We start from the raw sequence: 43,678 nt of genomic DNA on the forward strand, positions 1-43,678 counted from the left end.
AATAGGTAAATACTTACTATAAGTAGCTTTTAGCTTTCAAGAATGTCCTAATAGATGTGGCAACTGCTATATCACCCCCAGCATGAGTAATTCCCCCTTTTTAGGAATGGTTGAGAATTGTTAATTTTAATCCGGGACTATCCAATGATGCTAATTTACGCGATAATCAATAACGTCTGAAATTCTTCCATCAATTAAGAGGTTGAACTTCAAACATCAAAATTCAGTTATTGCCATTATCGTTTATTTTTGTCAGACCCTAAAGTTATAGCATCTATTACTGAATATGAAATTACAAGACATTTTAGGAACCGAACAACGTTACGATGTGAATGCGATCGCATCGGATCAAGAATTAACTCGCCAAATTCAGGTGATTTTAATTAATTTGACCTTGCTTGATCCCCCATCAGATGGCAGTTTTGGGCAGAAATCCACCGCCGCTCTGCATCGGTTTCAAACCTTAATGGAATGTGAGGAACCCGGATTTTTAGGGGTGAAAACCGCCAAAAAATTAATTGAAACCAAACGGGAACAACTTCCTACCGATGTTCCGGTTCTTAAAATTACCCAAGAAACAATTTTAAAACTCAGACCCGTGACATCTTCCCAATTAAGTGAAGCTGAGAAAAAAGGCGTAAAAGCCGGTCAAGAATTCAAACTTATCGCCTATGAACCCCTGCGCGGTCATATTAGAGTCGCTTTTCGGGGAAATGAATTTGGAGAACAATCAATTTGGTATGTGTTTGACCAACACGCTGAAATTTATCAAGGGAAAAATTTAGTTTATCCTAAACCCCGTCCTAAAAGTATCAAACTCGCTAATTTTCCCTATAAATCTCAACTGGATAACTTTTATAATCCCACCGGGTCTTGTAATGTCACTTCCATCGCCATGTGTTTGCAATATTTAGGCATTCCTCGGCGTACCAGTGGCGGTCAATTTGAAGATGAACTCTATGAATATGCCTTAAAAAAAGGTTATAGTCGCTGGAGTCCCTATGATTTAGCCAAAATTGTTAAAGATTATGGAGCCAAAGATTTCTTTTCCGACCGAGCAACCCTAGAGGAATTACAAGACTGGTTAGCTGAGGGTAAACCAGCGGTACTTCATGGTTATTTTACCGCCTTTGGTCATGTTATGCCCGTGGTGGGTTATGACGAAAAAAACTTACTGGTACATGACCCCTATGGAGAATGGTTTCCCTCGGGATATCGCACGGATTTGAATGGTGCTTATTTGCCCTATTCCTACAATTTAATCCGTCGAGTTTGTATGCCCGATGGGGATTTTTGGGTACATTTTATTACCACGTGAACTACCCACACTTCTCTGTTCACAAGTCCAACTTCTAACATCAAGCGGTAGGGGCGAATGGCCATTCGCCCCTACTTGATTTAGGCAGATATTACTTTTCCATTTGTTGATGGGTAGTTAAAATGAAACTTGATTACGGATGTGTTCTAAATAAAATTTAGCCACTCGGTCAATGGGATTTAGGGCTAAACAAGATTCAAAGGCTTTAATTGATTCCTGATAATTTTCAATATTATAAAGAGAAACTGCTTCTTCAAATAGAGTTTTAGTCGCCAATTTTCCTGCCTTAATTTTAGGTAAATCGGCATCAAAAACTTCAAAAACAGACACCATTTCCGATTTCCCTTTCACATTAACCCGACCCATTAACCGAATGCCATAAAGACTAGGATCTTGTAACGCCTTTAACGTATATTCAGAAATTAATAAAGGCACACCAAAATATTTGGTTAGTCCTTCAATTCGAGAGGCTAAATTCACCGCATCGCTAATGACCGTACTATCCATGCGATTTTCTCCGCCCACGGTTCCCAACATTAAAGATCCCGTATTAATTCCAATTCCAATAGATACGGTTGGTCGGTCGGGTCGCCCCCGGTAACTATTATATTCCACCAGTTCTTGTAACATGGTAATTCCAGCTTTAATGGCATCATCCGCACCCCCATTAAATAACGCCATAATCGCATCACCAATATATTTATCAATAAACCCTTGATGTTGGGTAATTGCAGGTTCCATACGCGAAAGATAGGAGTTAATAAATTGGAAATTATCTTCCGGGGTCATCTTTTCTGAAAGGGCTGTAAAGTCTCGAATATCGGAAAATAAAATAGACATTTTATGTTGTACTCCTTCCCCTAATTTCACCTCGGCAATGCTGTTATAACCGAGGAGAGAGAGGAATTGTTGAGGCACAAAACGAGTGGCAGCTTCTGTTAATTCTAATTGAGTTTGCATGGCAACTTCTAAATTACTATTGACTTCAAAGAGTTCCTCAATAAACTGTTGTCGCTCAACTTCAGCTTTTTTCCGTTCCGTAATATCGGCAATAAATCCTTGGTAATAGAGTAAATTGCCATCGGGATTAAAGACAGGTTTAGCACTGGCAGAAATCCAAATTTTATGTCTATCCGCTCGATAAATTTGAAATTCAAAGTTAGAAACCGTTTCCTGTTCCTCCATTAAATTAATAAATTCTTGATGCCGTTCCGGTTGTACATATAAAGAATACCTAGAAGTATGTAGAATATCCATCAAGGCTTGGGGGGAATCATAACCATAAATCCGAGCCATGGCCGGATTAACATTAATATAAGAATGTTCAGGACTATATTGAAAAATTCCTTCTAAGGCATTTTCATAAATACTGCGATAGTTCTCCTCCGCAATTCTTAGGGCTTCTTCCGCTTGCCGACGTTCGGTAATATCAATTCCCACGGCAACGGAAGCCGAACCTTGCTGATATTTCTGCACCACAATTAAATAGTAACGCCGTTGATTATTTTGCATAATTGGCAGAATTTGGGAGGCTGAATGTTCAGGACTTGCCAGAAACTGATGCAGAAATTTAACATAGTCGGAACCCTGTTCAAAAAATCCGATTTTTTGACCTAAAATTTCTTCAGTTTCCAAACTTAAATTATCCGCTAGATGACGATTGACTCCTAAATAAATCCCCTCAGCATTCATCCAAGAAATGGAACCGGGTACGGCATTTAATACCGCTTCTAGCTGTTCCTTGGCGGCGGATAAAGCCTGTTTTGCCTGTTCTAAATCGGCATTTTTTGCTTCTAATTTAGCAAAGGATTCTTGCAGTTGCTCGGTCATGGTATTAAAAGAACTGGCTAAAATTTCAAGCTCTGTAATCCCTTTGGTTTCAATATGTTGATCTAGTTGACCTTGAGCAATTGCTTCCGATGCGCTGCTTAATTTCAAAATCGGTTGAGAAATCCAGCGGGAGGTAGCAATACCCGCTAAAATTGCGATCGCTAATGCCACTAAACATAAAATAATAGTCAAGCGATTATTGGCATTAATTTCATCCATAAAATCGCTTTCTGGAATCACAACTACAATTAACCAGTCCAGTCCCCGACCATCTTTAAAGGGTAAAACTTGAATAAATTTCCGTTGATTATTGAGTAGAAACTCCGTTTGTACAGGTTTATCTAAGCTGGCAAAACTGCCATATTGAGAGATAATTTGTTGAGTCGCGCCTCTAATTAAGGGATTTTGGCTATCGTTTGCCGGGAGGAGTTTGGCTTGCTTGCCTTCTCCGACGGTGAGGATTTCATCGGTGGAACTCGAAAGTAACTGGCCAGTGTGATCGCTGACAAAGGCAATACCGGATTTTCCGATCGCTAACCTTGAAAGAAATTTGCGGAAATCATCGGGTAGTAAAACATCCGTGGCGCAAACCCCCAGCAGTTCGTCCGTCTCGGGATTATAAATCGGTTGACTGGCCGTAACCGTGGGTAAACCAGTGGAAAAGGCCAAATAGATATCACTCCAGACCGGACGCCCGGTTTTTTGGGCTTTTTGATACCAAGGGCGTTGTCGCGGGTCATAAACAGTCCCGCTATCCTTGTGTAATGTGGTGGGCCGTCCTTGACCATCAATATTGTAGAGATATAAATGTTGTCCCGTTTCAATGTTCGCCGTCCACAACCCCAAGGTATTATTTTCTAAAATCCTCACCGCCCCTAAAAATTCTCCTTGGGAGTTACCACAATAGATAGCGTACAGAAGGGGAGATATTTTCAATTGATCTAACAGGGGAAGCGCGCTGTCAACCGTTGTAACATCGAGTTCCCCGCGTGAAAATGCACGACTATTGAGTTGGTTAAGTCTGTAGGGGTTTTCAAAATAGCTTTTGAGTTCCTGTTCAATGCGGGCACTCAGTTCGCTACGCAGTTGAGAAGCCAGGGTATTGACGGCTTTTTGAGCATTTCTAAAGGAAAGATACCCGACCAATCCAACGGCGGCAACAATTTGAACAACAAATGTAACAACTAGGGTAGTTCGCAGGCGCACTTTAGGTCTAATGGGGGGAACGGGATCGGGCGCAGGGGGAGTGGATCTCATGGGTGATTGTTAGAATAATTGATCAGGGATCATAGCTTTATTCTTAATCCTGGGCTTTCCAAGAGATATTTTAGGCATAGTACCCTTAAGTTTGATTGACTATCTTTAATCATAACTGTCTGCAAGAGTTACAAATCATCATAATCCTGATCAAAAGTCAAACCCGCCTTGAAACAAATTCAAGGCGGGCAGACGGTTTAATAGAATTTTTCCATTAATCCTATAATTTTTTTTCTTAATTGGGATTGGTTGGGGGCTGTTCCGAATTATTATTAGTCACTGGTTTAACCTTTTCATCTTCGGTTTTAGATTGGGCTTCTTTCCCTGGTTGGGCTGGGGCGATCGCGACATTCACCACCACCTGCCCGACTCCTTTAATTTCTTTTGCTAAGGGATCAATGCGGTCATATTGGGGTTGGTTTGGCACTGTTCCGGCCACCGTTACCACTCCATCTTTAGCTGTAACTGTAAGTTGACTCGCAGGTAAATTCGCCTCTAGTTTAGAGCGCACCTCATTCTCTAAATCACTATCGGCTCGAATTGCATCACCACCGGTCAAATTATTCCGTTGTTCCCGCGCCCGAATATCTTCATTAAGCTGACGTTGCCGCAGGTCACTTTTGGCATCTTTCTGAACGGCTTGGGCGGTTTCTACCGTGGGGGTTTCTGCGGTTTGGTTCGACCCACTTGGTGCACCCGTACTGGTTTTAGCGACATTTCCGCAGGCTATAGTGCTCAGTAGTAAAGCACTACCGATGAGTAAAGCGGTTAATTTTTTCATGATGGAAACTCCTAAACAAAAATATAAAGTAGGGAACACCGGAACCATAAGAGTTCACCCAGTTCTGCTGTTCCCAATTCGGCCATTAATCGCTTTTAAACAGGGAAATTAGTGCGATCGCGACCAAGGGACGTTAATGGTTTTGTTGGGCGAGTTTCTATTAGCGGAACTTCGGTTTGATCATAGACGTGCCATTGTTCAATTTTATGATTGCGGAAAATCGGCGCCGCCCGTTGAACTTCATCTTTTGTACCACTGACCAGCACAACGAAATCACCCCGATCTAGGCGATCGTTATAGATTTTGGTATGTTCAGTGGAGATACCGTCTCCCATGCCATCAAAGCGATCGCTCATTTCAATATCTGCAAACCCTTGGGATTTCGGTTGATGAGAGACTAAACGAATCTGACGTAAGGGGAAACCTGTACTTCTTAAATCGGTAATCGCCCGTTCGGTATCCTGTGGATTGGAGAATACACCCATCGCCAGTTTATTGCCGTTGGTATGCAGGGAATGATCTGGAGCAGAGAAAGTAATATCTCGGTTGAGGTGTTCCGGGGACATCGAAGCCAGACCGGGGGCATCATAAACCCTGTATTCCCGAATATTATGGGTTTGTAAAATTTGGTGGGCGCGGGCAAGATCCGCCTCGTTGCCATCAACAATAATTAAATATTCACCGCGACCGATGCAGTCGTTATAGATTTTGGCATCTGCTTCGGGAATTCCCAGGCCAATCAATCCCCCTAATAACCCTCCGGTGGCAACCCCAATGGCTGTCCCGGCTAAGGTTGTTGCGATCGCTGTAGTAGCGGCTCCTGCTAACATAATCGGGCCAACTCCCGGGATGGCAATACTGCCTAAACCGACTAATAACCCCGTCAATCCACCCAAAACCCCCCCGGTGGTCACTCCCAAGACTGCCCCTTCTTCGGCTTTATTATCAACTCGGTTGGCAACGTGATCCTTGGAAACGGAATCACTGACATCGGCCCCAGCAATTTCCTCGTCATGAATCGCGTCTTTTGTCATCACGGAAACCTGATTCATCGGAAAACCAGAGTCTCTTAAGGCATAAAGAGCTTCTTCCGCCGTACTCCGGTTAGGAAACACACCTACGGCACGCTGATTTTTAGTCGCTACAGAATTAGATTGACTAATGACCATAATATTCTTCCTTGAAAATATCTTAATTTGTTTTTTTGGCTTCAACAAGATCGACTCAAATTATTAAGTCTTATTGCGAAAGTAAGATGATAAATTTCGTCATCCTGATCAACACTATGATTTTTTAAGTTATCTCATCTCCTCAAGACGATCTGAGGTTTACAGATATTTACTCACGAGTTTTAACTTCCATAATCACTACGTTAACGAGGTCAAAAATATTTTTCCTCTGTCTTTAGAGACAAGTTTTTTTCAGTCATCAGTGATCACTGATGACTGATTATTAAGTTATATCTAAAGAACGATGATTTTCCTGATCATTTGTTTTAGAATGGGAAAGTGTGTATTAACTCTATTCAAACAAAACACCGAAAATCTTAGGTAATTCAAGAAAATGCAACACAATAAACTCCCTAACGATTCCCTGTGGTTTAAAGATGCCATTATTTATGAAGTTCCAGTTCGCGCCTTTGCTGATAGTAATGGGGATGGAATTGGAGACTTTATTGGATTAACCGAAAAATTAGATTATTTACAGGATTTAGGAGTAACAGCCCTCTGGATTCTGCCGTTTTTTCCTTCCCCCTTGCGAGATGATGGTTATGATATTGCCGACTATATTAATGTTAATGGAATTTATGGGAATTTAGAAGATTTTAAAACCTTTTTAAATGCTGCCCACGAGCGCGGAATTCGCGTGATTGTCGAATTAGTGATTAATCATACCTCCGATCAACATCCCTGGTTTCAACGGGCAAGATTAGCCCCCAAAGGCAGTAAAGAACGGGATTTTTATGTCTGGAGTGATACCCCGGAAAAATATCCAGAAGTCAGAATTATTTTCCAAGATTTTGAAACCTCAAATTGGGCTTGGGATAGTGTGGCAAAATCCTATTATTGGCATCGGTTTTATGCCCATCAACCGGATTTGAATTATGAAAACCCAGAAGTGATCACCGCCATTTTAGAAGTCTTAGATTTCTGGATGGAAATGGGGGTGGATGGAATGCGACTCGATGCCATTCCCTATATTTTTGAACGGGAGGGTACCAACTGTGAAAACCTACCCGAAACCCATCAACTATTAAAACAATTACGCAGTTATTTAGATACTAACTATGCTAACCGAATTTTCCTAGCCGAAGCCAACCAATGGCCGGAGGATGCGGCGGCTTATTATGGTGAAGGGAATGAATGTCATCTGAATTTTCACTTCCCCTTAATGCCTCGATTATTTATGGCATTACGGATGGAAGATAGCTTTCCAATTATTGATATTTTGAATCAAACCCCGGCAATTCCTGATAACTGTCAATGGGCATTATTTTTAAGGAATCATGATGAATTAACCTTAGAAATGGTAACAGATGAAGATCGGGATTATATGTATAAAGTTTATGCCCAAGATCCCCAAGCTAGAATTAATTTAGGGATTCGGCGTCGCCTTGCACCCCTACTCGGAAATGATCGCCGTCAGATTGAATTAATGAATAGTTTATTACTCTCCTTACCTGGAACTCCCGTACTTTATTATGGGGATGAAATTGGCATGGGGGATAATATTTATATCGGCGATCGCAATGGTGTCAGAACCCCCATGCAATGGAGTCCCGATCGCAATGCTGGGTTTAGTCGGGCGAATCCACAAAAACTCTATTTACCCTTAATTTTTGATTCCGAATACGATTATAAAGCCGTTAACGTCGAATCCCAAAGTAGTAATCCTAATTCCTTTTTATCCTGGATGAAACGGATTATTGCTATGAGAAAACGGTTTCAAGCCTTTGGACGGGGAACCTTTGAAATCTTACATTCAGAAAACCGGAAAGTTCTGGTTTTTACCCGCACTTATCAGGGAGAACATCTGTTAATTGTGGCTAATTTATCCCGCTTTGTACAATCGGTGAATTTAGATTTATCCGCCTTTAAAGGCATGGTTCCCGTGGAGATTTTTGGCCGAACAGAATTTCCTAAAATTAGCGATTCTTCCTATTTTATCAGTTTATCTCCCCATGGGTTTTACTGGTTTATGCTCCAGTTTGATCCAAAAGTCGCTTTATTACCGCGACCTCAAGCCCAATTACCCACTTTTATTGTTCAAAATAATTGGCAAGAAATCCTCACCCAACCCAACCTAAAAACCCGCCTAGAATCTATTTTACCCGCCTATATCTATCGCTGTCGCTGGTTTCTTTCTAAATCTCGTATTCTTCAATCTGTCAAGATTATAGAAGCCATTCCTATTCCCTATAAAGACAGTCAAGCAATTATTGTTTTATTGCAAGTAGAATATACAGAAGGATTCCCAGAAATCTATCTTGTTCCTTTAGCCTATGCGGGGGATAAATTAGCAGAAACTCTGAAAATAGAAACCCCTCAATTCATCTTAGCAACGGTACAACAGAATACAGAAACCGGAATTTTATTAGAAGTCGGACAGAATCTTGACTTTTTAAGTTTACCCTTAAAAATGATTATCAATTCTGACCGTTATGCGGGTCGGTCGGGTAATTTAATTGCCACCACAACGGAAGCTTTAAAACAACAGGATTTAGAGCAAAAATTAGATCCTCATTTATTAAAAGAGGAGTATGATAATTCCTTTGTAATTTATGGCGATCGCTTCCTGTTTAAACTATTCCGTCGAGTAGAAGAAGGTATCCATCCCGAGTTAGAAGTCCGTAAATTTTTAGAACAAAAACAACAGTTAGGATATACAACGCCATTATTAGGGGGATTAGAATATCGTCGTCATCGAGGAGAATCCCTCACTTTAGGGGTTCTGCAAGGGTATATTCCCAATGCCATTAATGGTTGGAATTATACCTTAGATAGTCTGCGAGATTACTTTGATCGAGTCATCCTACAACCCAGTCAAGATTTAGAGATTTTATCTACATCCGGTTCATTCTTTGACCTCTATCAACAACCCATTCCTGAAGACGTTTTACTCCTGATTGGTTCCTATTTAACCAGTGCCGAACTGTTGGGAAAACGCACCGCCGAATTTCATATTGTTCTATCAAGTGATCCCCATAATTCTAATTTTGCCCCGGAACCCTTTTCTACCTTTTATCAACGCTCAATTTATCAATATTCTCGCAATTTAACCGGGCAAGTCCTGTTAAAATTCAGGAAACAACTACACACCTTACCCTCGGAACTTCAACCCCTTGCCCAACATATTTTGAACAATCAAAACTATATTTTAGGTCGGTTTCAAAGCCTATTAAATTTAAAAATTACCGCCCTAAGAACCCGATGTCATGGCAACTATTCCTTATATGATGTTTTGTATACGGGTAAAGAGTTTCTGATCATTGATTTTGAGGGAGAATCCTATCGGTCACTCAGTGAAAGACGGATGAAACGTTCCCCCCTGCGAGATGTCGCGGGAATGTTACAATCCTTTGATTTTGCTACCCGTTTTGCCCTGCGAGAAGAAGTGAATAATGGGATGATTCGCCCGGAGAATTTAGCCCAGATGGAACAGTGGAGCAAATTATGGTCAAACTGGGTCAGTGCAGCTTTCTTAAATAGTTATTTAGAAACCGCATCCCCAGATCGATTTTTGCCCCAAGGAAAACAAGAACTTAACGTTTTATTAGATTGTTATTTGTTAGAAAGAACCATTCAAGAATTAGGCTACCATTTAGATTATCGTCCCGAATTATTAGATATTTCTCTCAAGCGATTAGTCTCCAGTCTTCACTAGGTTATAGGAGGGAATGGGCAAAGCCAAAGAAACCGGGTTTCTAATCAGGGACTGTTGGTAAATAGATATTGATAGAAACCCGGTTTCTGACTTTTGGGGCGGTTCAGTTGTGGATAATGAGGTATAATAGAAGCCAAAGTCAGGCTGAAAATCAACTTTAACAAAAATAATAACTCACCCATGGTAACTACCTATCGTTTAAAAGCTAGTGAACTCGATCAGAGCTTTTTAGAAAGATTAAAAGCCACTTATGGAGATCAAGAAATAGAAATCAGCGTTTCTAACTTAACAACACAACTAGAAGCGATGGCAAACGATCTATCTATTCAAGCTGAGATTCAGCAAATAGAACAGGAATTTAAAATAACTGAAATGGATGGTTTAACTGATTTATGACTATTCAAAGAGGCGAGATTTATTTTGTTAATCTTAACCCTGTTCAGGGCAGAGAACAAGCAGGACAAAGACCTGTGTTAATTTTATCAATTGATTCTATTAACCAACTACCCTTAGTTATTACTGTAATTGTAGGAACAAAAGGTGAAAATATCACCCGTGACTTTCCCACTAATGTGCGTGTTTCTTCTTCTGAAAGTGGATTGCCCATGGAGACTGTTTTTTTATGTTTTCAAATCCGTTCTTTGGATAAAAATCGTTTTCCTGATTCTCCAGCAGGACGAATTTCTGAAACTAAAATGGCAGAACTTGAGACATCAATTCGTTATTGTTTAGGGTTATAGAAATTCACTTAACCATCTTGATACTGTCGTTCTATATTTTCTTACTAAAGATGCGTGCGATCTTTCCTGTATTTTCTACTTGCTTCGTCTTCAGCCAATATCATATCTGTATTCTTTCCATTACCCATTACCCACTATTGATTGTTTTGAGTGGGTTGATGTTGGGGAAAACGAGGAATTTTAACCTGACTCCAATCCACCATAAACGCTAAAATAATTGCTGTCGCCGTTACCATTCCTGCAATCATAGAAGCAGCAATTTTTAACCGACTATAGGGACGTGCTCCTTGCACTTCTCCCGTGCGAGCATTCACTAAAACTTGATATTTTTGATTTCGATAATCATAGGAACAGAGCCAAACTGGAAGCAAAATTGGTTTAAAAGCAATATCTTCATATTCAGTTGAAATATGATCAACTTTTTGTTCATCGCCACCAATATGACAGCACACATCTTGATGAATTTGACCCGCCATAATCTGTTTGGCCTGTTCAAATCCATCTTTTAAACCTATTTGGGGACGTTGGGCTTCAAATCCCGCTAAATAAGAAGAATTATAGGGTTTCAAAGATTGTTTTAACTCCCAAGGTTCTAAGCCGTTTAAATAGGCAGTATCCACCGATTTTGTAGCCGCCACTAAAACATCATCAAACCAGCGATTGACCCGCCCCGATGCCCGACACCATCGGGTATGTCTGACCTCCCGGGTGCGTTCTTCCTCCTGTTGTTTTCCCTCGGAATCTGTGACCGTAACCCTGTAGGTTTCCGTGACATAATAATAGTCTCCCCGTTCCCCCCGATAGTCACTGGTGGTGTTAGTATCGTAAGTCCAAAAGGGTAAATAAATCCCATGAATTTTTTCCTGTTGTGCCAAATCTTTCAACGCAGACGGAGCAAACCAGCGACTTTTAATCCACTTTTGAATTTCATTTCGCGCCTGTTTTCCTGTGATTTGAAAGGGAATAATTCCCTCGGGAATCACCGTAGGATTAGCTGCTTGCGGTTGGGTAATTAAAGCGGTATTACAAAACGGACAATTTTTAGCTACCGAGGAGGGTTCAAACAAAATATTCGCCCCACATCCGGTACATTTGACCTCTAAGGCCGTTTCCGATAAGCCCGCAACCGGGGTAGAGTCCCATTGCAAAGAATCGGTATAGGAGCGTTCTTGCACCCCTGTGCCCGTCTCTGGAATTTCCTCCATCGACCCACAATAACTACATTTGAGTTTTCCCCCCGTCGGGTTAAACTCCATCGGCGCACCACAACTCGGACAGGGAAAATTTTGGATTGATGCCGGGGTTTTCATAAACTGTTCTATAACGCTGGCGGGGGCGGAGGCGGCAAGATGGGGGCTAATTCTGGAATTTGAGCCGCGGCTGTCCAACCCGGGAGTCCCGAGTGCCAAACCAGGGTATCGGGTGTTAGTCCCTGCTGGCGCAGTTGGTCTGGGGTCAATGGCCCGACGGGTTGACCATTCTGGGCAATAAACCATTGAATGATGGGGGGAGGAGGGGCCGAAGCCGGGGAATTAAAGGTGTTATTTAACTTTTGTGCCATGGCCATTCCTACCCCAAATTCTAAACCCATGTTACCCGAACCTGGATTTTTCGCCGATTCCTCAATGGCATTGGCGGCTTGATATTGGGCATAGTCTTGAAGATTGCCTAAAATTCCCATCGAAGACCGTTTATCGATGGCTTCTTCAACGCTCGGAGGAACCGAAACATTTTCAATATATAACCCGGTGAGTTCGACCCCGATTTCTTGCATTTGGGGTTGAATTCCTTGACGCACTTGTTCGCCAAAATCTGCATAATGGGAAGCAAAATTTAACAGGGGAATTTGAGCTTTTCCTAACCAAGAGGCAAACTCTGTGATGATAATATTACGGAGATGATCTTGAACTTCATCGACTTGGAATAACCCATCTGTACTAACTAGGGTTTTTAATAAATTTCCCGGTTCATTAATCCGAATACTGTAGTTTCCATAGGCACGAATCCGCACGGCTCCAAAGTCTGCATCTCTCATGGGAATGGGGTTAGAGGTTCCCCATTTTAAGTTAGTAAAGGTTTTTGTATTGACAAAATAAACTTCCGCTTTATAGGGAGAATTAAATCCATAGGGCCAGGCTTTGAGGGTACTTAAAATGGGTAAATTTTTGGTATAAAGTTCGTAGGTTCCGGGTTGAAAAATATCAGCTATTTGCCCCTCATTCACAAAAATTGCTTGTTGTCCCGGTCGGACAATCAGTTTCGCTCCCTGTTTGATTTCGTTATTATGACGCTGAAAACGGTAAATTATTGTATCATTCGTAGAGTCAAGCCATTCGATAACGTCAATGAATTGACCTAAAATATTATCAAATAATCCCATGGATTTACCTCAATTTTGTCAGTACAAACTGCTGATTATTCTATTATAGCAATCCTATTTGAGTTCCAAGAACTATTACCCATCAGTCATCAGTTGTAGGGGCGGGTTCATCAAGATTTAAGTGATTAACAAAGATCTAAAAAAACCCGCCCGTACCAGTTTATTAACCATTCCCTTAATTCTCTAAAGATAAACTTCCCAATAAAGCCACGGGAAATACTGTTAAAATATCTCCGATATTCAAGGAATGATTGCCTTTAATCCGTTGATTTGTAATTGTCTCTTTCCAATCATTTGTCCAATCTTCCGGTAATTTAATCGCCGTATCTTTCCAAATATTATTTCCTAAAGGAAACTGTTTGGGTTCAACTAAATTCGTTAAAAATCGGGGGACAATGGTAATTATAATCGTCTGACCATAGGTGCGACCAAAGGCTAAAATATGTTCTCCATAGTCTCCGGTTATTTCTAAGGGAATGTAAGTCCCCTGTTGATAAACTTCCAGATATTGTTGACGGATGGCTAACGCTTGAGTTGTTAAAAATAACTTAATCTTTCCATCTTCTGGTGTTTGTTTTAACTCCTCAATTAAAGATAAAATATTTTTCTGAGAACGGGTTTTAATTTCCTTGAGATATTCCATCCGTTTTTGATAATCAACGGGACGACGATTATCCGGGTCAACTAAACTAAAATCCCAAAGTTCTGTTCCTTGATAAAAGTCGGGTAAACCCGGGCTCGTGATTTTAATTAAGGTTTGGGAGAGAGAATTAAAGATTCCATAAAAGGCTATTTTTTGTTGAAAAGTTCTGAACTGTTGTAAAAAATTATTGTCCTGAGAAGGATTTAAAATTTTATCAATAAAAGCTAGATAACCTTCCTCATAAACTGAGTCAGGACGTAACCAAGCTGTATGAAATTTCGCTTCTCGGACGGCTTTAATCGCAAACTGTTTGACCCGTTCTACAAATTCGGGATATTCAATTTCATCAAAGGGGTAAGAACCGATTAAATTTTGATACAAGAAATACTCGTCATTTCCATCAGGAATAATCCGTCCATGGGTTTCGGTTTTCTGTTCTCGGTTTAACGCCATCCAAGTTCTAACTTGTGCTTCCCAATCATCCGGGATTTCAGAAATAACATTTAACCGGGCGCGTAAATCTTCACTGCGTTTTGTATCATGGGTGGAGGTGGTATTCAGGGTGTGGGGCCAACTTTTTGCCCGTTTTTTATTGAATTGATGCAGGGTATCGGCACTAATTCCAAACTCATTAGGTGCGCCACCCACTTCATTTAAAGAAACAAAACGGTTATAAACATAAAATAGGGTATCTTCTACTCCTTTGGCAGTTAATGGCCCAGAAAATTGTTGAAATTTCATCACAAAATGCAACCATAACCGTTTGTTTTCTTCGCTTAAATAGGGGTCATATTCTAGTAATAGAAACTTCTCAATTAAATTGAGTTCGTTAATCAGTTCAGGATGTTTTCCTTTAGCTTCTTGAATCGCAAATTGAACATAATGTCGATCAGCTTCGCTGATTTGTCCTTCATTAATATAGGTTCGATAGACGGGAAAGCGGACTAATACTTCTAAAATAGCGGTTTGTAATCCATGTAAGGTTAAGTCGCGTCCGTAACGATATTGACCTGCAATTTGCTTAAGTAATTGGGCTAAATTATCGGCATCTCCGGCTAAGTTACGATTAGCAATTAAGCGTTTTTTGTTAATTAAGAGTTGTTTAAAGGATACAGCTAAACCCGTTGCATCTCGATAAATTTGGCTAAACCGATCTTCATTTTTGCTCTGACAAAATAAACTATTAACATAAATTAAAAATTCATAACCGGATGTTCCCTCAATCGGCCAAGGACTTGGTAAGTCTTCTTCAATTTCTAAAATTTTCTCGACGGTTAGATAAATATTTCCGGCTTTTTCTCGAATAGATTGTAAGTATTGCAGGGGGTTATAGAGTCCATCAATATGATCAATTCTAAGTCCGGTAAATTTTCCCGACCTGACTAATTTAAAAATTAGATCATGGGTTTTATTAAATACTTTTTCATCTTCTACCTTGACACTAATTAACTCATTGACGGTAAAGAAGCGTCGATAGTTTAATTCTTCCGCACCCACTTTCCAATAGGATAATCTAAAAATTTGTTCAGATAATAGTTTATCTAAAAAGTTAAAACTTTCAGTATCTCCGGTTTCCCCATTCAAATATTGAATATTTTCATCAATAATTTTTTTGATATCGGCGTTTTCTTGATACAATCCCCAGAGTAATCCTTTAGCAAATAAGGCTTGCGATCGCCGATCTTGACTGGAGGTTTCATTGGGAATATTTTTGAGAACATAAAGCACCCCTAAAAGTTTAATGACATTCGGGTGTCTTCGTCCTAATCTTTCTTCTAATTCTTTGAGGCGATGACTGACTAAATAAGTATAGGATTCAATTTTTAAGGGGAATTTTAGGTTATAATAATTTACACATAATTCTTCTTCATCATAGGAAATTGTTAATTCTCTATTCTCTAAACAATTACCATAAAAATCCCCTAATAAGGGAGCTAAAACACGACTTTTTAAATCGGAATCAGGATGTTTCCAATCAATATCAAAAAAATCTAAATAATCGGAATCAGAACCATATTGAAAGATATCGGTTAAATATTTATTCTGACTATCATAGGCCATGTGGTTAGGAACAATATCCTGTAACCATCCCATCCCCTGATTTTTAATTTTTTCCATTAATTGATCAAAGTCTTCGGGGGTTCCTAGTTCGGGGTTCAGTTGATTTTGATCAACAATATCATAGCCATGGGTACTTCCAATTCTGGCTTTAAAAATGGGAGACGCATACAGGTCAGAAATTCCCAATTCATGCAAATAATTAATAATTGCTTGAGCCTGATTAAATGGGAAATCGCTATTAAACTGAATGCGATAGGTAGCTACAGGAATTCTCATAGTGATTTTGAGATAAAATTATAGAGAACACTTTGATTTTAGCCTCGATTTTTCATTTTGGTTATCTATCTAAAGATTGAAAATGTTGTTTTAGCTTATAAATTTCAAATATGATTAGATTTTTTCACCCTTGCCATATTAGGGATAATCTTGGCTTTCTTAATTTTTTGCGCTAGTCAAGCAATATCTACATAGGTATAACTTGCAACTTGCATTAATTAATAAATTAAGTTACTAATGAAGTTATAGCCAGACAAGTGGAGTCAAATGTCATTAAAATCACAAAGTTGGTCTTCTTTGACGGGAATTCAGCATGAACTAGAAGTATTGCTAATTTGTGCGAACACCCAGATAAACGCAGAAAGCAGGCAAAGGTTGAAAACTTTACTGCAAGAAACTATAGATTGGGTAGAGTTGGTACAGATGGCGAATCAGCATAAGGTGATGCCACTTTTGTACTCAAACCTGAACGCAATTTGTCCAGAACTTGTTCCCAAGCCAATTTTGACAAAGTTACGAATAGAGTTTCAGTTTAATACTCGCAAAAGCCTTTTATTGAGTGGTGAACTGGTCAGATTGTTGAATTTGTTTGAAACCCAAGGAATCCCACTTCTTCCGTTTAAAGGGCCTGTATTAGCGGCGACGGCTTATGGTAATTTGCTACTGCGACAGTTCAGCGATTTAGATATTCTAATTCATACTCCAGATATTGAACGGTCAAAAGCCCTGTTTTTATCTGAGGGATATCAAATGAAAATTGAGCGCGTCGAACTAACACCGGAACAGGAAAAAGTGTTTTTGCAATCGGATCAAATCTATCAATTTGTCCGCGAAGCTGCTTACCCATTTCTTCACCCCCAGAAAGAAATATTGGTAGAACTTCACTGGGGAATTATGCCCAAGTATTTTTCTTTTCCCATTGATGATCAGGGGTTATGGGAGAACTTAGATTCTGTTGTGATTGCGGGGAAAACGATACCCAATCTATCGCCAGAAAATGCAGTATTAGCAATTACAGGACACGGAACAAAAGAGTGTTGGACACAGCTTGCTCGGATCTGCGATTTAGCTGAATATATTCGCTCTCATCCCCAATTAGATTGGGCAAAATTAATCGAGAAAGCGACGGAAAAAGGCGGTCAACGAATGTTGTTTTTAGGTTTAACCCTTGCTGATCATCTGTTAGGAACAATTATACCCCAGGATATCCTACAAAAAATACAAGCCGATCCAGAAGTAGAATCCCTAACTGATCAAGTATACAAACAGCTTTGTTATTCTGTTGATAGTTCGTTTAAAGATGGTTCAACCACCCGCTTTCATCTCAAGGTGAGAGAACGATTTCAAGATCGGGTACGATACTTTTTGAAGGTTGCAATTACACCAACAACGACCGATTGGTTGGTACTCCCCTTAGCAAAATTTCCCGCTTTTATTTACTATCTACTGCGACCCCTGCGATTAATAATAGAGCAGGTTGTCAAAAGGGTTAAGAAATAACTGAACATTGTTTCAATTTCCTAAAAGTTTTTTGGGGTGTCATCTACTCCCTTCTTACAATAGAGATTTTGATCCTTTAACTCTTTAAAGGATAGTAACACTATGGCTTTTTAATTGAGTCAGAATAAACAAGATTTTTTTGCGAATCGAATCTCAAATTCCCGGAAAATAAACTTGACATATATCTAAGGATAGATTAAAATCAATGGAAATCAAATATAAATAAGTTAATCCACCCAAAAACTAGATCAGAAATGATGAACCCAGACGAAAAATTTAATGCTAATACTCCCAAAGTTGTTCATGAAAGTATTGATGGTGAAGTCGTCGTTGTCAACTTGGAACAAGGAGATTATTTTAGTTTAGTTAAAGTCGGTGCAGATATTTGGGACGGTTTGATTAGAGGTCTTTCCAGAGGCGATATTATATCAGAAATCATTCAGCTCTATGAGGGTGAGCACACCGTTATTGAAAATGCGGTTAACAATTTTATCGAACAATTACGGCAAGAAGAACTGATTGTTGTCAATACAGGAGATGCGGTAGAAAGCCAAAACAAACCCAACGATAAAACCCAAACAATTACCAACGAAGAAAAATTAAAATTTGAACCTCCCAGCTTACAGAAATACACGGATATGGAAGAACTACTGGCTTTAGATCCTATCCATGAAGTTGACGAGCAAATTGGTTGGCCAACTGCTAAAGTTGAAGTTTAATTCCTTCAAACAAGGGAGGGGTTTTTCCTCCCAATTTTTTTATCATTATCGCTGAATCCCAAAAATCAGATGATTACAAATACAGTTGAAAATCCTGATCATTCTGCTCAAAATGCTCAGAAAGACTCTTTAGATTTTTTCGATACTGTTTATGAATTATATGAAAAAGCTGAGGTTTCTGCTGGGGGTTGTATTGACCGTTTTTACTGCATAGCAGGGTTAAAAATTCGGTTGCGGTTTGCAGGGGAAGCGTTAATTCCATACATGACTCCTGCCTTAGCACACTTAGAAACAGAACCTTTTTGCGATCAAGCACTTACAGTTTGTTTGTGGGATAGCACCTCGACAAATACCGTAATGCCGCCTCCACCTTGGCAGAAAAAGGATTATCTTTCCAAGCGCGGAGAAATTCACGGTTACAATAGCGATCGCATTCATACCAGTTTCCAATGGGGTGCTTATGCCCTTAGTCTGTTAGATCGCGATCGCAATCTAGGAATTTATTGGGTTGGAACAACCGAACACATTCCCTATTGGGAAAAAGGTTCGCCGCTACGGACAATTTTAAACGTTTGGATGAGTAAGTGGGGCATTCAGCTAGTTCATGCTGGTGCAGTGGGACTTCCATCGGGTGGCGTTTTGCTAGTCGGAAAGGGGGGATCTGGTAAATCTACGACCGCTTTAACTTGCCTGAATTCAGGGCTTTTTTATGCCAGCGACGATTACAGTCTCATCGCCAGCGAACCAACCCCGACGGTTTTTAGCATCTACAACACGGGCAAGAAAAATGCCGATGATGTGGATAGATTACCATTTCTGGCGCAGGCTATTAGTAATAGCGATCGCCTTTCAGATGAAAAAGCACTTTATTTCATTAACGAACATTTTCCCGAAAAAATCTTGACCAATTTCCCCATCCGTGCAGTTTTAGTGCCACGCATTACGGGAAAAACAGATACCTCCTTAACAGCTACCTCTGCTGCTGCTGCTTTAGCTTCACTCGTCCCCAGTACCATGATTCAATTACCAGGTTCTGGTAAAGAAGCTTGCCAAATTATGATGCAAGTTTTGCAACAAGTTCCTGCTTATTATCTCGAACTCGGTACTGATTTAGAACAAATTCCTCAAGTCATTTTTAACCTTATTACAACCCAATAAGCAATGGAAAATCAGCCATTATTTGTTAGCGTTATCATTCCGGTTTATAACGGAGAAAAATATTTAGCAGAAGCCATTCAAAATGCCCAAAATCAGGATTATCACCCATTAGAAATCATTGTAATTGATGATGGTTCGACAGATAAAACTGCGGAAATAGCAGCCCAATTCAAAGACTGTATCCGCTATATTTATCAGCAAAATAGTGGGCCAGCATCGGCTCGCAATCACGGTATAAAAGTAGCCAATGGTGAAGTAATTGCCTTCTTAGATGTTGACGATCTCTGGTCGGATGACAAACTGAAACTGCAAGCAAATTACTTAGCAAATAATCCTTCAGTCGAAATTGTCCAGGGATTAATCCAACAAATTCAGCGTTTTGAGGATTCTGAAAATAGTCACTCAATCTTTAAAATAGTTTCTAATCCCTATCAATTTGTTAACTTAGGTAGCTCAATATATCGAAAGTCCCTGTTTGCCAAAATTGGCTTATTTGATGAAACACTCCGATATGCTGAAGATATGGATTTATTATTTAGAGCCTGGGAAAATAATATATCTAAAGTGGTGCTAGATCGAGTAACTCTATTTTATAGAAAACACGATGACAACATGACTAAGGGGAAAAAGTTAGTTGAATTGGGGTTTGTAAGAATTTATAAAAAACATCTGGATCGATGCCGACAGAAAGGAGATTTTACGCGCTCGAATGAATTACCAAATATGAAAGACTACATTGGTGTAGCGCCTCCGCACAAAGAGCAAAAGAATGGATTATTAGTTACACAACCGCCAAAATTCTCTGATGCAAACGGTATACGATAATGAGAGAAAATAACCCTCTAGTCAGCGTAATCATTCCAGTTTACAATGGCGATCGCCATCTGGCTGAAGCCATCGAAAGTGTTTTGGCACAAACCTATCGACCAATCGAGATTATCGTAGTTGATGATGGTTCAACTGATAATACCGCTAATATAGCGCGATCTGATCAACAAATCCGCTACATTTATCAAAAAAATCAAGGTAACGGAACGGCAAAAAATACGGGAATTTCAGTTGCTCAGGGGGAGTTAATTGCTTTTCTCGATGTTGACGATCTGTGGACATCTAATAAACTGAATTTGCAAGTTAATTATCTTCTTCAATATCCCCATATAGATGCTACAATTTGCCAAATGCGTAACATCTTGGAGTCTGGCAATGATTGGCCTTCTTGGTTAAAAAAAGAGCATATAGATGCAGATGTAGCAGGCTATATTCCCAGTGCTTTAGTTGTCCGTAAAACTGTGTTTGAAAAAATTGGTAATTTCGATCCAACTTACAGACGTACCAATGATGCTGACTGGTTTTTTCGCGCCAAAGATGGGGGTATTGTAATTGCGGTTATACCCGAAGTCCTTTTATATAAGCGTATTCATAACTCTAATTTATCCCATCAAACCCAAGAAATGAACTCAGAACTGATGGGAATTTTAAGGTCATCAATTGAGCGAAAACGCAATCAGAAGCTATCTAAACCTGAGTAAAAAAAAAGCAAGAAAAATGAACTATACCCCTTTGGTGAGCGTAATTATACCAGTCTACAATTGCGAAAAGTATTTAGCAGAAACGATTGAAAGCGTCCTAGCTCAAACTTATCAGCCCCTAGAAATTATTGTTGTAGACGATGGTTCAACTGATGGTAGTGCAAAAATAGCAAAGCGCTTTGGTACTACAGTGCAATACTGTTTTCAAGTTAATAGCGGTACGGCGGCGGCTCGTAATCGAGGAATAGAATTAGCAAAAGGCGATTTTTTTGCCTTTCTCGATGCAGATGACCTTTGGGTAGAAGATAAATTAACTAACCAAATGGCAGCATTTACAAATAATCCCAATCTTGATATCGTATACGGACAGGTTCAACAGTTTATTAGTCCAGAATTGGGGGAAAATCTGAAAGCTAAACTACAGGTTTCTCCTAAATTAGTACCAGGACATATTCCCTCAGCATTGCTAATCAAACGGGATTCTTTTTTTCAAGTTGGCTTATTTGAAACTCAGTGGAAAATAGCCGAATTTGCTAGTTGGCAGGTGCGTGTTACAGAGCTAGGACTCCAGACAATGATGTTACCCGAATTAGTAGCCAAGCGGCGACTGCATGAAACCAATAAGGGAATTAAACAACGCGAATACCAAGCTGAATATGTTCAGATTTTGAAAGCATCACTAGACCGCCGCCGTGCTAAAGGTTAGGATATTAAAATTGGTGGCTTATAATCGACGGATATGAACTTAAAGACTCGGCTAAACAACATTAAAACTCGTTTCAAAGCTGCATCCAAAGCCTTCCTTAATCCGATGCTTACGCTCAAACCAAAAGTTTTTATCAAAACAGTAGAGCCTTTGGTCGTTTTAGATAATCAGCTTTTAGCTGGAAAAAATGTCTTGATTACCGGAGCAGCAAGAAATATTGGCAGAAGTATTGCTATTGAAATGGCAAAACAAGGCGCAAATATTTTTTTCACCGATATTGTTGAGGAAGAATGTTTAAACTTAGAAAAAGAATTAAATACTTATCCAGTGAAGGTGAAAAGTTTTGTTTCAGACATATCAAAGCCTGAAGATATTGATTATTTATATAGCATTTTAGAGGAAAATAAAATCATAATTGATATTCTGGTCAATAATGTAGGCATTCAATTTGAAACAATTGGGATAAATCACTTGGATTTGGGAGAATGGCAGAAAACCTTTCAAACTAATATATTTGGGCCGATGTACCTTACCAAAATTATCGCCAAAATGATGGTCAGTAATTCTATTCAGGGTGCTATTATTTTTCTGACTTCTATACACCAAGAAATACTTGTTCGCTGGCCTAGTTATAGTTCTTCAAAAGCAGCATTAGGCATGATTATCAAAGAATTAGCGGTAGAATTTGCTCCCTACGGAATCAGAGTAAATGGAATTGCTCCAGGTTGGGTTGTAGAAGATGAGCAAGGAAATCCATTCAGCCACGAGTATACGCTCCTGAATAAAAGTTCTATTAATCCTTGTTATATCGGTAGAGCGGCTGTTTATCTAGCTTCTGATTATTTTTCCAGGTTTACTACTGGCAGTATCATTAAAATTGATGGGGGATTATCATTATTTAATTATCGTGTATTTCAGCAGCCAACTGAATAAAAAAGCACTGTTTATTTGGATGAAATATAATGTTGCGTATCGCCAAATGGGTCAATAGACAGATAAAACAACTAGGTTCGACTTTTCCCCAAAAATTAGCATCGGGTCGATTAGAAGCTAAATCTCAAGGGTTTAGAAATCTCTTTCCTAAGAAAGTAAAGATTGATCGCGTAGCTACCGGATTTCAGTTTACTGAAGGGCCGATTTGGATAGCTGAAGAAAAGCATCTACTATTTAGCGATATTCCCGCTAACAAAATTTTACAGTTGACTCCTAATGGAGAGGTAAAAATATTTAGAAAACCTAGTAATCATTCTAATGGTTTAACCAGGGACAAACAAGTACGATTAATTGCGTGTGAACACGGGACTCGCCGAGTTACCCGCACCGAAAAAGACGGTACAATTACTATTTTAGCCGATCAATTTCAAGGCAAAAAACTCAATAGTCCCAATGATATTGTTGTTAAAAGTAACGGTGCAATTTATTTTACCGATCCTCCCTATGGAATTCAACCCGAAGAACAGGAACAACCCATCCAAGGGGTTTACTTAATTCCGCCCGATCATCAAGAACTAATTCTCCTCGCCGATGATTTTTATAAACCGAATGGTTTGGCATTTTCACCGGATGAAAAACAGCTTTATATTGACGATTCCCAATGTCGTCATATCCGAGTTTTTGATGTCAAAATTGATGGTACACTGGCTAATAGTCGTGTTTTTCATGATATGAACATCAAGGAACCCGGTTCACCGGATGGGATGAAAATTGATGTGCAGGGAAACATCTATTGTACAGGAGCCGGAGGCGTGTGGGTATTTGATTGTCAAGGCAATCATTTAGGAACTATTGTCACTCCAGAACGCCCCGCAAATTGTGCTTGGGGAGACGAAGATGGGCAAAGTCTTTATATCACTGCTCAGACTTCAGTTTACAGAATTAGAGTTAATATTCCGGGTATTCAAGTGACTTAATTAATTAGAACTAAATTATGAATTTTAATTTTAATCAAGAGCAACAATTAATTTTACAAGCCGCGCTTTTACAAGGTGAAGCAGCCATTAATTCTTGGCAAAGATGGAGAACATTGATCAATATTGACGATGTGGATCAAGACTCTTATCGGTTATTACCGTTACTCTATCGCAATTTATCAGCTAATAATGTCACAGATCCATATATTGGTAGACTCAAGGGTGTTTATCGACGTATTTGGGTTGAAAACCAAGTTTGGTTTCAAAAAATTCGATCTATTTTAGGTTCTTTTCAAGAAGCTGATATTAAAATCATGCTGCTTAAAGATGCCGCTTTAAATTTGCATTATTATCAAGATCATGGTCTACGTTATATCAATCATCTTGATTTTTTGATTAACTCAAAAGATGTTTTCAATGCCGTAAATTTATTACAAGAATTGGGTTGGACAGCCAAAGAAAAAATTCCTAATCCCACTGTTCCTTTTAGTCATTATATTGGGTTTGAAAATGAATCTAAGCAATATTTAAGCCTTCGTTGGCATCTTTTCGCGGATGGTTTTAATGAAAACGCAGAAACCGAGTTTTGGCAGAATGCAATATTAACTCAAGTCAACGATTTTCCCGTTTATCTTTTATCGGCGACTGACCAGTTATTTTACACCTGTGTATTTGGAGGATTAACGAATTCAATTTCACCCATTAGTCGGTTAGTAGATGCTGCAATCATTATTCAGTCATACCCCCTTGAAATCGATGCAAACCGATTGCTAACATTAGCAGAAAAATACCGTTTTATTATACTCTTAAAATCGAGAATAACGCAGTTACAAGAAATCCTCAATTTACCTATTTCATCCTTGATTTTACCCGAACTCCAAAAATTATCAATTTCTAAATTTGAACATCAAGAATATCAGATGATAACGAGTAAAGAAAACACCACCTTAAATCGTTTAAAAAAAAGATATTTCCAATATTACAGAACAGTCAACACGGATGATTTTAACGTCTTCAATTTTTTCAGTTATCTGCAATCTATTTGGGGTTTAGAAAATTTATGGCAAGTACCCATACAAGTTATAATCCGAGGAATTAAAAGACAGATATCTCGTTAGAATTGCTCAAACTAACTATTAAGTTTCATACAGGACAAAACTTTCAGGTATCAAGATCAACTCTGAAGTATCAGTTAAAATTTCAGGTGAATTTGATCCCGAACCTAGCCATTTTTGATCATTGGAATCTAAGCGTTTATGCCAAGTTTTACCCCTCAAATCAGGACTATAGGAAACCGGATTTTTACTATAATTAATCAGACAAAAAACTTGATTGTCTTCAAACCAACGTCGGAAGTATAATAATTTATTCTCCTCAATAGTGTTAACTTCTTGATGGGTGCGATCGCGTAATTTTAAAGCCGAAATATTCCGCCTTAATCGGATTAAAGTTTGATATAATTTCCATAATATTTGATGTTTCCCTTCCCGTTTTAATTGCCAATTTAACTTGCATTGTTCAAACGTTTCTCGACTTTGAGGATCGGGGGCTTCCCCCTCCAGATGAAATGCTTCAAAATCTGCTTTTCGTCCTTTCCGTACCGCTTCAATTAAATCCCGATCTGAGTGACTAATAAAATATTGAAAAGGTGCGGGTTCCCCATATTCTTCCCCCATAAATAATAGGGGAATATAGGGCGATAATAACACCGTCGCGGCGGCCAACTTCAGAGCATCATAGGAGACTAAAGCTGTTAACCTTTCCCCTAATAAACGATTACCAATTTGGTCATGATTTTGACTAAAAACCAAAAAATGATCGGGAGGACAATCTGCGGCTGACTGTCCATGTAAACGTTTACGGTTAGGGGAATAATCCCAGGTATAAATAAACCCTTCTCGGTAGGATTTTGCTAACTGTTCGCAGCGACCATAATCTTGATAATACCCAATATTTTCACCCGTTAATATAGTATGAATAGCATGGTGAAAATCATCACACCACTGCACATCTAAACCATAGCCTCCTACGGCTTTTGAACGGATTAATTTAGCATCGTTTAAATCCGTTTCTGCCATTAAATAAAACTTCCGCCCTTGCTGTTGAGAAAGTTGATTGACGTGCTCGGCTAATTCCTGTAAAATGTGTTTAGCACCCAGATCAAAAATATTATCCGCAGCATCTAATCTTAAGGCATCAATATGAAACTCCCTTAACCAATAGAGAGCATTTTCAATAATAAAATTCCTGACTCCCTGACAATAAGCTTGGTCATAATTAATCGCTGAACCCCAAGGAGTTCGATAGAAGTCGGTAAAATAGGGGCTGAATTGTCCGATATAATTTCCTTCTGGGCCAAAGTGATTATAAACCACATCTAAAATCACCGCCATGCCCTGTTGATGGCAAGCATTGACTAACTGTTTTAACCCTTCTACTCCCCCATAGGAATTTTGAGGGGCATAGAGATAGGTGCCATCATAACCCCAATTGCGCTCGCCCGGAAACTGACCAATAGGCATTAATTCAATGGCATTAATTCCTAATTCTAATAACTCCGAAATGCGGGGAATAATTGCGGTAAATGTGCCCTCTGTTGTAAACGTGCCAACGTGCATTTCATAAACAATTAATTCATCTAAGGAAATACTTTTCCAGTCCTGATCCTGCCAAATAAAACAACTTTGATCAATCACTTCTGAGGCTTGGTGAACTCCTTCCGGTTGAGAATAGGAAGCGGGATCAGGATGGGTAACATTGCCATCTAATTCATAAAAATAACGACTACCTGGAGGAATATTATCTACCCTCTTACTCCAGTATCCTTGTTTATCAGGTTCTAAATCAATTAACCGTTCTTCCCGGGATAGAATCTTAACAGCAACCCGTTTACGCAAGGGCGACCACACTTTGAATTCACAGCAATTGTTGCCTAAATAATTTGCACCGATTTTCATGGGAAATTTTGGGGTAAATTACAGTTTAGGATGTAGAGATGGGTTTGGGCTTGTCTCCACTTCGTGAATTTCTACGGGTATTTCTAGGGAATTTACCTCGGCGGGTTGTAATAAATTGGTTTCTGTTTGAGAGGGGGTAAAATCCTGAAAACCTTTGATTTTAAACTTTCCGGCTAAAACTTCCCGTTGATTCACTAAATAGATACTCACTAATGTCAAACAAACACCCAATGATTGTAACGGACTGAGAACTTCTTGTAAAAAGAAATTTCCAAATAAGAGGGCAAAAACCGGGGTGAGAAAGGTCAGAGAACTCAAGCTAGTCAGGCTTCCACTAGATGCAAAATAGAAAAATAATCCGTAGGATATGGCACTACCAAATACGGTAGAATAGCCCATGGCCGCCCAACCGGAAAGATCAATATTTTGCCATTGTTGAGTTTCCGAAATAGCTGATAACCCGAATAGGGGTAAACCCCCAATAATCATGTGCCATCCCGTTCCCACCACCGGATCAGCATAGCGACAAACCCACCGCACTAATACCGTTCCCACGGCCATGGATAGGGCAGCTAATAACATTAATAATTGCCCACTATTAAACAGTTGAGAAATATCAATAGAAGTGGTTAATAATTCCGAATTAAGTAACCCTAAAATCCAATCATCGGGTAAACCAATAAAACTAATTCCAATAATCCCAATAGCCAACCCTAACCAGCCCCAAAATCCAATGGTTTCTTGAAATAACCATAGGGATAAAATTGCCACGGCTAGGGGTTGGGAGTCGATCATCACCGATCCTAACCCGGCCCCAGTTCTCATTAACCCTTGGGCTAAAAATCCTTGAAATAGGGTGGCGTCCACTAACCCAAATATTGAGATCCAGAGCCAGGCTTGCCAGCCTTTGGGTTGGGGACGTCCCGACAATATCCCCGCCAATATTACCAAAACCCCTGCGGGAACTAACCGGACTCCCGCCATAAAAAACGGTGTGGTTTGGGGGAGAAGTCCCTTCATCGCCACCATCGCCGTCCCCCAAAAGAAGAAGGGGGCAATTAACAATAATGGTTGAAAGGGTAATTTTGCTGGGGTTTGGGGTTGCTGCATTCGCTTCTCCATTGGGGTTGAGTGAGGAGGGATGAAAATTATGTACTTTTATTAAGCCGTTTATATCATATTATTAACCTAATACAGTTCTGTCATTACCCATGATTTGGCCATTTAAACCGAGCTACCGCAAACAAATCGCCCGCATAGAAATTAATGGAGCCATTGGGTCAGAGACCCGCAAACGGGTGTTAGAAGACCTAAAAACCGTGGAAGAACGGAAATTTCCCGCCCTATTATTGAGAATTGATAGCCCCGGGGGAACCGTTGGCGACTCCCAAGAAATTTATAGCGCCCTGAAACGGTTACAGAAAAAAGTCAAAATTGTGGCGAGTTTTGGGAATATTTCTGCCTCCGGGGGTGTGTATATTGGCATGGGAGCCGAACATATTGTGGCTAACCCCGGTACAATTACCGGAAGTATTGGAGTAATTTTAAGAGGTAATAATATAGAGCGCTTATTAGAAAAAGTAGGTGTATCTTTTAAGGTGATTAAATCGGGGCCCTATAAAGATATTTTGTCTTTTGATCGAGAATTAACTGAACCCGAACAACATATTTTACAGGAATTAATTGATACCAGTTATCAACAATTTGTACAAACCGTGGCTGAGTCTCGGAACTTGAGTCATGACACCGTGAGAACTTTCGCTGACGGTCGAATTTTTACCGGACAACAAGCGGTAGAATTGGGCATAGTAGACCGTTTAGGAACGGAAGAAGATGCCCGGTGTTGGGCGGCGGAATTAGTTAAACTTGATCCCAAGAAAACCGAGTGTTTCACCTTTGAAAAACCCAAACCTTTTCTAAGTAGATTAACCGGGAGTAATTTAGCCCCTAATAGCATTATTGCGGCTAACCGTTGGTTAGAATTTGAGTTATCTACCAGTGGTTTACCCCTGTGGATGTATCGACCATAATCAGTTATCAGTTGTAGGGGCGGGTTCATCAAGATTTAGGTGATTAAAAAGATCTAAAAGAACCCGCCCGTACCAGTTATCAGTTAATAGTTGTCAGTTATTAGTGAACAGTTTTTTAAATCATAAGATACCTGTAGTAAGCCAGAAGGATAGGTTTTTACCTGTTTTAATTCTAGGGAAATTTCTAAATTGGGATCGGAAGTTATTAACGGAATCCCACTGCCTAAAATGATGGGGTGAATGGACAAAATTAATTCATCAATCCAACCTTGTCGGAGAAATTCATGGATTAATTGACCTCCTCCTACAATCCAAATATCTTGACCTGGAGATTGACGGAGGGATTCAATAAAGTTTTTACAATCTCCGCCAATGAATTCTACATGATTAGTTTTTGTCCCTTGATCAGATTTGGAAAAGACAAATCCCTTTTTTTTGGGATAGGGATATTCTCCAAAGGTTAGAACTTGCTGATATGTTTTACGCCCCATTAAAACCGTATCAATTTGATCATAAAATTCCGTGTAGCCATAATCCGCATCGGTGAATAACCAATCAATTTCGCCCGTTTTTCTGGCAATATATCCATCTAAACTTGAGGCAATAAACAACCGTATTTTTCTCATGACAATGAGTTGCTTTTATCTAGGGTTAGGTGATATGGATATTTTAGTTGAGCTTAAGAGTTCATAGGCTATTATTGATATATAAAGACTTTAACACTTAAAATTGTTGTGATGGTAGGGTGAATTATGAAGCGTGATGAGGTTCTCAGTATTCTGGCGCAGCATCGGATGGTATTAAAAGACTTGGGAGTCAAATTGTTAGCAATATTCGGTTCTGTAGCCAGGGATGAAGCTAGACCTGATAGTGATGTCGATATTTTAGTAGAGTTTGAGGGTTCAGTTACATTTGACCGTTATATGGATGTAAAATTTTACCTCGAAGATTTACTAGAAACGCGGGTAGACTTGGTAAGTCAGCGATCGCTTAAACCTCTGATTCGCTCTACTGTAGAACAGGAAGCCATTTATGTCGCGTAGTATTCGTCTCTATTTGGAAGATATCCTCACTTCTGGAGTCAAAGTCAAACGGTACACACAAGGAATGAGCTTTGAGGATTTCCAAGCTGATGAGCGTACTTATGATGCGGTTGTCCGTAATTTGCAGATTATTGGAGAAGCAGTTAAAAATATTCCCCAGGAAATTCGTTTAAAGTATTCAGAGGTTGAATGGCGAAAAATTGCCGGATTGCGTGATATTTTGGCTCACGCTTATTTTAGCATTGAAGATGAGATTGTCTGGGATATTGTGGAAACTAAAATCCCCCCATTAATAATAGTAGTAGAGCGAATTTTAGAGGTAGAGTTTGGGGATGAATAACATTATAAAAATAGGATCTAATTTTTTTATTGATTGATAGAAGGGAGGACACTTACACTACTTCTCCCCGTTCCAATGCTCTGCATGGGAATGATTGTTTTGAGGCTCCGCCTCCTCTTAGAATGGGAGCCAGAACCCCGTTTAATCAAATGTATAACTAAGAGCTAATTGAAAGAACCTTTGCCAGTGCAATTTGTCTCTCACAATAAGCTGGATTAACTCTATAGTTTCCTTGTTCATCACGGAGAGCCAATGCGGGACACATCTTACATATTGACTTAGCTGAACAATTTGGATTACATCCACTGATAACTAAACTTTCCTCTGCTTGTATATTATTAACTAACTGTTCCCAAGCATCAGGAAAAGAAAGTTTCATTAGATTGAAGCGCCGATCTCGAATGCTTGAACAGGGAGAAAGAGTAGCATCGTAGTTAATGTAAGCACCTACTTTACCAACTCCGCAGCTAAAAACATGAGATGGATCTCTATCCTTTCCATCTTTTAAATTCCTAGAGGGAATTAGTTTTTTTTCTAGCTGAAGTCCAAATTTTTCTGCTGAGTAATATTCTTTATTTTTTAGTAAAAAATATGATAAATCATCACCATCAAGACCATTCTTAATACTGGGATCTGCCAAATATTCTAGGTTTCGATTTTCACACCAGTTATGTATCCACTCAATAGAATTCTTGGTCAGAGTAGTTATTGGGGTTTTACAAAGAAGATTAAAACCATAGTTGTGAAGAATCTCTATATTTTGGAGTACCTGTTTAAAAGCTCGCCGTCCAGTGACTCTTTCATAACTATCTTCATCATGACCATAAATGCTAATTTCAATTCTATAAGGTGGATAACGCTTAAAGATTTCGAGTTGATCGGCGGTTAACTTTTCTAAATTAGTGTAAACAGATACAATAATACCTGCCAAGCGTAGTTTTTCATAAATGGCTGTAAAATTTGGATGGATCAGGCACTCTCCGCCTGTTAAAATGACTTGAACAACCCCCGCATCAACAAATTCATCAATAAGTTCAAAAGCCCGTTCCGATGAGAATATCGTATTTTGCGTATGTCCTACTATATAACAAAAGCGACATTTAAAGTTGCACGCTGAAAGCAACTCCCATTGGAGAGTAGCAGGTATTCTTGTTCCGGCTAAAATCCAATCAATAAAAGCTTTAAGATTTGAAAAATTCAATTTATCATCTTCAATTTTTTTTAAGTAAATACCAAAAGACTGCGATGGATCAACTGCGAAATCTACATTACCAATGTGCCGATGAACTAACATATATGTTTCCTACCTTGAGGACGCGATACTATGTCGCGTCCTCTATTAAAGTTACTGTTTAGTAATTGGCTTTTAGGTTTTTATCACCTTTTTAGATGATTTTACGATCTTAATCGTTGCCTAAAATAGTGCATTTTTGGGACATTTCATGACATTTGCTCGTTCTGTTCCTACCTCAATTTGATACCATTCGCTGTGATTATCTGCTGGATTCTCAATATATTTAGACTGAGCGATTGCACTGTTCTTTTGCTGCTCAATGGCTGGAGTCTCTGCTATTTTGCTTTGTAACATAGTAATAATCCTACTTTATGAAAGTTTGAAAGAAAGTACACTCTAGTTAACTAGAAATTCTTTCCTTGTATTTCTCCTGATTTTAATATGCAAGTTTATTTTTGCATAGTCATAAAAGTGTCATAAAGTAGCATTTTAATAAATTTTTACACAACTAATTTTGTAGGAAAAAGTAGGATTTTTTTGCTAAAGTGGGAAAAAGTATGATAGAGTTGGCTGATCGTTGAATAACGCCACTTTTTTCTATGGAAATTCAAGATATTTTAAAATGGACTGATGAACAGGTACTTGCTAAAACCGGAAAACATCTTGATTCCCTCCAAAAAGCTATATTAGAAGGAGTTTGGGAGCATCATGATTATGAAGAAATTGCAGAGAATCATCAGCGCAGTTATGCTCATGTCAAAAAAGAGGCATGGAAATTATGGAAACTTCTATCTGATACTATGGGAGAAGATGTTAAAAAGTCTAATGTGTGTTCTTTACTAGAACAAGCAGAAATATCTCATATTTCAAATCGGGCTGATGTTCTCCAAATTGTTATCAGCAATAGTCAAGTCAATATCTGTGGTGAAAATAAGCGATCGCCATCTCCCCCAGAAACATCCCAAACTCAAAACCAATCAACCATCATCAATTTAACAGAAGCACCTGAATTAACAACCTTTTACAACCGCACTTCAGAACTATCTACCCTCAAACAATGGATATTAGAAGACCATACTCGCTTAATTACTATCTATGGATTAAGTGGAATGGGAAAAAGTGCGATCGCCCTTAAACTGATTGAAGAAATTAATACAGAATTTGATTATATTATCTGGAAAAGCCTTAATAACCTTCCTACCCTTTCAACGCTACAAACCGAACTCAAAGACTTTTTTTCTCCATCTCAACCTACTCCCTTATCGACAGTTATTGATTATTTTTGTAAGTTTCGTTGTTTAGTGATTCTCGATGACGTGCAGGATATTTTTAAAACAGGTGAATTAGCAGGTCAATATTTAACAGAATCTAAAGACTACGGTACATTTTTTAAACAAATTGCTAGAACTTCTCATCACAGTTGTATAATCCTGATCAGTTGGGAAAAACCCAGAGAAATTGCCACCTTAGAAGCTGAAAACCGACCGATTAAAACATTACACCTCAAAGGGTTAGGAGAAGAAGCGACAGAAATCTTGAGAGAAAAAGGATTAACCGATGAGCAACAATGGCTTGATTTAATCACTCGCTATCAAGGTCATCCAGTCTGGTTAAATCTCATCGCCTCAACCATATTAGAACTATTTAACGGTAGGGTTTCCCAATTTTTAGAGGATAAAAATGATATATTTATTGGAGAGTTATCTCCGATTTTAGAATCAAAATTAGAGCGATTATCAGACTTAGAAAAACAGGTCATTTCCCGGTTAGCACATCAACAGCAAGTGATCGATATTTCTCAACAACTTGCTGATCGTCATTTCTCTAAAACAGACTTATTGCAAGCCATTCAATCCTTAGTCAGACGAGGATTAGTGGAAAAAGTCTCAGAGGGAGAGCGATCGCTATTTGAACTCAATCCCGTCTTTCAACAATACATCCCTAATTCTATTCCCTTATCAAACTCAAACTAGGATATTATTGCTCTTGATTCTATCATATTCTTCCTGTCTTCGTGTCTTTGTGGTTCCTTCTACAGTTTCAAATTGGAATTTCATTGTTTCCATTTTTGCATCAGTTTCATCAGGGTTTCGGTAGAATAGAATCACTTTAACGCTTGCATTTTAAAACAAAATGTGCTAATAAAACATCAATCAACTAGAGTTTTCACGCAGAAACCATGCAAGCGCAAAACTTCAAACAAAAATTTAAGCAAACGGTACAAACCTGCGTCGCCTCGGACGTGACCGCGTTGTATGGGAGTATGCTGTTGAGAAGCTCTAGTGTTGTCGCCTGTCTAGCCTTAGCAACTGCCCACCCCTTAACCGCACAAGCCGCCGCCGTTGTAGATTGGAAAATTGATCCCAACACCGGAATTGTCGAGGTCGAACTGCCGCCAGGGAATCAGCCCCAATTATCGGTTTATAACCTTCCCCCGCGCCTAATCCTAGACCTTCCGAATACAGAAGTTAAAGTAAATATTACCGAACGCTATGATACAGGCGTTGTTCGTCAAGTCAGTTTAATTCAGGCTAAACCCCAACAAGCTCAACTGGTGGTGGAATTTACCCAGGGTATCACCGTTGACCCCCAAACCCTCGATTTACGGCAAATTGGGATTGATAACCTCTGGGTCTTGCGTCCCACCCTACAAACCTTACCCCCGGAACCCCCTGCAACTCCTCCGAATAGCGTTGCGACCGCCCAACCCCAAACGACTCCAACTCCTGCCCCCTCCCGAACTGCCACCGCCCCCCAAACCACCACCGTTAAGCCGACCGAACCCCCAAAACCTCCTCAATATTCTGTCCGTCAATACGACCCCCGACAAACGGTTTTACCCAACCCCCAACCGACCCGAGATTCGAGTTTAGATGTGGTGCGGTTTCCGGTGAGTCAGCCTAGCCAAGCCCAACTGTTCCCTACCGTTTCGTCACCCCCAAACCCGTCCCTGAAAACCCCGATTGTCCGTCCGGTGGCCACCATTCGCCCAGCCAATTTATACCCATACCCACCTGATTATCAATACCAAGCATCATCCCTGCCCCAAGCGGTTCCCTTTGGTCAACCTTTGCCCCCAGGACAGCAGCAATCCTATCTTAATCCTCGTCCTCCGGCGATTCTGCTTCCGACCGGAACCGCTTTAACCTTACTGTATCCCACGGAAGATCAAGTGCGTTTAACTAATCGTTCTGAACGTCAGGATGTGTTGTTATTGCAAGGGGGAATTGTTGATAGTTTAGGCAATTATATTGTGCCGCCGGATACGCCGATTGTCGGAGAGTTTGAAACCACAGCAAAAGGCAGTCGATTTATTGCTCAAGCGATTAATTTAGACGGTCGTAGTATCCCGATTCAAGGTCAATCTAACTGGATTCCAGGGTCATTAGAAGTTCGTCCTGAACGGGTAGGAATTGGTACGGGTGCGGGAAGTTTAGCGGGGTTTTTAATTAGTGGTTTTACCGGAGTTGGGGCTTTAGTCGGCGCCATTGCTGGGGCGGGAATTGGGATTGGGACTTCTCCCTCGCCCACGACTTTACAACCCGGTCAAATCATTTCTATTCAGTTAACCCAAGATTTGACAACTCCTAATTTCTTTATAGTTAATCAATAGGTTAATTTGGGATAGGGTTAATATTCAATTCTATAGCAATCCGCGCCGAGATTCTAACATTTTATCGTAGGGGTTGGGTCTCCCAACCCTCTTTGCGCCTGGGTTGGGAGACCCAACCCCTACAGGTTTTGATCACAAATCCTATACGGATTGCTATATTTTGATCAATAGGTTTTGAGGATCGGGGCGATTTATGTCTAAACTTTTGATTCATCAATATTATAATACCGTTGATCAAATTATTCAATATGGGGGAAGTCGCAAAGAAACTTCGATCCGCGTGGCGTTTCAAAATCTGTTAAATGACTATTGTAGAAGCAAAGATTTTTTATTGATTCCTGAGTTAGAATACAAAACCAAAAAGGGAAAACCTGTATATCCCGATGGGACAATTAAAGATACTCTCAGATTAGATTATGGTTATTGGGAAAGTAAGGATCAATATGATAATTTAGATTTAGAAATTGAGAAGAAACTGGCGAAAGGTTATCCCGATGATAATATTTTATTTGAAGATTCCCAAACGGCGGTTTTAATTCAAGGAGGAGGGGAAATTCTGCGGGTATCCATGGAAGATGCGGAAGCATTGGATACCGCTATTAACGCTTTTATTAACTATTTACGTCCAGAAGTTCGGGATTTTCGAGACGCTATTAGCCATTTTCAAGAAGATTTACCGACCATTTTAACAACGTTGCGATCGCTAATTGATCAACAGTCTATTAGTAATAAACCCTTTCAACAAGCGCGGGATAAATTTTTGCGGGTTTGTCAAGATTCTATTCACCCAGAAATTAGTTTAGAAGATATCCGAGAAATGATGATTCAGCATATCTTAACCGAAGATATCTTTATTAATATTTTCAATGAGTCCCAATTTCACCGAGAAAATAATATTGCTAGTCAGTTACAAGCGGTGATTGAAACTTTTTTCACCGGGGCGACCAAACGCAATACTTTAAGCACTATTGAGCGTTATTATGCGGTTATTCGACGCATCGCAGCTAATATTTATAACCATCACGAAAAGCAAAAATTCCTGAAAGCAGTTTATGAGAATTTCTATAAAGCGTATAACCCAAAAGCGGCGGATAAGTTAGGAATTGTTTATACTCCTAATGAAATTGTCCGGTTTATGATTGAGAGTACGGATTATTTATTGCATAAACATTTTGGTAAAATTTTAGCGGATAAGGATGTGGAAATTTTAGATCCCGCCACGGGGACGGGAACATTTATTACTGAATTAATTGAATATTTACCTAAAGCTCAATTACCCTATAAATACGAGCATGAAATTCATTGTAATGAAGTGGCGATTTTACCCTATTATATCGCTAACTTAAATATTGAGTTCACCTATCTGCAAAAAATAGGGAATTATGCCGAATTTCATAATATTTGTTTAATGGATACTTTAGATCATACGGTTTTTGCGGATAAACAGTTAGATTTATTCTCGATGACGGTGGAAAATACCGCTAGAATTAAACGACAAAATGATCGCAAGATTTTAGTTATTATGGGAAATCCGCCTTATAATGCTAATCAACAAAACGAAAATGATAATAATAAAAATCGCGAATACCCCGCGATTGATAAACAGATTAAAGCTACTTATATTAAAGAAAGTACCGCGCAAAAAACTAAACTTTATGATATGTACTCCCGATTTTTTCGATGGGCTTCTGATAGATTAGGAAAAAATGGTGCTTTGGCTTTTGTGACTAATTCATCTTTTATTGAAGCACGAAGTTTTGATGGTTTTAGAAAGGTAGTTAGTCAGGAGTTTAGTTATATCTATATAATTGATTTAGGTGGAGATATTAGAAAAAATCCCCAACTTTCGGGAACTAAACATAATGTTTTTGGCATTCAAACTGGGGTAGCTATTAGTTTTATGGTCAAAAAATATTCAAACCAGAAAAATGTACCTTGTCAAATTTTTTATACTCGTCGAAATGAATTTGATACAGCCGAGGAAAAACTAAATTTTTTAGCGTCTATCTCTTTTGAGCAGGTTGATTTTGCTCATGTTACTCCTGATGATAAAAGCAATTGGATTAATTTAACAGATAATGACTTTGATAGTTTATTACCTTTGGTTGCTCAAAAAAATCAAAATTCTATATTTAAGTTAAATAATCCAGGTATATCAACAAATAGAGATTTATGGGTTTATGATGTAGAAAAAAGCAATTTGATAAATAAAATCAATTACATGATTAAAACCTATAATAATCTTTTAGACGAAAAGAACAATAATTATCCAGAAATAATCAAATGGAGTCATGTATTAAAAAAAAGATTTGCACGAGAAACAAATTTTAGTTTTTCTTTGGAAAAAATCACAAAAGCCTGTTACAGACCATTTTATAAAGTATTTTATTATGGGGATTTAGATTTAAGTGACTTGCTAACTGAGTTACATTTTTTAACTTATGGAAAAAATTTAAAACAAAGTAATTTTGTAATTAATTTTACTGGCCCAAATTCTCAAAAACCCTTTATGGTATTAATAAATAATTGTGTTAGTGATTTACATTTTGTAGGTGCTGCTGCTGCAACCCAATGTTTAACTTTATATATTTACACTGAAAATAACGAAAAAATCGATAACATTACCGACTGGGGGTTAACTCAATTTCAAACCCATTATAACGATAAAACTATAAAAAAAATTGATATCTTCCATTATACCTACGCTGTTTTACATCATCCCCTCTATCGACAAAAATACGAACAAAACCTAAAACGCGACTTTCCCCGTATTCCTTTTTTTGATAATTTTCCACAGTGGGTAACTTGGGGAAAACAACTGATGGAACTTCATATTAACTATGAAACCATCAACCCCTATCCCCTAACCCGGGTTAATAGTTCGGAAACCGAAATCACCAACCCCAAACCCAAATTAAAAGCCGATAAAATCAAAAATGAAATTATCCTTGATACCGTCACCAGCTTAACCGATATTCCTAAAACCGCCTGGGACTATCGCCTAGGAAATCGTTCGGCGTTAGAATGGATATTAGACCAATATAAAGAGAAAAAACCCAAAGATGAAACTATTGCCAAACAATTCAATAATTATCGATTTGCGGACTATAAAGAACAGGTGATTAACTTATTAATGCGGGTTTGTACTGTTAGTATAGAAACCGTTAAAATTATTCAAGCCATGGAAACCCATCAACATTAATATATAGTAATCCTCAATAGGTTGTAACATTTTAATACTGATATGAAACAGTCAAAAGTATTATCCCTATTCCCTGTTCCCAGATCCTTTAATTAATGTTACCTTACAAGGAACGGAGTCAAAAGATGATAGAATATATGCTATTATTAGCTTATGTCTAGCAAACTTGTAATTGACACCAACGTTTTTGTCAGTGCCTTAATTAGCCCTTCTGGAGCAAGTCGCGCTGTACTTCGTGCCTGCTTACAAGGGAAGTATAAACCCCTGATGGGAACAGCACTATTGATGGAGTTTGAGTCAATCCTGGGGCGATCGGAGGTGATGGCACGCTGCCCAATATCGAAAGCTGATATTGAAGTATTGCTTGCTGCTTTGATGTCAGTAAGTCAATGGGTTCAGGTTTATTATTTATGGCGACCGAACTTGAAAGATGAAGCGGATAATCATCTAATTGAATTGGCGATCGCGGGTAATGCAGAGGCAATTGTTACCCAGAATATTAAAGATTTCCAAAGGGCTGAACTTCTCTTTCCCCAGCTTTCTATTATTTCCCCGGAAGCATTGATTACGGAGTAATTACAATATGGCAACTTTAACGATTCGTTTACCTGATGACAAACATTTCCGCCTGAAGGCTTTAGCTGAATCTCGCGGCATTAGTATCAATAAGCTTATGGAAGAATTATCAACGTTTGCGATCGCTGAGTTTGATGCTCAGACACGATTTCAAGCTTTAGCAATGCGGGGCGATGTGGCACAGGGTTTAGAAGTTTTGGATCGCTTGGATGCCTTAAATCAGTAGAGAGTCTGGTTAGCAGATGTTAGCTTGGCAACAGTTTTGTCAAGGGGCGGTAATTCGACATAATGGGGTTATAGTATTGTTTAACTTCTCCCCCCCACCCCTCCACAGGTCAAGGGGAGAAGAATTCTTAAATCTATCTGTGTTTCCCTACCTATCCCCCATAATTCCATCCCGTGCTGGCGAGGTTAAGAATTTCCGCTTCTTGATGAACACCGGCGGCGATGACTTCCCCGACAAATACCGTATGGTCGCCATGTTCAACGCAACCGACAACTTGACATTCCACATAACCCAAGGCGACGGAAATAATCGGACAACCGGTTTCTCCTAAGTAAAATTCGATGTCTTCAAATTTGTTTCCCACTCGATGTTGGGGTTTAAAGAATTTCTGGGCGATGTCTTTTTGGCCTTCTGCCAGGAAACTCAGGGCGAACACACCACTGGTTTTAATCATGGCATGGGATTTAGAATCATTTTTAACACAGTTGACCACTAAAGGTGGTTGAAAGGAGGCTTGTGTCACCCAACTGGCGGTAAAACCATTGACTTCCTCTCCCTCTTTGACTCCACAAATATAGAGGGCGTGGGGAATTTTACGCAGAATTGTTTTTTTAGCGGCTTCGTCTAACACAATGTTAATGGGATATTTAGTGGTTTTACAGAAATTAGTTTAACAAAAAACTAGGATTTAAGACGGCATTACCCCCAAAACATAATCCCATTGATTTACGGAATGATTTTTGCTGATGTCGAAAATGAGTCCGTCCCCTTCGGCGCAAACCTCCCGAATTTGGGGTAATTCTCCAATTTTATTGAAACTCAAAATAGTATAGAGTTTCTGATTTTTATGAACGGTTTCCCCTAGTTTAACATAAAATTCAATCATGCCTCCGCCGGGGGAATAATAGCGTTGAATTGTGTTTTTAGGGGTAAGATTAATCCGATGATTTGGGGTGGAAGCTAAGGGGAAATCTTCGATGGATAACAGTCCTTTGGTCGCCAAATAATTTTTAATTCCCCTAATTCCTTTCTGCACAGATTCGGGATTCATTTCCAACCCCGAACCCAGTTCTAATGTCCAAGATTCAATCTCAAATCTGATATTTTTTCCCAGTTTATTTAATTCGTGTTCTAAGGCTAACCAGGGCTTCATAAAGGCTTCATCAAAGGCATCCCCATCATAATCATTCATTAATATTCCTGTATCCAATAGAAAGGCATTAGCACTTGCTTCTCGACTATGAAAACAATATAAATAGTCGAGGGCGTTATGGGTTGAACTGTGTAAATCAATCACATAATCAGCATCTAGGGCTAGGTTTTGGAGTTGATAGCGATAATAATTATTGTAGGAAACTCCTGGGGAACTCCTGATGGATTTAGCCAGTTGATGGAATTTATTTAAAATAGTTTGACGATATTTTTCTTGAATTTCATCTGGTTCTAAATCCTGATAATCTTCTGCAAATTCGCCAATATCGGCTCCGGTTTTTTCATAATCCCAAAAAATTCGATTCCAGTCTTTGCCATCATAGAGATTATATCGACCGGAGGAAAAATAATGCGATCGCTGATTCACTCCCAAAGGATTACAAACAGGAACTAATAAAATTTCTCCCGTTAACTGAGTCTTATCCAAGGTGATTAAAAAATTAATTAAATCCCTAATCACCGCATTTCCACTAATTTCAGCCCCGTGTAAATTAGATTGTAAATAAACCTTTTTTCCTGGATTTTCGCCTGTAAACTGATAACTTTGAATAAATAATTGATCGCCAGAAGCGAGTTGAATCAAGGGAATAGTTGAAATATTAGGAATCATAAAATCATTAAAAATTAGGGTAATTTAATTCAATCATCAGTTAACTGATAACTGATGACTGATGACTGATGACTGATCCATTGTCTCTTTTGAAAAAAATCTATGCTATGATGGTGATTTTAACCTTAGAATTAGTCTTATTATTTATATTCCTGTGTCCTACTCTACCGAAAACAATCCCTCCCTGGATCTCAACGCCCTATTTCCATTTTCCCTGGATGAGTTTCAATGCAATGCCATTACAGCATTGGACGGGGGAAAGTCCGTTGTGGTTTGTGCGCCTACGGGTTCGGGAAAAACCTTGGTAGGAGAATATGCCATTCATCGGGCTTTAGCGGGTAATAGGCGGGTCTTTTACACTACACCCCTAAAGGCGCTATCCAATCAAAAGTTTCGGGATTTTCGAGAACAGTTTGGGGCGGACAAGGTAGGGTTATTAACGGGGGATATTTCCGTTAACCGGGATGCGGCCGTGGTGGTGATGACCACGGAGATTTTCCGCAATATGCTCTATGGTACACCGATTGGAGAAGTCGGAACTTCCATGGAAGCGGTAGAAGCGGTGGTTTTGGATGAGTGCCATTATATGAATGACCGCCAACGGGGGACGGTTTGGGAAGAATCGATTATTTATTGTCCCCGGGAAATTCAATTGGTGGCACTATCGGCAACGGTGGCCAATAGTGAACAGTTAACCCACTGGATTTCCCAAGTCCATGGCCCCACAGAATTAATTTATTCTGACTTTCGGCCAGTACCGCTACAATATCATTTTTGCAATAATAAAGGCTTTTTTCCCCTATTGGAAGACTCCCTGAAAAGAATTAATCCTCGCCTCAAAGAAAAAAAAGGTATCCCCCAACGGGGTAGACGCAATGATATTCCGAATTTAACCGCCGTCATCTCCCATCTACAAGAACGGGATATGCTGCCTGCTATTTATTTTATCTTTAGTCGGAAAGGTTGCGATCGCTCCGTTGGAGAAGTGCGTCATTTATCCTTAGTGAATGAAGCCGAAACCGCCCGCTTAAAAGAACGAATTGATGCGTTTTTAGCCTCAAGTCCTGAAGGCATTCGTCCCGAGCAGGTCGAAATTTTATATCGGGGAATTGCCGCCCACCACGCGGGACTTTTACCAACTTGGAAAGGGTTAGTTGAGGAGTTATTTCAACAGGGATTAATTAAGGTGGTATTTGCCACGGAAACCCTTGCCGCCGGGATTAATATGCCCGCGAGAACCACCGTAATTTCTAGTTTATCAAAACGCACCGATGACGGTCATCGCCTGTTAAAACCCTCGGAATTTCTGCAAATGTCGGGACGGGCGGGACGGCGGGGCATGGATACCGAAGGCTATGTGGTGACGGTACAAACCCCCTTTGAAGGGGCAAAGGAAGCAGCCTATTTAGCGACATCTAAACCCGACCCCTTAGTCAGTCAATTCAGCCCCAGTTATGGCATGGTGTTGAACTTATTACAACGGCATAGTTTAGAAAAATCTAAGGAATTAGTTGAACGCAGTTTCGGACAATATCTGTCTACAATTAATTTAATTCCCACTCAACAGGAAATAGAAATCCTGCAAGCAGAATTATCGTTAATTGAAGCCCAATTTGGCTTTAGTGGCGAACAAAATATGGCATTGTTGGAAGAAACCCTAGCCAGTTTTGAAAAAGTTTATGAGCGCCTGCGAGAAGAACGCCGTTTATTAAAACTCCTACAACAGCAAGCCGAAGATGGCCGAATGCACCGGATGGCCAACTTAATGGATATTGCCCCATTAGGTACAACGGTTGGGTTACGGGGAAAAAATGTTCCTACGGCCCGCAAACTGGAGTCTGACCCCATTCCCGCTGTGTTAGTCGCCAAAACCCCCAGTTCGGGACAGGTGCCCTATTTCCTCTGTTTGGGACGGGATAATCGCTGGTATGTGGTGAGTGCCTCTGATATTGTGATTCTGCAACCTGATTCTAAACGGTTAAATGTAGATTATCTGGAGATTCCTAATATTCCGTTTAAATTAGGTCAATGTCGTAAAGGGGACGAGTTAACCGTAGCCATTACCCAACAAATTCCCGAATTAAATATACCCGAACCGCCTCCAGAAGTCATTGCTCAACAAGAACAAGTCGAACGATTAGAGTTAGAATTAGACTCCCATCCCATCCATGAATGGGGTAAACCGAATAAACTGTTAAAACGGTGGCAACGCTGGGCAGAATTAAATGAAATGATTGAAGAAATGCGAGCGGAATTAGAAGAAGATTTAGCCCGTCATTGGGATGAATTTATGGCTTTAATTTCAATTTTGCAATACTTCCAAGCCCTAGATGAGTTGAAACCAACGGACTTAGGACAGGCCACCGCCGCCCTGCGGGGAGATAACGAATTGTGGTTAGGGTTAGCCTTAAAGTCAGGGATTTTTGACCAACTCGACCCCCATCATTTAGCGGCGGCCTGTGCCGCTTTGGTTACGGAGGTTTCCCGTCCCGATAGTTGGACGCGCTATGACTTATCGGAGGAGGCGGAAAACGCCCTAGGACAGTTGCGCCATCTGCGTCAGGAATTATTTAAACAGCAACGACGGTATCGGGTGGCTTTACCCATCTGGTTAGAACGGGATTTAACGGGTTTAATTGAGCAGTGGGCCTTAGAAACCGATTGGTTGGAGTTAGTGGCAAATACCAGTTTAGATGAAGGAGATATTGTCCGAATGTTCCGAAGAACTTTAGATTTTCTCTCTCAAATTCCTCATGTTCCTTATTTAAGTGAATCTCTTAAAAAGAATGCCCTGCGCGCCCGTCAGTTGATAGACCGATATCCAATTAATGAGGCAGTAGACTAGGTTTTGACATCCTCCTCTACCTCCTCTACCTCCTCTACCTCCCCTGCCTCCCCTGCTCCCCCTGCCTCCCCTGCTCCCCCTGCCTCCCCTGCTCCCCC

Annotated in this window: 35 protein-coding genes; 22 read left to right on the forward strand and 13 right to left on the reverse strand. The window is 39.5% G+C overall.

The features are described 5' to 3' along the window. The first annotated feature begins 286 nt into the window (after window positions 1–286). On the forward strand, window positions 287–1,318 hold the full coding sequence (locus PL11201_RS01015) for a C39 family peptidase (protein WP_079676802.1): 1,032 nt from the start codon (window positions 287–289) through the stop codon (window positions 1,316–1,318). Between the two features lie 117 nt (window positions 1,319–1,435). Here the strand turns inward: PL11201_RS01015 and PL11201_RS01020 are convergent, their stop codons facing one another. The 3 genes from PL11201_RS01020 to PL11201_RS01030 all read right to left on the reverse strand — a co-directional run bounded on the left by PL11201_RS01020 (window position 1,436) and on the right by PL11201_RS01030 (window position 6,355). Further along, on the reverse strand, window positions 1,436–4,405 hold the full coding sequence (locus PL11201_RS01020; protein ID WP_079676803.1) for a PAS domain S-box protein: 2,970 nt from the start codon (window positions 4,403–4,405) through the stop codon (window positions 1,436–1,438). Window positions 4,406–4,640: 235 nt separating this feature from the next. After that, the gene (locus tag PL11201_RS01025; protein ID WP_079677370.1) at window positions 4,641–5,186 is read right to left on the reverse strand and encodes a BON domain-containing protein; all 546 of its coding nucleotides are present in this window, start codon (window positions 5,184–5,186) and stop codon (window positions 4,641–4,643) included. Between the two features lie 95 nt (window positions 5,187–5,281). Continuing rightward, window positions 5,282–6,355, reverse strand: a complete 1,074-nt coding sequence (locus tag PL11201_RS01030) for a hypothetical protein (protein WP_079676804.1) — start codon at window positions 6,353–6,355, stop codon at window positions 5,282–5,284. A 394-nt stretch (window positions 6,356–6,749) separates the two neighbouring features. Here PL11201_RS01030 and treS point away from each other — a divergent pair, with 394 nt between their 5' ends. The 3 genes from treS to PL11201_RS01045 all read left to right on the forward strand — a co-directional run bounded on the left by treS (window position 6,750) and on the right by PL11201_RS01045 (window position 10,810). Further along, the gene (gene treS, locus PL11201_RS01035) at window positions 6,750–10,070 is read left to right on the forward strand and encodes a maltose alpha-D-glucosyltransferase (RefSeq protein ID WP_079676805.1); all 3,321 of its coding nucleotides are present in this window, start codon (window positions 6,750–6,752) and stop codon (window positions 10,068–10,070) included. Window positions 10,071–10,250: 180 nt separating this feature from the next. Then, window positions 10,251–10,466 carry a hypothetical protein gene (locus PL11201_RS01040; protein ID WP_079676806.1) on the forward strand — a complete coding sequence of 72 codons (216 nt, stop codon included), beginning with the start codon at window positions 10,251–10,253 and terminating at the stop codon, window positions 10,464–10,466. Next, window positions 10,463–10,810, forward strand: a complete 348-nt coding sequence (locus PL11201_RS01045) for a type II toxin-antitoxin system PemK/MazF family toxin (protein ID WP_079676807.1) — start codon at window positions 10,463–10,465, stop codon at window positions 10,808–10,810. The genes PL11201_RS01040 and PL11201_RS01045 overlap by 4 nt, the downstream gene beginning before the upstream one ends. 134 nt (window positions 10,811–10,944) lie before the next feature. Here PL11201_RS01045 and PL11201_RS01050 read toward each other — a convergent pair whose 3' ends face one another. The 3 genes from PL11201_RS01050 to treY all read right to left on the reverse strand — a co-directional run bounded on the left by PL11201_RS01050 (window position 10,945) and on the right by treY (window position 16,170). Continuing rightward, entirely contained in the window at window positions 10,945–12,120 is a 1,176-nt protein-coding gene (locus PL11201_RS01050; protein WP_079676808.1) for a TFIIB-type zinc ribbon-containing protein, read from the reverse strand. Window positions 12,121–12,128: 8 nt separating this feature from the next. Continuing rightward, complete coding sequence (locus PL11201_RS01055) at window positions 12,129–13,190, reverse strand: SPFH domain-containing protein (protein ID WP_079676814.1); 1,062 nt, start codon at window positions 13,188–13,190, stop codon at window positions 12,129–12,131. A gap of 175 nt (window positions 13,191–13,365) precedes the next feature. Continuing rightward, on the reverse strand, window positions 13,366–16,170 hold the full coding sequence (gene treY / locus PL11201_RS01060) for a malto-oligosyltrehalose synthase (RefSeq protein WP_079676815.1): 2,805 nt from the start codon (window positions 16,168–16,170) through the stop codon (window positions 13,366–13,368). A 267-nt stretch (window positions 16,171–16,437) separates the two neighbouring features. On the opposite strand from treY, the gene PL11201_RS01065 reads away from it, so the two are divergent. The 9 genes from PL11201_RS01065 to PL11201_RS01105 all read left to right on the forward strand — a co-directional run bounded on the left by PL11201_RS01065 (window position 16,438) and on the right by PL11201_RS01105 (window position 24,810). After that, complete coding sequence (locus PL11201_RS01065) at window positions 16,438–17,670, forward strand: nucleotidyltransferase domain-containing protein (RefSeq protein WP_079676816.1); 1,233 nt, start codon at window positions 16,438–16,440, stop codon at window positions 17,668–17,670. 254 nt (window positions 17,671–17,924) lie between these two features. Then, a complete protein-coding gene (locus PL11201_RS01070; RefSeq protein WP_234996587.1) occupies window positions 17,925–18,389 on the forward strand; it encodes a PqqD family protein in 465 nt (154 codons plus the stop codon). 69 nt (window positions 18,390–18,458) lie between these two features. After that, window positions 18,459–19,547, forward strand: a complete 1,089-nt coding sequence (locus PL11201_RS01075; protein ID WP_079676818.1) for a hypothetical protein — start codon at window positions 18,459–18,461, stop codon at window positions 19,545–19,547. A gap of 3 nt (window positions 19,548–19,550) precedes the next feature. Beyond that, the gene (locus PL11201_RS01080; RefSeq protein WP_079676819.1) at window positions 19,551–20,372 is read left to right on the forward strand and encodes a glycosyltransferase family 2 protein; all 822 of its coding nucleotides are present in this window, start codon (window positions 19,551–19,553) and stop codon (window positions 20,370–20,372) included. Next, entirely contained in the window at window positions 20,372–21,076 is a 705-nt protein-coding gene (locus PL11201_RS01085) for a glycosyltransferase family 2 protein (RefSeq protein WP_079676820.1), read from the forward strand. Before PL11201_RS01080 ends, PL11201_RS01085 begins: the two co-directional genes overlap by 1 nt. A 16-nt stretch (window positions 21,077–21,092) precedes the next feature. Next, window positions 21,093–21,782, forward strand: a complete 690-nt coding sequence (locus tag PL11201_RS01090) for a glycosyltransferase family 2 protein (RefSeq protein WP_079676821.1) — start codon at window positions 21,093–21,095, stop codon at window positions 21,780–21,782. Between the two features lie 33 nt (window positions 21,783–21,815). Beyond that, on the forward strand, window positions 21,816–22,715 hold the full coding sequence (locus PL11201_RS01095; protein ID WP_079676822.1) for an SDR family NAD(P)-dependent oxidoreductase: 900 nt from the start codon (window positions 21,816–21,818) through the stop codon (window positions 22,713–22,715). A gap of 29 nt (window positions 22,716–22,744) precedes the next feature. Further along, window positions 22,745–23,692, forward strand: a complete 948-nt coding sequence (locus PL11201_RS01100) for an SMP-30/gluconolactonase/LRE family protein (RefSeq protein WP_079676823.1) — start codon at window positions 22,745–22,747, stop codon at window positions 23,690–23,692. A gap of 17 nt (window positions 23,693–23,709) precedes the next feature. After that, a complete protein-coding gene (locus PL11201_RS01105; RefSeq protein WP_079676824.1) occupies window positions 23,710–24,810 on the forward strand; it encodes a nucleotidyltransferase family protein in 1,101 nt (366 codons plus the stop codon). Between the two features lie 18 nt (window positions 24,811–24,828). Here the strand turns inward: PL11201_RS01105 and treZ are convergent, their stop codons facing one another. Together treZ and PL11201_RS01115 are read right to left on the reverse strand one after the other, a co-directional pair. Further along, window positions 24,829–26,649, reverse strand: coding sequence for a malto-oligosyltrehalose trehalohydrolase (treZ, locus tag PL11201_RS01110; protein ID WP_079676825.1), 1,821 nt, complete (start codon window positions 26,647–26,649; stop codon window positions 24,829–24,831). Window positions 26,650–26,667: 18 nt separating this feature from the next. Continuing rightward, a complete protein-coding gene (locus PL11201_RS01115; protein WP_079676826.1) occupies window positions 26,668–27,759 on the reverse strand; it encodes a DMT family transporter in 1,092 nt (363 codons plus the stop codon). Window positions 27,760–27,860: 101 nt separating this feature from the next. Between PL11201_RS01115 and sppA the strand changes: the two genes are divergently transcribed. Continuing rightward, window positions 27,861–28,679, forward strand: a complete 819-nt coding sequence (gene sppA / locus PL11201_RS01120; RefSeq protein WP_079676827.1) for a signal peptide peptidase SppA — start codon at window positions 27,861–27,863, stop codon at window positions 28,677–28,679. An 83-nt stretch (window positions 28,680–28,762) separates the two neighbouring features. On the opposite strand, the gene PL11201_RS01125 is transcribed toward sppA, so the two are convergent. Next, window positions 28,763–29,305 carry a dihydrofolate reductase family protein gene (locus tag PL11201_RS01125; protein ID WP_079676828.1) on the reverse strand — a complete coding sequence of 181 codons (543 nt, stop codon included), beginning with the start codon at window positions 29,303–29,305 and terminating at the stop codon, window positions 28,763–28,765. Window positions 29,306–29,431: 126 nt separating this feature from the next. On the opposite strand from PL11201_RS01125, the gene PL11201_RS01130 reads away from it, so the two are divergent. Together PL11201_RS01130 and PL11201_RS01135 are read left to right on the forward strand one after the other, a co-directional pair. After that, window positions 29,432–29,722 carry a nucleotidyltransferase family protein gene (locus PL11201_RS01130; protein ID WP_026788716.1) on the forward strand — a complete coding sequence of 97 codons (291 nt, stop codon included), beginning with the start codon at window positions 29,432–29,434 and terminating at the stop codon, window positions 29,720–29,722. After that, window positions 29,712–30,062 (forward strand): HepT-like ribonuclease domain-containing protein, encoded by a 351-nt coding sequence (locus PL11201_RS01135; RefSeq protein ID WP_079676829.1) that lies wholly within the window; start codon window positions 29,712–29,714, stop codon window positions 30,060–30,062. The genes PL11201_RS01130 and PL11201_RS01135 overlap by 11 nt, the downstream gene beginning before the upstream one ends. 157 nt (window positions 30,063–30,219) lie before the next feature. Here the strand turns inward: PL11201_RS01135 and PL11201_RS01140 are convergent, their stop codons facing one another. Further along, window positions 30,220–31,356 (reverse strand): radical SAM protein, encoded by a 1,137-nt coding sequence (locus PL11201_RS01140; RefSeq protein WP_079676830.1) that lies wholly within the window; start codon window positions 31,354–31,356, stop codon window positions 30,220–30,222. Window positions 31,357–31,476: 120 nt separating this feature from the next. Beyond that, window positions 31,477–31,650: a hypothetical protein gene (locus PL11201_RS26360; protein WP_159451491.1), complete on the reverse strand. Its 174-nt coding sequence runs from the start codon at window positions 31,648–31,650 to the stop codon at window positions 31,477–31,479. 245 nt (window positions 31,651–31,895) lie between these two features. Here PL11201_RS26360 and PL11201_RS01145 point away from each other — a divergent pair, with 245 nt between their 5' ends. The 5 genes from PL11201_RS01145 (at window position 31,896) to PL11201_RS01165 (ending at window position 38,913) form a co-directional block, all read left to right on the forward strand. Then, window positions 31,896–33,269 carry an NB-ARC domain-containing protein gene (locus PL11201_RS01145; protein WP_079676831.1) on the forward strand — a complete coding sequence of 458 codons (1,374 nt, stop codon included), beginning with the start codon at window positions 31,896–31,898 and terminating at the stop codon, window positions 33,267–33,269. 206 nt (window positions 33,270–33,475) lie between these two features. After that, window positions 33,476–34,909 carry an AMIN domain-containing protein gene (locus PL11201_RS01150; RefSeq protein WP_079676832.1) on the forward strand — a complete coding sequence of 478 codons (1,434 nt, stop codon included), beginning with the start codon at window positions 33,476–33,478 and terminating at the stop codon, window positions 34,907–34,909. A gap of 193 nt (window positions 34,910–35,102) precedes the next feature. Continuing rightward, complete coding sequence (locus PL11201_RS01155) at window positions 35,103–38,111, forward strand: type ISP restriction/modification enzyme (RefSeq protein WP_079676833.1); 3,009 nt, start codon at window positions 35,103–35,105, stop codon at window positions 38,109–38,111. Between the two features lie 153 nt (window positions 38,112–38,264). Next, the gene (locus PL11201_RS01160) at window positions 38,265–38,687 is read left to right on the forward strand and encodes a putative toxin-antitoxin system toxin component, PIN family (RefSeq protein WP_079676834.1); all 423 of its coding nucleotides are present in this window, start codon (window positions 38,265–38,267) and stop codon (window positions 38,685–38,687) included. A 7-nt stretch (window positions 38,688–38,694) separates the two neighbouring features. Next, a complete protein-coding gene (locus PL11201_RS01165) occupies window positions 38,695–38,913 on the forward strand; it encodes a toxin-antitoxin system HicB family antitoxin (protein ID WP_079676835.1) in 219 nt (72 codons plus the stop codon). Window positions 38,914–39,064: 151 nt separating this feature from the next. Here PL11201_RS01165 and PL11201_RS01170 read toward each other — a convergent pair whose 3' ends face one another. Together PL11201_RS01170 and PL11201_RS01175 are read right to left on the reverse strand one after the other, a co-directional pair. After that, entirely contained in the window at window positions 39,065–39,544 is a 480-nt protein-coding gene (locus PL11201_RS01170; RefSeq protein ID WP_079676836.1) for a flavin reductase family protein, read from the reverse strand. 57 nt (window positions 39,545–39,601) lie between these two features. Beyond that, complete coding sequence (locus PL11201_RS01175; RefSeq protein WP_079676837.1) at window positions 39,602–40,735, reverse strand: succinylglutamate desuccinylase/aspartoacylase family protein; 1,134 nt, start codon at window positions 40,733–40,735, stop codon at window positions 39,602–39,604. Window positions 40,736–40,889: 154 nt separating this feature from the next. On the opposite strand from PL11201_RS01175, the gene PL11201_RS01180 reads away from it, so the two are divergent. Beyond that, window positions 40,890–43,580, forward strand: a complete 2,691-nt coding sequence (locus tag PL11201_RS01180) for a DEAD/DEAH box helicase (RefSeq protein WP_079676838.1) — start codon at window positions 40,890–40,892, stop codon at window positions 43,578–43,580. Window positions 43,581–43,678: the final 98 nt, after the last annotated feature.

Origin of the sequence: Planktothrix sp. PCC 11201 (assembly GCF_900009135.1) — a bacterium.
Lineage (GTDB): Bacteria > Cyanobacteriota > Cyanobacteriia > Cyanobacteriales > Microcoleaceae > Planktothrix.

What these genes read in the sequence shown, in the direction of transcription:
- PL11201_RS01015 (WP_079676802.1), top strand. Translation starts at nt 287, where the DNA reads ATGAAATTACAAGACATTTTAGGAACCGAACAACGTTACGATGTGAAT.
- PL11201_RS01020 (WP_079676803.1), bottom strand. Translation starts at nt 4,405, where the DNA reads ATGAGATCCACTCCCCCTGCGCCCGATCCCGTTCCCCCCATTAGACCT.
- PL11201_RS01025 (WP_079677370.1), bottom strand. Translation starts at nt 5,186, where the DNA reads ATGAAAAAATTAACCGCTTTACTCATCGGTAGTGCTTTACTACTGAGC.
- PL11201_RS01030 (WP_079676804.1), bottom strand. Translation starts at nt 6,355, where the DNA reads ATGGTCATTAGTCAATCTAATTCTGTAGCGACTAAAAATCAGCGTGCC.
- treS (WP_079676805.1), top strand. Translation starts at nt 6,750, where the DNA reads ATGCAACACAATAAACTCCCTAACGATTCCCTGTGGTTTAAAGATGCC.
- PL11201_RS01040 (WP_079676806.1), top strand. Translation starts at nt 10,251, where the DNA reads ATGGTAACTACCTATCGTTTAAAAGCTAGTGAACTCGATCAGAGCTTT.
- PL11201_RS01045 (WP_079676807.1), top strand. Translation starts at nt 10,463, where the DNA reads ATGACTATTCAAAGAGGCGAGATTTATTTTGTTAATCTTAACCCTGTT.
- PL11201_RS01050 (WP_079676808.1), bottom strand. Translation starts at nt 12,120, where the DNA reads ATGAAAACCCCGGCATCAATCCAAAATTTTCCCTGTCCGAGTTGTGGT.
- PL11201_RS01055 (WP_079676814.1), bottom strand. Translation starts at nt 13,190, where the DNA reads ATGGGATTATTTGATAATATTTTAGGTCAATTCATTGACGTTATCGAA.
- treY (WP_079676815.1), bottom strand. Translation starts at nt 16,170, where the DNA reads ATGAGAATTCCTGTAGCTACCTATCGCATTCAGTTTAATAGCGATTTC.
- PL11201_RS01065 (WP_079676816.1), top strand. Translation starts at nt 16,438, where the DNA reads ATGTCATTAAAATCACAAAGTTGGTCTTCTTTGACGGGAATTCAGCAT.
- PL11201_RS01070 (WP_234996587.1), top strand. Translation starts at nt 17,925, where the DNA reads ATGATGAACCCAGACGAAAAATTTAATGCTAATACTCCCAAAGTTGTT.
- PL11201_RS01075 (WP_079676818.1), top strand. Translation starts at nt 18,459, where the DNA reads ATGATTACAAATACAGTTGAAAATCCTGATCATTCTGCTCAAAATGCT.
- PL11201_RS01080 (WP_079676819.1), top strand. Translation starts at nt 19,551, where the DNA reads ATGGAAAATCAGCCATTATTTGTTAGCGTTATCATTCCGGTTTATAAC.
- PL11201_RS01085 (WP_079676820.1), top strand. Translation starts at nt 20,372, where the DNA reads ATGAGAGAAAATAACCCTCTAGTCAGCGTAATCATTCCAGTTTACAAT.
- PL11201_RS01090 (WP_079676821.1), top strand. Translation starts at nt 21,093, where the DNA reads ATGAACTATACCCCTTTGGTGAGCGTAATTATACCAGTCTACAATTGC.
- PL11201_RS01095 (WP_079676822.1), top strand. Translation starts at nt 21,816, where the DNA reads ATGAACTTAAAGACTCGGCTAAACAACATTAAAACTCGTTTCAAAGCT.
- PL11201_RS01100 (WP_079676823.1), top strand. Translation starts at nt 22,745, where the DNA reads ATGTTGCGTATCGCCAAATGGGTCAATAGACAGATAAAACAACTAGGT.
- PL11201_RS01105 (WP_079676824.1), top strand. Translation starts at nt 23,710, where the DNA reads ATGAATTTTAATTTTAATCAAGAGCAACAATTAATTTTACAAGCCGCG.
- treZ (WP_079676825.1), bottom strand. Translation starts at nt 26,649, where the DNA reads ATGAAAATCGGTGCAAATTATTTAGGCAACAATTGCTGTGAATTCAAA.
- PL11201_RS01115 (WP_079676826.1), bottom strand. Translation starts at nt 27,759, where the DNA reads ATGCAGCAACCCCAAACCCCAGCAAAATTACCCTTTCAACCATTATTG.
- sppA (WP_079676827.1), top strand. Translation starts at nt 27,861, where the DNA reads ATGATTTGGCCATTTAAACCGAGCTACCGCAAACAAATCGCCCGCATA.
- PL11201_RS01125 (WP_079676828.1), bottom strand. Translation starts at nt 29,305, where the DNA reads ATGAGAAAAATACGGTTGTTTATTGCCTCAAGTTTAGATGGATATATT.
- PL11201_RS01130 (WP_026788716.1), top strand. Translation starts at nt 29,432, where the DNA reads ATGAAGCGTGATGAGGTTCTCAGTATTCTGGCGCAGCATCGGATGGTA.
- PL11201_RS01135 (WP_079676829.1), top strand. Translation starts at nt 29,712, where the DNA reads ATGTCGCGTAGTATTCGTCTCTATTTGGAAGATATCCTCACTTCTGGA.
- PL11201_RS01140 (WP_079676830.1), bottom strand. Translation starts at nt 31,356, where the DNA reads ATGTTAGTTCATCGGCACATTGGTAATGTAGATTTCGCAGTTGATCCA.
- PL11201_RS26360 (WP_159451491.1), bottom strand. Translation starts at nt 31,650, where the DNA reads ATGTTACAAAGCAAAATAGCAGAGACTCCAGCCATTGAGCAGCAAAAG.
- PL11201_RS01145 (WP_079676831.1), top strand. Translation starts at nt 31,896, where the DNA reads ATGGAAATTCAAGATATTTTAAAATGGACTGATGAACAGGTACTTGCT.
- PL11201_RS01150 (WP_079676832.1), top strand. Translation starts at nt 33,476, where the DNA reads ATGCAAGCGCAAAACTTCAAACAAAAATTTAAGCAAACGGTACAAACC.
- PL11201_RS01155 (WP_079676833.1), top strand. Translation starts at nt 35,103, where the DNA reads ATGTCTAAACTTTTGATTCATCAATATTATAATACCGTTGATCAAATT.
- PL11201_RS01160 (WP_079676834.1), top strand. Translation starts at nt 38,265, where the DNA reads ATGTCTAGCAAACTTGTAATTGACACCAACGTTTTTGTCAGTGCCTTA.
- PL11201_RS01165 (WP_079676835.1), top strand. Translation starts at nt 38,695, where the DNA reads ATGGCAACTTTAACGATTCGTTTACCTGATGACAAACATTTCCGCCTG.
- PL11201_RS01175 (WP_079676837.1), bottom strand. Translation starts at nt 40,735, where the DNA reads ATGATTCCTAATATTTCAACTATTCCCTTGATTCAACTCGCTTCTGGC.